Here is a 56,428-nt window from a genome sequence, read left to right as displayed (position 1 = left end):
GCCAGCGGATGCGCGCGGCGATACTGCTCGAGTTCCTCTGCGGACAGGTCGAGCGGCGGCAGGTCCTCCGCGCCGACGAAACTCTGCAGCGATCGTCGCCACGACTCCCGCACGAGCGGACGGATGTCGGCGAGTCGATGATCCTCCGGATTGCCGGCGACGAGCTCGTCGTGGGCGCGCTCGATCAGCAGGCGCGAGGTGGCGGGTGCGACCTCGAACCGCGCGGACCACGGCGACGTCATGCGGCTCCGATCATCGGCGAAGGAGCGGTGGCGTCGAGTCTAGGTCGGACCGCCCTCGGAGGACAGGGCGCGGGCCATCATGGAGCCATGGCATCCACACGGTCCGTCGCCCAGACCCTCGTCCGCCGCCTGACGCGGTGGGGCGCGGCATCCGTCCTCATCGGCGGTGTCCTCGCGATCGCTCCCCGCTCACGCGCGTTCGGGCTGCAGACGCTGATGTGGGGCGCGATCGACCTCGGCATCGCCGTGTTCACGGGGAAGCGGACGTCGTTGCCGAAGAAGTCCGCCCTCCGCCGCATCCTGCTCGTGAACACCGCGCTCGATGTCGGCTACGTCGCCACCGGGGCCCATCTCGCGGTGCGCACACCCGCGTTCGGCGGCCGGCTCACCGCCGCCGACGCGCGCGGTCACGGGTTGGCGGTCATCATCCAGGGCGCCGCGCTGTTCGTGTTCGATCTCGCCGCGGCCCGCCGCCTCTCGCGCTGACGCGAGGGTAGCGAAGGCCCCCACGGGACGGAAGACCCTGTCGCCGGACGCCGTGACACCTCACTCTGGAAGAGTCCACGAGAGGAGAACGTCATGAAGGCAGTCCAGTATCGCGAGGTCGGCAAGGGTCCGGAGGTCGTGGAGGTCGACGCCCCCGAGCCCGGTCCGGGGCAGATCCGGCTGAAGGTGACCGCTGCGGGGCTCTGCCACTCCGACTGGTTCGTCATGGACCTTCCCGCCGAGCAGTACTCCTACGGACTCCCCCTCACGCTCGGACACGAGGGCGTCGGCGTGGTCGACAAGCTCGGTGCGGGGGTCGAGGGGATCGAGGTCGGCGGATCGTACGCCGTCTACGGTCCCTGGGGGTGCGGCCTGTGCCACGCCTGCGCGACGGGCCGGGAGAACTACTGCCCGAACGCCGCCGAGCTCGGCATCGCCCCTCCCGGGCTCGGGGCCCCCGGCGCGATGGCCGAGTACATGATCGTCGACGACAAGCGGCACCTCATTCCGCTCGGCGACCTCGACCCGGTGCAGACGGTGTCTCTGACGGATGCCGGGCTCACGCCGTACCACGCGGTCAAGAACGCCCTCCCGAAGCTCCGCCCGGGATCGACGGTGCTGGTCATCGGGGTCGGCGGTCTCGGTCACGTCGGCATCCAGATCATCCGCGCCCTCAGCCAGGCCCGCGTCATCGCGGCCGATCTCGGTGAGGACAAGCTCGCCCTCGCCCGCGAGGTCGGCGCCCACGAGACGCTCATCTCGGGCGCCGACACCGCCGACCGCGTGCGGGAGATGACCGGTGGTCGCGGTGTCGACGCCGTCTTCGACTTCGTCGGCGCGGGTCCCACGCTGGAGACGGCACGCGCCGCCGTCGCGGTCGACGGGCACATCGAGATCGTCGGGATCGGCGGCGGCACCCTGACCGCCGGGTTCTTCGCGACGCCCTTCGGAGCGACCGTCCGCGCACCCTATTGGGGTTCGCGGTCGGAGCTGATGGAGGTGCTCGACCTCGCCCGGGCCGGCGCGATCTCGGTCCACGTCGAGACCTTCGGCATCGACGACGCCGTCACCGCTTACGGAAAGCTCCACGACGGCACCGTCCGCGGACGCGCGGTCATCGTGCCCTGAGGCAGTCCCACGCGCGAAGCGCCCGGTCCGACAGAACACCTCTGCCGGACCGGGCGCTTTCGCGTGCGCTTCTACTCCGTGCGGGCCCGCATCCGTGCCCGGGCGACGAAGGTCGCCGCGGTTCCGAGGAGCCCGAGGATCAGCGCGCCGATCACGAAGGGCGCGGGGCTCGATCCACCGGTGACCGCCAGGTCACCCGGATCGGATCCGGATGCCGGAGCCGGCGTGGCCGACGAGGTCGGCGTCGGCTCGGCCGTGGGCGTCGGGTCCGGCGTCGGCTCGGCCGTCGGGTCCGGAGTCGGCTCCGGGTCCGGCGTCGGCTCGACCGGGAGCTCGATGCGGATGTCGTCCCAGCCGATCAGGCGGCTCTCCGTGCCGAGCACGGCGAGCTTGTGATCGCCGAGCGGCATGTCCTCGGGGATCGTCACCTCGATCGTTCCCGTCACCTCGAACTCGCCGAGGTCGATCGGATCCGAGAAGAGCAGCACCGAGACGGTCGGGTCGCTCCCGGGGATCGTGACGGTGATCGTCTCGCCCGGGGCGGCCGTGTCGGGGACGCTCACACCACCGCGATTCTCATCGACGAGGTCCTCCTCGATGACCGGTCCGGGCGGGGTGACCGCCGTACCTTCGCCCGCGGCCCAGAAGATGGCCCGCGCCACATCGCTGAACGCCCCCACCGGGTGGTTGCGGTACGACGGCGAGGTGCCGAAGACGAACGCGCGGGTGCCCGTGGGGCCGACCGCCGAGAACGCCGAGGGCTGGCCCGCGGCGTCCGCCTGGGTGCGTCCGGCCTGCGAGCCCGCCCAGTGCCCGGAGACAAACAGGTCCGCCGCGGCGTAGGACTGCTCGACCGTGGCGTTCTCGCCGAGTCCGGTGAACCACACGAACGACGAGCCGAACGCGGTGTCCTGGGGGTAGTCCCCGAGGATGCCGTCGGCCGGCGTGTCGACCCGTGCGATGCCGTTGGACCCGCTCGTTCCGGTCACCGACGTGGCGGTGGTGACGCCGAAAGTACTCGCGAACGCGGCACCCGGGGCACCGCGACCGACCACGGGCTTGCCCGCGGCGATGTACGCGGCGACGGCGTCGCGGCCGGCCTGCTGATTCTGGTTGAAGGTCAGGTTGGCACCCACGAACAACAGGTCGATCGAAGACAGGTCGACCGTGCCGGCGGTGATCGTCGCACTCGTCACCGGCACGAGGTCGGTGAATCCGAGCTTGGTGAGCATGTCGCGATCGTCCGAGACGTTGACGTAGCCGATGCGCGGGAGGCGCAGCGCCGTGCTCTCGCCGTCGCGGATGGCGCGCCCATCGACGGCGACGAAGTCCACGCCGTAGATGTCAGCGACCGCGGCGGCAGCCGCCGCCCCCGCCTCGTCACGACGCAGGATGACCGTGCCGTCGGGGATCTGCGACAGCGCGATGCCCTCCCCGAGGAGCTCGACGATCGCCTGGTGGTCGGCAACGCCGCGCGGCTCGAAGGCCAGGTAGGTGCCGGCATCCGGAATCGATCCCGTCAAGGGCGCCTCGGTCACCGGCTCGACCGAGACCGCGGGGGCTGCATCCGTCGTCGTGCCGATCGCGTCGACATCGGCGCCCCACAGCAGCGACAGGCTCCATGCGGAGATGTCGTACATGTCGGGGACGCGCTCGGAGATGTCTGATCCGTCGGCGAGCAGCACGTTCGCAAGACCTCGGAGCGGCTGGTGCATGTCGACGTAGAACGAGCCGGGCTCGTAGGTCACGCCGTCCACGGTGAAGGGCGCGGTCGTCCGCGACACCTCGATGTTGTTGACCAGCAGCATCTGGGCGAGGGTCTGCGCGTCCGACTCCGAGCGCTGGTCATCCCCGGCCGGGATGACGTAGGCGCGCGGGTAGTCGGCGTTGTAGATGTCGGTCTCGTCCCAGATGTCGACCCACTCGGTCGGCACGCCCTCGGGGAGCTGCTCGGCGGTGATGTCGGCGGGGATGACGACGCTCGGCTCACCCGCGAGCCCGCGGCGGAAGATCTCGATCTGATTGTCGAGGAGCGCGGCGCCGTTGTCGGCGACGTAGTCCACGACCGTCTCGACGACGATCTCGGCGACCTCGATGTTCACCGCGGCGCGCTCGGCGTTCCGGGGGTCCGACGCGGGGTTCAGGCGCCCGAGCGGCAGCTCGACCGTGTTGGTGATCGCGCCCTGGTACGCCACGTACTGCGGGGCGAAGATCGGGGGCCAGTCGTCCCAGCCCGAGCGGATGTCGCGGTAGGGGATCTTGATCTTCCCGGTGTTGGTGGTCGTCGCCGACCCGTTCTCGGCGAGGTAGGTGTTGCCGGGGATGTTCGCCTCGACGACGGCCTTCTCGATCTCGAGCGCCGTGGAGTACGCGTGCGGGAGGAACAGGTCGTACTCGTAGTTCTCGCCGTGCGGCGGACCGCAGGGCTCGACCTGAAGCACATTGGTGTAGCCGTGGATGTCGATGAAGTACGTCGGCTGGATGACGCTCGCGAGATCACGGGTCAGCGACGCCTCGGCCGTGGCGCCGGTGATGAAGTCGCGATTGGGGTCGTAGCCGTTGACCGTCCCCCGCTGGCCGAGCGCGCGGCCGTCGGGGTTGTTCGTCACGGTGAAGTACAGCCGGTTGTTCGAGATGAAGTCGAGCACCGCCGGGTCATCGCTGGTGGCGAGCTTCTCGATGTAGTTCAGGGTGGCGTCGGTGCCCTCCCACTCGTTGCCATGGATGTTGCTGTTGAACCAGACGGGGATCTTGTAGCCGTCCTTCAGCGCGGTGTCCGCGGCCGCGGCCGCAGGGTCGTACTTGACCTTCGTGCGCCAGGCATCCTGCTGGGCGGTCTGCTCGGGCGTCTCCGGGCTCGTCACCGTGACGAGGTAGATGTCGCGGCCCTGCTGGGACGTCCCCACGACCTGGGTCGACACCCGGTTCGACTCCGCCATGACGCGCGTGAGGAACGGCGCGATCTCGTCGTAGGGGATCACGCCGCGCAGGATCGAGGCATCCGTCTCCAGATCCGGGAAGACCTGCAGCGCCGGCTGCACCGGGTACTGCGTGGGCATGTCGATCAGCGGCGATGCGGGTCGGACGAGGGGGATCGCCGGCGATTCGACGGCGGCGAAGGCGGGGGTGGCGACGACGGCGGCGGTGGCGAGGACCGCGGCGCACCCCACCCCGGCGATGAGGCGTTTCAGCACGGATGGGCTCCACTTCAGGTTGGTCGCCGTCACCCTAGGGACACCGTGTTTCCGCCGAGCGGCGGGATGTTACCGCTCCATCAAGCGGCGTGAGACAAACGCCACGCAGACATGGGGAACGCATGCGGTTCTGTCAGAATCTGCGGGTGCGTATGACTCGATCCCTCCCCGTCCTGGCCGCCCTGTCGGCCGCCGTCCTCCTCAGCGGCTGCACCGCCTCCGTCGGCGACCTCACCGGAGGCGACACCGCCGTCCGCGACGAGGACAGCGGGGAGGTCACCGAATCGGGCCAGGCCGACGTCTTCACCCTGTCCGTCGGCGACTGCCTCGACGAGCAGACCGGCGAGGAGATCTCCGACGTCCCCCTCGTGCCCTGCAGCGAGCCGCACGACATGGAGGTGTTCGGCGAGATCACCCTCGACGACGGCGACTGGCCGGGCGTCGATGTGGTCGGTCAGCAGGCCGATGAGGGCTGCTACGCCCAGTTCGAGGCATTCGTCGGCCTGCCGTATGAAGAGTCGACGCTGCTGTTCAGCTCGTACATGCCGACCCAGCAGGGCTGGGAGGAGTTCGACGATCGTCTGGTGTCGTGCCTGGTCATGGACCCGGCCGGCAAGACCACCGGCTCGCTCGCGGGCGCCGGGATCTGACGCCCTGCGGCGCCGGCACGCCGGGGGTCAGCGCGACGCCCACCAGGCGAGCAGGCGCCGCTCAGCCTCCTCCTCGCCGACGATGCCCTCGTCCAGGCGCAGATCGAGCAGGAAGCGGTACGCCTCGCCCACCTCGCGACCCGGGCTGATGCCGAGCACCTCCTGGATGCGGTTCCCGTCGAGCTCCGGGCGCATCGCGCCCAGCTCCTCCGCCTCGGCCAGCTCGTCGATGCGGCGCTCGATGTCGTCGTACGCGCTCGCCAGCCGTCGCGCCTTGCGGGCGTTTCGGGTGGTGACGTCCGCGCGGGTGAGGATGTGCAGGCGCTCGAGCTCGTCGCCCGCATCGCGGACGTAGCGCCGGACGGCGGAATCCGTCCACGCCCCCTCGGCGTAACCGAAGAACCGCAGGTGCAGCTCGATGAGTCGGGTCACCGCCGTGGTGGTCGCCGCGTCGAACCGCAGGGCGTTCAGGCGCTTGCGCGCCATCCGCGCACCCTTGACGTCATGGTGGTAGAACGTCACGCCGCCGCCGCTCTCGAGGCGTCGTGTGGCGGGCTTGCCGATGTCGTGGAGGAGCGCCGCGATGCGCAGGGGCACATCCGGTGCGGCGCCGGGGTGGCGCGCGTGCTCGAGCTCGATCGCCTGCCGCAGAACGGTCAGCGAGTGTTCGTAGACGTCCTTGTGGTGGTGGTGCTCATCCACCTCGAGACGGAGCGCCGGCACCTCCGGCAGGAACTCCTCCATCAACCCCGTCTCCACCAGCATCCGGATGCCGCGCACCGGGTCGTCGGAGGCGAGGAGTCGCACCAGCTCGCCCTGCACCCGCTCGGGGCTGACGATCGACAGCGACGAGCGCAGCCGCGCCATGGCCGCGACCGTGTCGGAAGCGACCTCGAAGCCGAGCTGGGCGGCGAAGCGCGCCGCCCGCAGCATCCGCAGCGGGTCGTCGCCGAAGCTCACCTCGGGATCGGCCGGGGTCCGCAGTGTCAGGGCGAGGAGGTCCTCGACACCGCCGGTCGGGTCGACGAGCGTCTTCGCGGGGACACGCAGCGCCATGGCGTTCACGGTGAAGTCGCGGCGGACGAGGTCGCCCTCGAGCGTGTCGCCGAACTCCACGGTGGGCTTGCGCGTCACCCCGTCGTAGCTGTCCGCGCGGTACGTGGTGATCTCCACCTGTTCCCCGGCGACCTTCGCGCCGATCGTGCCGAACGCGCGTCCGACATCCCACTGGACGGAGGAGATCGGGGTGACGATCGCGAGGATCTCGTCCGGGCGCGCATCGGTGGTGAAATCGAGGTCGTTCGTCGTGCGTCCGAGCAGCGCGTCGCGCACCGGACCACCGACGACGGCGAGATCGCGGCCCGCCGCGGCGAACGCGTCGGCGAGCGTGGACACCACGCGGGACTCGGCGAGCGCGCCGAGACGCGCGATGCCCTCGGCCATGTTGAGCATCCCTCGAGCCTACCGAGGCCCGCCCTCGGCATCCGGTGCGAAGCCGAGGAATCCCGTGAAGAGCAGCTCGCGCACGCGCGGCAGGAGATCGGCGCGCAGGGCCCCGGCATCCACCTCGAGCAGCTGGGCGATCGCGTCGATGAGCGCGCCGACGGCGAGATCCCCGTCGCACGCGCCGACGAGGGCGGCGAGCGCCGGATCGACCGACAGGGAACGCGCGAATCCGCCGCCCTGGCGCAGTTCGATCACCGTCGGGTCCTCCTCGCCCGGGCGATGATGACGCACCTCGGTGACGTCGCCGGAGACTCGGAGGACGGATGCCGCGACCGCCGCATCGTCCATGTCGGCGAGCCGGTCGTGGGCCGCGAGCGCCTCCGCGAGGTGCGCACCGAGGCCCCCCTGAGGAAGGGGCTGGGTGACCGTCTCGTACCGGGCGAGGGTCGGCGCGTCACCGCCGGCCGGGCGCCGGAGCAGGACGTAGCCGAACCCGATCCCGGTCACGCCGCGCGCGGCGAAGTCCTCGAGCCAGGCATCGAGGAGCCGATCGAACTCGCGGGTGCCCGGGACGGTTCCGCCGTCGCGGATCCACAGCTCGGCATAGGCGAGGGGGTCGGTGCGCTCGCGCTCGACGACCCATGCGTCGACCGGAACCGGCGACGTGTCGACCCATTCGCGCACGCGCTCCAGCCCCGGGACACCGTCGCGCGTCTCCCAGTTTCCGAGCATCTGGGCGACACCGCCGGGGACGAGATGCTCGCCCACGTCGCGGATGACGGAGGCCACGAGCGCATCGCCGATCATCCCGCCGTCGCGGTACTCGTACGCGGGGACGCCGGTGCGTCGCGGGGTGATGACGAACGGGGGGTTCGAGATGACGCGGTCGAAGCGCTCCCCGGCGACCGGAACGAACAGGCTCCCCGCACGCGCGTCGATCCCGGTGACGCCGTTGAGGGCGGCGTTCAGCCGCGCGAAGGCGAGGCCGCGCTCGGAGATGTCGGTCGCGACGACCTCCGCGACGTGCTCCCGGGCGCGCAGGGCCTGGACGCCGCATCCGGTGCCGAGGTCGAGGGCGCGCGCGGCGGGGGTCGGCAGCTGCAGCTCGGCCAGCGTGAAGGACGCGCCCCCGACCCCCAGGACGTGGTCCTCCGGCAGTGGTCCCGCCAGGGCCGCCTCGTCGAGGTCGCTCGCGATCCACCAGTGGCCGTCGCCGGTGCCGACGGCGTAGCTCTGCGGGCGGATCAGCGCCGTCGGGGCCACGCGGGTGCCGTCGGTCGTCGCGAGTCCCAGAGCGCAGAGGCCCGCGACGCCCGTGCGCGGGAGGGCGGCGGCGACGGATGCCTCGTCCTGCGGCATCCCGAGCACGAGGAGTCTCGCGAGGACGGCGAGGGCGTCGTCGCGGTCGCCGAGGACACGTAGCGCCGGCCCGCGCACGCCGCGACCGACCGCGTCGTCGTTGTCGGCGCCCCACGCGGAGCGCACCCCGTCGGCGGTGAAGCCGGCGGCGCGGAGATCGGCGGCGAGTCGCTCGCAGCCCTCGCGGTCGGCGGTCGGGAGGGGAAGCGGCGGGACGGCGGGCGGGGTGGCGGGCGGGGTCACCCCACCATTGAACCCTGCCGCGCGTCATCCGGGCCGCGTGTGCCCTCGCGGAGCGTTCTCAGGGGCCGGAGGGGAAGCGGACCGTAGAATCGCCTTCGATTCGTGCGGTCGACATCGCACGGGAGCGAACCGAACGTATGACCGTGATCCCCCTCGCCCGTCCCGCACGCCGTCCTCCGCGACGCCGGCGCGTCGGCGCGACGGTCGGCGCAGCGCTCCTGAGCCTCGTGCTGCTCCTCGCACCGACGACCGCGAATGCGGCCACGACCCCCGCGCCGACCCCGACACCGACCGCGTCCGCGGCGGTGTCCGAGCCCGGTGAGGTCGCCTTCACGCTCTCACCGCTGGGGGCCGGCATCCTGCGCCCCGGTGAGCGTCTCGCGGTGTCGGTGACCCTCACCAACGGCACCGATGCCGCCACCCCGACGGTTCCGGTGCGGCTGTGGCTCGGCGGCGAGGCCGTGCGCGACCGGGCCGCACTGACGGCGTGGCTCGACGGCGAGGGACGACTCGACGGGCTCGAGGAGGTCGCCGCGACCGAGCTCGAGGCGGTGCCCGCGGGCGGCGAACGCACCGGAGGGATTTCGGTCGAGGCCGACGACCCCCGGCTGTCGGGACGCGCCCCCGGTGTCTACCCGCTCGCGGCGAGCTACGACCTCGACGGGGAGACCGTCACGGCGGTCAGCGTCGTCGTGGTCCCCGATGACGGTGCTGAGACGACCATCGGGGTCGTCGTCCCGCTGACCGCTCCTGCCCTGAGCACGGGCCTTCTCAGCGCGACGGAGCTCGCCGCGCTGACCGCTCCCACCGGGGCGCTGACGAGTCAGCTCGACGGGGTGGAGGGCACACCGGCGATCCTCGCTGTCGACCCCGCCATCCCCGCCGCGATCCGCGCGCTCGGCTCCCGCGCCCCCGCCTCCGCGACGCAGTGGCTGGAGAGACTGATTGCCCTCCCCAACTCCCGTTTCGCCCTGCAGTACGGCGACGCCGACGTCGCGGTCCAGCTCGCGGCGGGCCTCGAGCGGCCCCTCCGCCCCCTCGGGCTGGCGTCCTTCCTGACCCCGCAGGACTTCGTGCCCGTCGCTCCGACCCCGGGCAGCACCCCGACCCCCGCGGACACCCCGACGCCCACGCCCACCGCGACGGTCGTCCCCGGCGAACCGGTGATCCCCGACACCGACGAGCTGCTCGACATCGGCGGCGGTCGCGACGCGGTGTTCTGGCCGGCACCGGGAACCACCTCGCCCGCATCGGTCGCCCAACTCGGCGGCATCGAGGCCGACGGTCGCTCCTCCCTGACGATGCTCCCCTCCACCGCGACCACCACCGGGGCAGACGGTGGCACCGTGCCGGCCCGTGGTGACGCGGACGGCGCGGCGGTGCTGGTGTACGACGCGGCGGTCTCCGACGCGCTCCACGAGGCGAGCCTGCGCGAGGAGGGGTCCCTCCGCGGCGCGCCCCTGGCGGCGGCATCCGCTTATCTGTCCTTCGCGGCCGCTGAGACCCCGGGCCTTCCCGTCATGGTGACCCTCGACCGCGAGGCCGAGCGTTCCCGCGTCGCGCTGCGGGCGGTCCTGACCGCCGCCGCGCAGTACCCCGGCGCCACGGCGGTCACGCTCGGGGCCCTCGCCTCTTCGCCGGCCGTACCGGTCACCCCGCTCGACGGTGCCCCGTCCGCCGAGCGCGCCGACGCGGCATCCGCTCTGATCGCCGACGAGGATGCGCTCGGCCGTTTCGCGACGATCCTCGACCAGCCTTCCCTCCTCACCGGACCGGAGCGCGCCGAGGTCCTGCAGCTCCTCTCGGTGGGGTGGGTCGATCAGCCCGATGCCGCCGCCCGTGCCGTGCAGCTGCACCGCGGCACCACCCGGACGACGCTGAGTTCGGTGGAGCTCCTCCCGACGAGCACCATCAATCTCTTCGGCTCCGGCGCAGGGCTGCGGTTCTGGGTGCGCAACGACCTCGAATGGCCGGTCAACCTCGTGCTGTACGCCACCCCGGGCGATCTCCGCCTCGACGTGCAGCGCGCGACGCCGGTGGTCGCCTCTCCGCAGAGCAACACCCGCGTCGAGGTGCCCGTGCAGGCGCGTGTCGGCAGCGGCGACGTCGTCATCGACCTCCAGCTGCGGAGTCCCGCCAGCATCGCGATCGGAGACTCGGAGCGGGTGGAGGTCAACGTCCGCGCCGAGTGGGAGGGTGTGGGCATCACCGCGCTGGCCGTGCTCGTCGGGGGGCTCTTCGTCCTGGGTGTCGTCCGCACCGTCCTGAAGCTCCGGGCGCGACGGCGTGGAACATCCGCCACCCCGTGAGCCGGCCCCGCGCGGACACCCTCCGTTCACCTGCGCGGGAATGGGCGACAGCTACCATGGGTTGATTCATCGAGCGGGATCGATATGTCCACATCCCGTGAGAACCGCAGAGAAGGGGGCGCAGTGCGTCACGTCATCATCATCGGATCCGGCCCCGCCGGGTACACCGCCGCGATCTACGCCGCACGCGCGAACCTCGAGCCCCTCGTCGTCGCCAGCTCCGTCGAAGCCGGCGGTGAGCTGATGAACACCACCGAGGTGGAGAACTTCCCCGGCTTCCCCGAGGGCATCATGGGTCCCGACCTCATGGCCAAGATGCAGGCCCAGGCCGAGCGGTTCGGCGCCGAGGTCCTCTACGACGACGTCGTCTCGCTCGACGTCTCGGGCCCCGTCAAGCGCATTACGCTCGGCAGCGGTGCCACCCACGAGGCGCACAGCATCATCTTCGCCACCGGCTCCGCGCCGCGGAAACTCGGCGTCGAGGGCGAAGCGCGCCTCTCCGGCCACGGAGTGTCGTACTGCGCCACGTGCGACGGGTTCTTCTTCCGCGAGAAGGTCATCGCCGTCGTCGGCGGCGGCGACTCGGCGATGGAAGAGGCGACGTTCCTGACGAAGTTCGCCTCGAAGGTCTACGTCATCCACCGCCGCGAAGAGCTCCGCGCGTCGAAGATCATGCAGGAGCGCGCGTTTGCGAACGAGAAGATCGAGTTCGTCTGGAACAGCGCCATCGTCGACATCCTCGGACAGGATGCCGTCTCCGGCGTCGTGCTCGAATCCACCGTCGACGGCTCGCGTCGCGAGCTCCCCCTCGACGGCGTGTTCGTCGCCATCGGCAACGACCCGCGGACGCACCTCGTCCACGGCGCGCTCGACCTCACGCCCGAAGGCACGATCGCGGTCGACGGGCGTTCGTCGCGGACCTCGGTTGCGGGCGTCTTCGCCGCCGGTGACGTGCTCGACCCCACGTACCGTCAGGCCGTGACCGCGGCCGGAAGCGGTACGGTGGCGGCACTGGATGTCGAGCACTACCTCGCCGGCCTCGGCGAGGCCGGTGCCCCTGAGCCGGAGGCCGACCCGATCGAGGGCCGGCCCGAGGTCAACGTCGCCTGACGCGGCATCAGGAACAATCTTCCGGCGTCGTGTGTTGACGCCCCTGTACGACTTCCGATCGAAGGAGAAAACATGACTGCCAAGGCGACGTCTTCGGCGACCTGGGAGCAGGACGTGCTCCAGGCCGAGGGACCCGTGCTCGTGGACTTCTGGGCGGAGTGGTGTGGCCCGTGCCGCATGGTCGCTCCCGTTCTGGATGAGATCCAGAACGAGAACCCCGACAAGCTCACGATCCTCAAGCTCAATGTCGACGAGAACCCCGACTTGGCGATGAAGTACCAGATCACGTCCATTCCGGCGATGAAGGTCTTCAACAAGGGTGAGGTCGAGACGACCATCATCGGTGCGAAGCCCAAGTTCGCTCTGCAGCAGGATCTCGCCAAGTACATCGGCTGATCCGCCTCGCGAAGAAGCCCCGCTCGGAAATCACTTCTGAGCGGGGCTTCTTCACATTCGGGCGATATATGCCCGATCCGGAATGTCTGGCTACGATGCGTCGACGCGCACCGTGGCGTCCCAGCGCCGATGAGTGTTCGCCTCGCCGAGGAGTCTCCACACCGCCGTCGTCAGCTCCGGGTAGTCGAGTGAGATCTGACGGAGGACGCGGTAGTGACGAGCGGCATTCGGGCGGGATCCGCCGTTAGCCGCGATGTTCTCGGCGCGCAACGTGAATACCACGAGCTCATCGACGGAGGGAAGGTCCTCCATGAAATCCCACGGATCTTCGCCCCCGCGGAGGCGCTCCGCGATCAGAACGGAGAGCTCGTCCGCTGCTTCGGCACGGAGCAGCTCGAGACTGGCTCGGCGCTGCGGGGAGTGATCTGCGGAACTCACACCACAAGCCTACGTCGCCGAACCCGATCGCGGGCTGGGTGTGGACAGCTCCTCTCAGGCTGACCCGTATCCCGACTCGCCCAGCTCCTCCAGAATGCGATTGAGATCCTGGATGCTGGCGAAATCAATGTTGATCTGGCCCTTTTTCGCGGCAAGGGTGATCTTCACACGCGTGTTCAGGCGATCTCCGAGACGCTCCGCGAGGTCGTCGAGGTGGGCACGGCGCGCGCCGGCTTGTGCCTTCCCCGGCCGGGTCCCCGCGCCTTCGAGGGTCTTGGCGGCAGCCTCCGCCGCGCGCACCGAGAGATCTTCGTTGATGATCTTGTCGGAAAGGCGCTGCATTGCCTCCGGCGTCTCGACGGAGAGGATCGCCCGCGCGTGGCCGGCGCTGAGGACGCCCGCGGCGACGCGCTGCTGAACGGGAACCGGCAGCTTCAGGAGCCGGATGGTGTTGCTGATCTGCGGACGCGAGCGACCGATCCGGGTGGCGAGCTCCTCCTGGGTGATTCCGAAGTCGGCGAGGAGCTGCTCGTAGGCGGATGCCTCTTCCAGCGGATTCAGCTGCGAGCGGTGGAGGTTCTCCAGGAGGGCGTCACGGAGAAGGTTCTCATCAGACGTGTCTCGCACAACCGCAGGGATCGTTTCGAGGCCGGCCTCGCGAGCGGCCCGCGTGCGCCGCTCCCCCATGATGAGCTCGTAGGTACCCTCATCCGTGGCGCGAACGACCACGGGCTGCAGCACGCCGAACTCGCGCACGCTGTGGATGAGCTCGGCGAGATCATCGGGATCGAAGTGGGTGCGCGGCTGCCGCGGGTTCGGCACGATCGTGTGCGGATCGATCTGCATGAGCCGGGCACCGGGAACGGCGACGAGATCCTCGGTCGAGTCCCGCGTCTCGTCGCTGCTCACAGCCACGGACGCGGCTTCCGAGGAACCGATCGCCTCGGGTGCGGCATCCGACGGCGCGTTCTTGGGGAAGAAGACGTCCGAGGGGCGTTCTTCTGTCGGTTCGGCGGTGGGGATGAGCGCCCCGATCCCGCGACCGAGGCCTGTGCGCTTGGCCATCAGGCGCTTCCTTCCTTCGAAGACGCGTGATCGCGTCGAATGAGTTCCACCGCGGCTTCGCGGTAGGCGATCGCGCCGGCGGACTGGCCGTCGTACGCGATGACGGTCTGTCCGAAGCTCGGGGCTTCCGAAACACGGACGGACCGGGGGATGACGGTGCCCATCACCTCGGAGGGGAAGTGCTGACGCACCTCCTCGGCGACCTGCTGCGCGAGGCGCGTGCGTCCGTCGTACATGGTGAGCAGAATCGTGGAGAGGTGAAGCCGAGGATTCAGGTGCTTCTGGATCATCTTCACCGTGCCGAGCAGCTGGCTGAGGCCTTCCAGCGCGTAGTACTCGCACTGGATCGGGATGAGCACTTCGCTCGCGGCGGTGAACGCGTTGATCGTGAGGAGTCCCAGCGACGGTGGGCAGTCGATCAGGACGAAATCGAGGTGGTGGTCCTCCGTGGCGAGGTAGTCGTCGAGCGCTGTGCGCAGACGATGCTCGCGTGCGACCTGCGAGACGAGCTCGATCTCGGCGCCGGCGAGGTGGATCGTGCTCGGAGCGCAGAGCAACCGCGGCGATTCGGGGCTGACCTGGATGATGTCAGCGAGGGGGAACTCATCGATCAAGACGTCGTACACACTCGGGGTGTCCGCGGTGTGGGGGACACCCAGTGCCGTCGACGCATTTCCCTGCGGATCGAGGTCGACGACGAGGACCTTCGCCCCGACGGATGCCAGCGCGGCGGCGATGTTCACCGCGGTCGTCGTCTTTCCGACGCCGCCCTTCTGGTTCGAGACCGTCAGCACGCGGGTCTTTCCGGAGAGTTCGACGTCAGTGCTCTCGAGACGCCGTCGTCGTGCGGAGAGGTCCGCGAGTTCGCGGGCCAGCGGGGTGTCATCGAACGAGAAGGATGCGGAAGAAGACTCCGTCTCCTCGGGTTGTTTCACGTGAAACACTCTCCCTCTCGCGCGTCAGAACAACGTCCTCCACTCTAGGCGATTCCACCCCCACCACCCGCCTCCCGGTGATGTGACCGCCTAACCGCCGATGTTTCACGTGAAACCCACCACGGCGCTCGAGTAGCCCGAAAGCCACATACGAGATCCCCCGCGCCCCGCGCGTCCACCGGTGATCGAGTAGCCGCGCAGGGGCATACCGAGATCCCGCATGATGGCCGGGCACCGATCTCGATACACCGCGCTTCGCGCGCCACTCGACCACCGACGCTGTTCCCGCTGATCAAGCGGTAGTCGCCAATGTTTCACGTGAAACCCCACCCCGGTGATCGAGTAGCCGCGCAGCGGCGTACCGAGATCCCCCACCCCCACCACGGCCTCAGCACATCGCGCTACGGAGCCAGACCCGCGGAGCGAGGGTCTCGATACACCGCGCTCCGCGCGGCACTCGACCACCGGTGCCCACCCCGGTGATCGAGTAGCCGCGCAGCGGCGTACCGAGATCCCGCACCCCCACCACGGCCTCAGCACATCGTGCTTCGCGCGTCCACCGGTGATCGAGTAGCCGCGCAGCGGCGTACCGAGATCCCACTGTCGACGTTTCACGTGAAACGCTTCTTACCCAATCGGGAAACCGCACCGATATCGCCGGCGACCAGAGCGAGGCGCTTCGCCCGGCCCCACCCCTGCACTTGCTTCTCCCGACGAAACGCGTCATCGACGCGGTCGTACTCCTCGCAGTAGAGCAACGCGACAGGAAGCCTGACCGCAGTGTATGCCGAACCTTCTCCGAACTGATGCTCCTCCACGCGACGTGAGAGATCGAGAGTGCTCCCCACATAGAGGGAGCCGTCGGCGCATCGAAGGATGTACATCCATGCCATGACTGCATCCTGACGGGAGTACGCGAGCCGGCGGAGCGAGAATCTGGCATCGGTGGACAACGCAGGGCGGTGCGTCCCGGGGGAGGAGGAGATCTCGATACGCCGCTCCGCGGCTACTCGATCACCGGAGGTGGCACCGTTCGGTGGTCGAGTGCCGCGCGGAGCGCGGTGTACCGAGACCGGGGGAGGAGGGGATCTCGGTACGCCGCTCCGCGGCTACTCGATCACCGGGGGGTGACCCCATCCCGTGGTCGAACCCGGCGGGGGATCTCGGTCCCTGCACCGCGGATACTTGATCACCGGCATGACCCGCACGCGTTTCACGTGAAACATCTCCCGCTGGCTTTGCTTCGGTGGTCGAGTGCCGCGCGGAGCGCGGTGTACCGAGACCGGCTGGGGGATCTCGGTACGGCGCTTCGCGGCTACTCGATCACCGGCATGACCTGCGCGCGTTTCACGTGAAACATCTCCCGCGCCGGCTTAGCTCCGGTGGTCGAGTGCCGCGCGGAGCGCGGTGTACCGAGACCGGCTGAGGGATTTCGGTACGCCGCTCCGCGGCTACTTAATCACCCGGGGGTGGCACCATCCCGTGGTCGACGCCGGCGCGGAGGATCTCGGAACACCGCAACCCTGGGGTCAGCGGCGGATGGTGCCTCGGAGGACGCGGGTGGGCTCGGCGAGAACACCCTCACCCACGATCTCGACACGCGCATCGACGACGCTGAACTTCCGAAGTTGCTTCTGCGCCGCGGCGATCTCGTTCTGAGCGTTCGCGCCCTTGAGCAGAACCAATTCGCCGCCGTCACGAACGAGAGGCGCGGTCAGCGGCAACAGCGTGCGCAGCGCACTCACTGCCCGCGCGGTGACCGCATCCATCACAGGACCCCGGCTCCAGTCCTCGGCACGGGCGCGCACAACCTCGACGTTGTCCAGCTCGAGCTCGCGCACCTGCTCCGTAAGCCATTGCACACGGCGTTCCATCGGCTCGATCAGGACCCACTCGACGTCCGGGCGCGCGATCGCGAGCACGAGACCCGGGAGGCCCGCGCCAGAGCCGATGTCCGCGACACGCCCCGAAAAGAAAGGGGCGATGATCGCGCTGTTGAGGACGTGACGCGTCCACAGGCGGGGAAGTTCCAGAGGACCGATGAGGCCTCGCTCCTCGCCCTGCTCCGCCAGCGCGGCTGTGAACTGACGCGCGACAGCCAGGCGCGAGCCGAAGATCTCCTCAGCGACTACCGGCTCGGCCTCGACCGTCGCAGCCGGCGTTTCACGTGAAACGTAGTCCGACACGTCAGGCGCGGCGGATCACGGTGTGACGATCCGCTCCTTCACCGTACGACTCCGAAACGAAGCCGCGCTCGGCGACGACATCGTGCACGAGCTTCCGCTCATAGCTCGACATGGATGGGAGCGACGCCTGCGAGGCACCCTCTTCGATCTTCTGGATCGCTCGATCCACCAGACCTGCCAGCTGCTGCTGACGGGTGTCGCGAGATCCACCCACATCCAGGATCAGGCGCGAGAATCGACCCGTCTTCGCCTGAACCGCGATGCGCGTGAGTTCCTGCAACGCCTGAACCGTATCGGGATCGGCGATCAGTGAGACCGAACCTCCCTCGGGGGCCTCGACGGACACGTACGCACGACCGTTTCGCACGTCGAGATCGAGGTCTCCGTCGATATCGGCGATGTCGAGCAGGCCCTCCAGGAAGTCTGCGGCGACGTCCCCTTCCTGCTCGAGCTCCTCGATCGTCGGTTCGGTACGGTCCGCGCTCACGCGGGGAGTATCGATGTTCGTCATGACTGTTCCTTCGTGGAGGGGTCGCCGCTCACGCGGACGACGTGCCGTTGTCGCCCGGGGTCGAACCCGGCTGCTTCTGGGCCTGCTTCTTCGCCCGCTGCTTACCGACCGGCTGCTGCCGCTTCGGCGTCGCCGCCTTGGCACGCTCCGCCTCTTCGTACAGACGCTTCTGCTCGGCGAGGTACTTCTCCATGGGGACGACCTTGCCCGACGCGTCGATGGCCTTGCCCTTGCGAGCGAGGCGCTCCTCGCGCGCCTTCGCGGCCTCGGAACCCGGCGTCGGCATCTCACGGATGACGAGGAACTGCTGACCCATCGTCCACAGGTTCGAGACGAACCAGTAGATGACGACACCCAGCGGGAAGAAGACACCGGAGAAGACGAACGCGAACGGCAGGACGTACAGCATGATCTTCTGCATCTGGTACGCCTGGCCGGTCTTGGCCTCGGGCGACAGGTTCTTCGAGATGATCTGCAGCTGCGTGAAGAACTGGGACACGATCATCAGGACGACGAGGACCAGCAGAATGACGATCGCTGTCGTGTTGCCCGTGTTGAACGCGTCGATCAGCGTCTCGTGGAGCGAGGCGACCCCGAAGAGCTTCGCGTCGTAGAACTCCTGCGTCAGCTCCGCGTTGAGGAGTCCGACACCGCCGATGCCCGCCTGCGCGTGACGCGTGACGTCGTTCAGCACGCTGAACAGGGCGAAGAAGATCGGCATCTGGACGAGGAGCGGGAGGCAGCTCGCCACCGGGTTCGTCCCGTGCTTCTTGTACAGCGCCATGGTCTCGCGACTCATGGCCTCGCGGGAGAGCTGATCCTTCTTGCCCTTGTACTTCTCCTGAACTTTCCGCAGTTCAGGGGCGATTTCCATCATCTTGCGCTGGCTCTTGATCTGCCGCACGAAGAGCGGGATCAGGGCGGCACGCACGATGATGACCAGGCCGACGATGGACAGCACCCAGGTGATGCCGTCGGCGGCCGGGAGGCCGATGGCCGTGAACAACGCGTGCCAGGCGACGAGCACGAGCTCGACGACCCACTTCAGCGGCCACAGGATGGTGCCGATCAGGTCGAAGCCGCCACCGCCGGCGGGAGCCGGAGTGGACGAAGCGGTGGCGAGCAGAAGATCCATGCGGAGGATCAGTCCTTTCCGGTGGGGGACGGCACGACGAAACCCCGGGAGGTCAACGCGTGCGGGAAGTCTCTGTGGGGCGGGACGTCATCTTCGCCGCCGAGGGCCCAGGGATGGCATCGCGCGAGTCGCGCCGCTGCCATGACCGTTCCTTTGACGACCCCGTGCTGCTGGACCGCGCCGACCGCGTACGCGGAACACGACGGGTAGTACTTGCAGACGTCTCCGTACATAGGAGACACCGTCGCACGATATCCATGGAGAAAGGCGAGAACCGCGTTCCTCGGGAGGAGGGGAACCGAGCGCAGGGAGTCGGATGCCGCGAAATGCGCGTCGCCGACGGCGTACGACGGCAGGACGCTCATGCGCGGACTCGGGAGAGGGACCGTGTGACGTCGTCGCGGAGCTCGACATACGGAGCAGTTGCCGCGCTGGGTAGCGCGCGGATCACCACGTCCGTCCCGGCATCGACCTGCGAGTCCGCCAGTATCGCGGCGGATACAGCTTTGAGCCGTCGGCGCACAGTATTGCGCACGACGGCTCCGCCGACCTGCTTGCTCACGATGAAGCCGAAGCGGACGGCATGCGATTCCCCCGTCGTCCTGACGTAGGTGATCGTGTGCGCGCCCGCACTCCGACGCCCCCGACGGACGACGGCTTTATAGTCCGCGCCGCGGGTGAGTCGGTTCGGCCTCGCGAGCACCGCTCGGGCTCAGGCCGAGAGCTCGGTGCGGCCCTTGGACCGACGCGCGGCGAGGATCGAACGGCCGGCACGCGTGCGCATGCGGGCACGGAAACCGTGCTTCTTGGCACGACGACGGTTGTTGGGCTGGAAGGTGCGCTTGCTCATGGGATATCTTCCGGGTCAGGGTCACCGGGACGCTCGAAACCGGGGACTCTCGTACATGGGGACTGGCCGATAGGCACAAGTCAACCGATTAAGGCTACGTCGAGAGGCGCCAGAACTCAAACCGGGAACTGAACGGGCCAGTATGCACGAGCGTCCGAGCCTCGCGAAGATGCGACACACCGCGGGCCTCAACCCTGCGGGCTTGATACCGGGGGCGCCGCTGACTAGCGTGTCTGAGTCAGTTATCCACAGGTCCGGCGTGATGTTTCCGCGGGAGTGTGCACAACAATCAACACCCCCGGGGGGACCATGTCACCGCACGATGTACCGGATGTCCCCGTCTGGTCCGCGGTGCTGGGCGAACTCGCCGTCGACGATCGCATCACTCCTCAGCTGCACGGCTTCCTGAATCTCGCGGTGCCGCAGGGCGTCATGGGCGGCACGCTGTACCTCGACGTGCCGAACGACCTCACCGCCGCGCAGTTCACCAAGCGCATGCGGATGCCGATCATGGAGGCTCTCGCGAAGGTTCCTCAGGATGAGGCTCCGGCCTCGACCTTCCGTGTCGTGGTCAACCCCGAGCTGATCGAGAGCGCCGACTCCGAGCCGGAGCCGGAGGCGATCCCCGCCACGATGACGGCGGCGCAGACGTTCACCCTCCCGCGCTCACCGTTGGAGGAGCCGGTGGAGGTCTCTTCGGCGGCCTCCCGTACGGACACGCGACTCAATCCGAAATACACCTTCGACAACTTCGTCATCGGTCAGTCCAACCGCTTCGCCCACGCCGCTGCGGTCGCCGTCGCCGAGGCACCGGCAAAGGCATACAACCCGCTCTTCGTTTACGGCGATTCGGGTCTCGGCAAGACCCACCTCCTCCACGCCATCGGCGACTACGCCATGAGCCTGTACTCCGGCATCCGCGTCCGGTACGTCTCGAGCGAGGAGTTCACGAACGACTTCATCAACTCGATCGCGAACAACCGCGGTTCGGCGTTCCAGGCGCGGTATCGGGATGTCGACATCCTCCTGATCGACGACATCCAGTTCCTGCAGGGTCGCGCCGAGACGCAGGAGGCGTTCTTCCACACCTTCAACACCCTCCACGATCACGACAAACAGGTCGTGATCACGAGCGACGTGCCGCCCAAGCACCTCACCGGCTTCGAAGACCGCATGCGGAGCCGGTTCGAGTGGGGTCTCATCACCGATGTGCAGGCTCCCGACCTCGAGACGCGCATCGCGATCCTCCGGAAGAAGGCGCAGTCCGAGCGGCTGCACATCCCCGACGAGGTCATGGAGTACATCGCCACGGTGGTGTCCTCGAACATCCGCGAACTGGAAGGCGCTCTCATCCGCGTCTCGGCGTTCGCCAGCCTGAACCGGTCGAACCTCGACATGTCTCTCGCGCAGACGGTGCTCCGCGACATCATCGATCAGGATGACGCGAACGTCGTCTCGCCGACGGACATCATCACGGCCACGGCGCAGTACTTCAAGCTCACCGTCGACGACCTGTACGGCTCGAGCCGCTCGCAGTCGGTCGCGATCGCCCGACAGATCGCCATGTATCTCTGCCGGGAGCGGACGAGCCTCTCCCTCCCGAAGATCGGTCAGCTCTTCGGCAACCGCGATCACACGACCGTGATGTACGCGTACAAGAAGATCAGCGATCTCATGAAGGAGCGCCGCTCCATCTACAACCAGGTGACCGAGATCACCACGCAGCTCGGCCGCAACGGCCGCTGACCTCTCCTCGGCCGCGCGAAACGGTCGGAAATCACTTGACACCATCGCGTCGGCGGCGGCAAAATCCGCGTTTCGCCCGCGTTCTGCACAGTGTGGAAAAGCTGTGGATAACTCTTCGCGACGCCGGAATCCCTGTGCAGGATCCGGGGATGCCTGTGGATAACTGGGGATAACCGTCGCGGCGGTCGCGAACCGATCACAACTCCGTCCGCAGCCGATCCACAACTCACACGAATGTGATTCCGGTGTCCCGCAAGCGATCGAGCGAGTTGTCCACAGTTTCCACAGGCGTTAACACCATGACAAAGAAAGAGGGATTAAGGGTCGAGCCGATGACCTTGTCGTGAACCGACCGGGGAAACGGATGCCGCTCCGCGACGCCCGCACATCCGACACAGGTGCAGGGTTCACCGGGGACTAGCATGAGAGGCCCAGCCCGCTGTCAAGGGAGCATTCGTGAAGTTCCACGTCAATCGTGATGTGTTCAGCGAAGCCGTGTCGTTCGTCGTCAAGCTTCTTCCGCAGCGGAATCCGCAGCCGATCCTGGCCGGTGTGCTGATCGAAGCCGGCGAAGACGGTCTGTCGCTGTCCGCCTTCGACTACGAAGCATCGGCGCGCACCACGATCGAGGCGACGATCGACGACCCCGGCACGATCCTCGTGCACGGGCGTCTGCTGTCCGAGATCGCCAGCCGTCTCCCGAACGCTCCGATCCAGATCGAGGTCGATGATGACGGCGGGATCCTGCTCTCCTGCGGTTCCGCACGCTTCACGCTCTCGTCGATGCCGGTTCAGGAATACCCCGCGATCCCCGAGGTCACGGGCGACTCGGGGCTCGTGCCGGGTGAGGATTTCGCCACCGCCATCGCGCAGGTCGCCTTCGCAGCCTCCCGCGACGACGTCACCCCCGTCCTCACCGGTGTGCAGCTCGAGGTCTCGGGCACCCATCTCAGCCTCGTCGCGACCGACCGCTACCGTGTCGCCCTCCGCGAGATCCCGTGGGACGGCGGCGGATCGGCTTCGGACGAGGCCACGACCGCGCTCGTCCCCGCCCGTACCCTGACCGAGGTCGGCAAGACGTTCTCGCACTCCGGGGACATCTCGATCGCCTTCTCGGGATCGGGCGACCGCGAGATCATCGCCTTCACCGCCGGCAACAAGACGGTCACGTCGCTGCTGATCAAGGGCAACTTCCCGCCGGTCCGCCGGCTGTTCCCCGAGCAGACCGAACACCACGCCGTCGTGAACACCGCCGAGCTCGCCGAAGCCGTTCGCCGTGTCGCGCTCGTGCTCGACCGCTCCGCTCCGCTGCGTTTCACCTTCACCACGGATGCCGTGTCGATGGACGCCTCCGGAACCGAGCAGGCGCGGGCGACCGAGTCGGTCGACGCGAACCTCGTCGGCGAAGATGTCACGCTGGGTCTCAACCCCCAGTACCTCCTCGAAGCGCTCGGCGCGGTCAAGAGCGAGTTCGCGCGGATCACGTTCACCTCGAGTGACAACGCGAACAAGCTGAGCCCGGTCCTCATCACGCCGCAGACCTCGGTCGATCGCGCCGGCGAGGAGTCCTTCCGCTACCTGCTGCAGCCGAACCTGCTCCTACGGTGACGGATGCCGGCACCGACGTCGTGTCGGCGCCGCTGATTAGGCTTGACCGGTGATCGTCGAGCACCTGAGCCTCCGTGACTTCCGCAATTACGCGGAAGCGGAGGTCGCGCTCGTCGCCGGGCCCAACGTGTTCGTCGGCAGCAACGGTCAGGGCAAGACGAACCTCGCGGAAGCGATCGGTTTCCTCGCGACGCTGGGGTCGCACCGCGTGTCGACCGATGCCCCGATGGTCCGCGACGGGGTGGATGCCGCGATCGTGCGGGCGCGCCTCCGTCACGCCGACCGGCAGGTGCTGCTCGAGGTGCAGATCAATCGGCAGGGGACGAACAAGGCCCGCATCAACGGCTCTCCGGCGAAGCCCGCCGAACTCCCGCGCTACGCCCAGATCGTGCTGTTCGCGCCGGAAGACCTCCAGATCGTGCGCGGCGATCCGTCCGCGCGGCGCCGCTTCGCCGATCAGCTCCTGGTGCAGGTGTCTCCGCGGATGTCCGGGGTCCTCGGGGACTACGACCGCGTGCTCAAGCAGCGCAACGCCCTGCTGAAGTCGGCGCGGGCGCGCGGCATCCGCGGTGAAGCGCTGTCGACGCTCGATGTCTGGGACGACAAACTGGTCGCCCTCGGCACGGAGATCATCCGGATGCGCGGGCAGCTCGCCGACGAACTCGCCGGTCCGCTCGCGTCCGCGTACGCGTCGATCGCGGGTGCCGACCATCGCCCCGAGATCGAGTGGTCGCGTTCGATCGAGGGGTTCGATCCCGATGCGGAGGACGCACCGCCCACCGCCGACCCGGCAGCTTCCGGCGCGTCCGATGACACCGGGGAGGGAGATGTGATCGCGGCGCGGTTCCGGGCTGCTCTCGCGGCGAAGCGCTCCGCGGAACTCGAGCGCGGGATCACGCTCGTCGGGCCCCACCGTGACGATCTCCTCCTGCGTGTCCGCGGGCTGCCGGTGAAGGGGTACGCGTCGCACGGGGAGTCGTGGTCGGTCGCACTCGGATTGAGACTCGCCTCGGCCGAGCTCCTGCGCGCACAGTCGTTGCGCGGGGATCCGGTCCTGATCCTCGATGACGTGTTCGCCGAACTGGATGCCGGACGCCGGACGCGATTGGCTTCCCTCGCAGCCGACTACGAACAGGTCATCGTCACCGCCGCGGTCGAAGAGGATGTCCCGGAGGCGCTGACCGCACGGGTCGTGCGTGTCGAGGCCGGCACGATCGTGGGGAACGCGGATGCCGGAGACTGACACCAGCGCGCCCGCCGCCGAGATCCCCGAGACGGTGGCGACGTACCTGCGGTTGCGCGGACTCGAGCCGTCGTCCGCGTCATGGCGGCGCAAGAAGCGTCGACGCCGGGACGACGACGAGAATCAGCCCTTCACCGCAGGTCGCGATCCGAAGGGGGTCGCCGATGTCCTCGCCGACCTGACCCGGGAGTCCGGGTGGGACCGCGAACTCGCCCGTGAGGATGTCGTGCGTGCGTGGGCGGAGGTGGCGGGTGAGGGGACGGCGCAGCACACCCGACCGGTGGCGTTCACCGAGGGCGCCCTCACCGTCCAGGCCGATTCCACAGCCTGGGCCAAGCAGCTGCAGCTCATGCGGGCGCACATCCTCACCGAGATCGTGCGCCGGTTCCCCGAGGCGGGGGTCGAGACCATCCGTTTCGTCGGACCGGACGTCCCCTCGTGGAAATGGGGTCCCAGAACGATTCCAGGGCGCGGCCCGCGCGATACCTACGGCTGAGCCACGTCCGATATCGTCCGGAACGATTTCCGCGCGCCACAGGGGCGTAGAGGCGTTGTCGGCGAGGCAAAGTTGATAGACTGACCGGGCCCCTGCCCATCGATGTGGAGCGCTCTCACTTATGACGTCCGATAACCCTGGAAGCGTTCCCGAGGAACCCGAATCGCGACCGTCCTCCGCGGTGCCCAACGAGTACGGTGCCGACGCCATCCAGGTGCTCGAGGGACTCGAGGCGGTGCGCAAGCGCCCCGGAATGTACATCGGCTCCACCGGTGAGCGGGGTCTGCACCACCTCGTCTACGAGATCGTCGACAACTCCGTCGACGAGGCCCTCGCGGGCTACTGCGACGCGATCGAGGTCACGATCCTCGCCGACGGCGCGGTGCGCGTGGTCGATAACGGTCGCGGCATCCCCGTCGACATGCACAAGACCGAGGGCAAGTCCACGGTCGAGGTCGTCCTGACCGTCCTGCACGCGGGTGGAAAGTTCGGCGGCGGCGGATACGCGGTCTCCGGTGGTCTGCACGGCGTCGGTTCGTCGGTCGTGAACGCCCTCTCCTCCCGCCTCGAGGTGGAGGTCAAGCGCCAGGGCTCGGTGTGGCGTCAGTCGTACGCGACCGGTGGTGTCCCCCAGGCGCCGCTCGCCAAGGGCGAGGACAGCACCGAGACCGGGACGACGATCACGTTCTGGCCCGATGACACGATCTTCGAGACGGTCGTCTTCGACTACGACACGCTCCGCACCCGCTTCCAGCAGATGGCGTTCCTCAACAAGGGCCTGCGCATCAGCCTCCGCGATGAGCGCCCGGAGGGACTGGTCGACATCGACGGTCTCGCCGATGCGGATGCCGCGCCCCAGCCGCGCAGCGACAGCTTCCTCTACGAGCGGGGCCTCGTCGACTACGTCGAGCACCTCAACCGCGTCCGCCACGCGGAGGTCGTCAACGACGAGATCGTCGAGGTCGAGTCCGAGGACACCGAGCGCAAGATCGCGCTGGAGCTGGCGATGCAGTGGACGACGAGCTACACCGAGAACGTCTTCACCTTCGCCAACACCATCAACACGCACGAGGGCGGCACGCACGAGGAGGGGTTCCGGGCGGCGCTGACCACGCTGGTGAACCGGTACGCCCGCGCGCAGAACCTCCTCAAGGAGAAGGACGACAACCTCACGGGTGAGGACATCCGCGAGGGGCTCACCGCCGTGATCTCCGTGAAGCTCTCCGAGCCGCAGTTCGAGGGGCAGACCAAGACCAAGCTCGGCAACACCGAGGCGAAGGCGTTCGTCCAGAAGGTGGTCGGCGACAAGCTCGGCGACTGGTTCGACCGCAATCCCGTGCAGGCCAAGAACGTCATCCGGAAGGCCATCGACGCGGCATCCGCTCGCATGGCGGCACGCAAGGCCCGCGAGACCGCGCGACGCAAGAGCGTGTTCGAGTCGGCGGCGATGCCCGACAAGCTGAAGGACTGCACGAGCAAGGATCCCTCGATCAGCGAGATCTTCCTCGTCGAGGGTGACTCCGCCGGTGGTTCGGCCGTGCAGGGCCGTGATCCGCACACGCAGGCGATCCTCGCCCTGCGTGGAAAGATCCTGAACGTCGAGCGCGCCCGCCTGGACAAGGCGCTGTCGAACAAGGAAGTCCAGGCGATGATCCAGGCCTTCGGCACGGGCATCGGCGAGGACTTCAGCATCGAGAAGGCGCGGTACCACAAGATCGTGCTGATGGCGGATGCCGATGTCGACGGTCAGCACATCACCACGCTGATGCTCACCCTGCTCTTCCGGTACATGCGCGGTCTCATCGAGGCCGGCTTCGTCTACCTCGCGCAGCCACCCCTGTACCGACTGAAGTGGTCGAATTCTCCGCACGAGTACGTCTTCAGCGACCGCGAGCGGGACGCTCTGCTGGCCGACGGCATCGCCTCCGGCAAGCGGATCCCGAAGGACAACGCGGTGCAGCGGTACAAGGGTCTGGGCGAGATGAACGCCAAGGAACTGTGGGAGACCACGATGGATCCCGAGACCCGCACCCTCAAGCAGGTGACGATCGACGATGCCGCAGCGGCCGACGAGATCTTCACCGTGCTCATGGGTGAGGACGTCGAGTCGCGGCGCGGGTTCATCCAGCGCAACGCCAAGGACGTCCGCTTCCTCGACATCTGATCTCCTCCGCCTCACGCGCACGGAATTCACCGGAACCGAACTGAGAACACATGACTGACGAAGAGCGCCCCGTCGCCGCACACAACCACGGCCACATCGACCAGGTCGATCTGCAGGCCGAGATGCAGCGCAGCTACCTCGACTACGCGATGAGCGTCATCGTCGGTCGTGCGCTGCCGGATGTCCGCGACGGACTCAAGCCCGTGCACCGCCGCGTGCTCTACGGCATGTACGACGGTGGCTTCCGTCCCGACAAGTCGTTCTCGAAGTGCGCCCGCGTCGTCGGTGAGGTGATGGGTCAGTACCACCCGCACGGCGACTCGGCGATCTACGACGCCCTCGTGCGTCTCGTCCAGCCGTGGTCGATGCGCTACCCGCTCGCCCTGGGTCAGGGAAACTTCGGTTCTCCCGGTAACCAGGGCGCGGCCGCGCAGCGGTACACGGAGACGAAGATGGCTCCGCTCGCGCTCGAGATGGTGCGCGACATCGAAGAGGAGACCGTCGACTTCCAGGACAACTACGACGGTCAGACGCAGGAGCCGACGGTCCTGCCCGCGCGCTTCCCGAACCTCCTCGTCAACGGTTCGGTGGGCATCGCGGTCGGTATGGCGACGAACATCCCGCCGCACAACCTCCGCGAGGTCTCCTCCGGGGCCATCTGGGCGCTGGAGAATCCCGAGGCCACGCGCGAGGAGCTCCTCGAGGCGCTCATGGAGCGCATCCCGGGGCCGGACTTCCCGACCGCCGCGCAGATCCTCGGCACGAAGGGCATCAAGGAGGCGTACCGCACCGGTCGCGGCTCCATCACGATGCGCGCCGTCGTCAGCATCGAAGAGATCCAGGGCCGCACGTGCCTGGTGATCACCGAACTGCCCTACCAGGTGAACCCCGACAACGTCGCGGTGAAGATCAGCGATCTCGCGCGCGAGGGCAAGATCACGGGCATCGCCGACATCCGCGACGAGACCTCCGACCGCACCGGTCAGCGCCTGGTCATCGTGCTCAAGCGCGATGCCGTGGCGAAGGTCGTGCTGAACAACCTGTACAAGCACACGCAGCTGCAGGAGAACTTCGGCGCGAACATGCTCGCGATCGTCGACGGTGTTCCCCGCACCCTGCCGCTCGACGGGTTCATCTCGTACTGGATCACGCACCAGATCGAGGTCATCGTCCGCCGGACGACGTATCGCCTCCGCGAGGCCGAGAAGCGCATGCACATCCTGCGTGCGTACCTCAAGGCGCTCGACGCGCTGGACGAGGTGATCGCGCTCATCCGCCGGTCGCCGACCGTGGATGAAGCCCGCGGGGGTCTGAAGTTGCTGCTGGACATCGACGACATCCAGGCCGACGCGATCCTGTCGATGCAGCTGCGTCGTCTTGCCGCGCTGGAACGCCAGAAGATCATCGACGAGGCCACCGAGCTCGAGGCGCGGATCGAGGACTTCAAGGACATCCTCGCCACCCCGGCCCGGCAGCGCTCGATCATCCACGAGGAGCTCACCGCGATCGTCGACAAATTCGGCGACGACCGGCGCACCCACATCCTCCCCGGCTTCGACGGCGACATGTCGGTCGAAGACCTCATTCCCGAGGAGGAGATGGTCGTCAGCGTCACCCGCGACGGCTACATCAAGCGGACGCGCAGCGACAACTACCGTTCGCAGCACCGCGGTGGCAAGGGTGTGAAGGGCGCACAGCTGCGCGCCGACGATGTCGTCGAGCACTTCTTCGTCACCACGACCCACCATTGGCTGCTGTTCTTCACGAACAAGGGCCGCGTCTACCGCGCCAAGGGCTACGAGGTCCCCGAGGCCGGTCGCGACGCGAAGGGTCAGCACGTCGCCAACCTCCTCGCGCTGCAGCCGGGTGAGGAGATCGCGCAGATCCTCGACATCCGGGACTACACCGCCGCGACCTACCTGGTCCTGGCCACCCGCAGCGGCCTGGTGAAGAAGACCCGTCTCACCGAGTACGACACCAACCGTCAGGGCGGCATCATCGCGATCCGCCTCCGCGGTCAGGACGAGGAGGACGGCGACGAACTCGTCAGCGCTCTCCTCGTCGACGAGGACGACGACATCCTCCTCATCAGCCGGCACGGCATGTCGCTTCGCTTCACGGCGACGGATGCCTCGCTCCGACCGATGGGTCGTTCCACCGAGGGCGTGAAGGGCATGGACTTCCGCGGCGACGATTCGCTGCTGTCGGCATCCGTCGCCCGAGATGATGCGTTCGTGTTCGTCGTGACCGAGGGTGGTTACGCCAAGCGCACCGCCGTCGACCAGTATCGGACGCAGAATCGCGGTGGACTCGGCATCAAGGTGGCCAAGTTGCACGAGGAACGCGGTGATCTCGCGGGCGGTCTGATCGTCTCGGAGGTGGACGAGGTCTTGGTGGTTCTTGCCAGCGGCAAGGTGGTACGCTCTGCCGTGGCCGAGGTCCCCGCCAAGGGTCGCGACACGATGGGTGTCGTGTTCGCCCGCCCCGATGACGAAGATCGCATCCTCGCGATCGCTCGGAACGGTGAGCGAGGCCTGGCCGAGGAGGCGCCCGTCGAGAGCGACGAGGCAGCCGAGCCCGCATCGGGCACCGAATCCGAAGCCCCTTGATCCCGCCGAAGGGCGCCGTCCGAGAGAGTATTGACGCATGAGCACGGTAGCCGACAAGCTCGCCCGCAAGTCCAGTAGCAAGACCAGTGCGAAGCAGGTCCGCCTGCGCCTGGTGTACGTCGATTTCTGGTCGGCAGTCAAGCTGTCCTTCCTCGCGGCGATCGCCCTCGCGATCGTGACGGTGGTGTCCTTCGTCCTGATCTACCTCGTCGTGCAGACGACGGGTCTGATCGACCGGGCTGACGAGTTCTTCGGCAGCTTCTCGGACGGCAACTTCCTGCTGTCGCAGTTCATCAGCCTTCCGCAGGTGCTGGCGTTCGCCGCCGTCGTGGCGATCCTGAACCTGGTCGTGGTGACGGTGCTCGGCGCGGTCACCGCGGGCATCTACAACCTCGCCGTGAAGGTGACCGGCGGCCTGCTGGTCGGCTTCACCTCGAACTGACCCTCCGGACGTCGCCCCGATTCGTGAAAACCGCGCGATTCGGGTAAAGTCTTCGAGGTTGACCGACGTGCGAACGCCGGTCGCAAGCGGGGCTATAGCTCAGGCGGTTAGAGCGCTTCACTGATAATGAAGAGGTCCCAGGTTCAAGTCCTGGTAGCCCCACCACCGCACATTTCGGGGCCTTAGCTCAGTTGGTAGAGCGCCTGCTTTGCAAGCAGGATGTCGGGAGTTCGATTCTCCCAGGCTCCACAGGACAGGAAAGCCGGCCTTCGGGCCGGCTTTCGTCGTTTCCACCGTGATCCCCATCCGTCGTAGGGTGAAGCATGGATTTGCGGGTCGCGGCGTATGCTGTCATCGTCGACCCGGATGATCGACTTCTCCTGGCGCACTGGAATGAGGGGCGCCGCGCCGCGTGGACGCTTCCCGGCGGCGGACTGGAGGCAGGCGAGGATCCCGAGCGCGCGGCTCGCCGCGAGGTGCGGGAGGAGACCGGCTACCGGGTGGAGCTGAAGGGCCTTCTCGGCATCCACTCGCGGGTGATCCCCCCGACACGGCGGCTGGTCGACGACGCGACGGTGCCTCTGCACACCCTGCGTATCGTCTACCGCGCCGAGGTCGTCGGAGGGAAGCTGCGCAACGAGGTCGACGGGTCCACGGATCGCGCGGAGTGGTTCCCCCGTGCGGGAGTGCGGCGCCTGCAGCGGGTGAAGCTCGTCGACATCGCTCTGCGCATGTACGACGACGCGTGAGTCCTCGAACCCGCGCGGACCGATGCCGTCAGCCGAGCGGCTGGGAGATGTCGGCCACGATCGCACCGTAGGCGGAGATCAGGTCGTCCGCATCGACGAAGAGACTGAAGCCGTGGGCGCCGGCGCCCATGGCGATGCGCTGTCCGGCGATGCGCTCATCGGCGTAGACGGGCCACTCGGTCGTGCTGCCGATGGGGACGATGGTCCCGCGCTCATAGCCTGTGGCGGCCAGTGCCCGATCGGGATCGGGGAGTTGCAGCTTGTTCACGCCCACGACCGTGCGGAGCTTCGGCCAGGAGATGCCCCGGTCGCCGGGGACCAGCGCGAACAGGTACGTGTCGTCGCTGCGCTTGACCACGAGGGTCTTCACGATCGTCGACGGCGACACACCGAGAAGCCCGGCCGCCTCCTCGAGGGAGTGTGCGGCCGGGCGTTCCCGGAACTCGACGGTCAGGCCGCGTGCCGTGGCGGCATCGCGGACCCGCGCGAGAGGATCACTCATCCGGTGCGCGCAGCGGGTCGTCCGCCACCCACAGCTCGTCGTCGGCACGGAGCGTCTGCCACGCGGCGTAGATGACGCCCAGAGCGGCAGCGGCGCCGAGGATGATGGCGATGACGCCGCCGGCGCCCATCCCCTGCTTCTTCGGCTGCAGGCCCGAGAGCTGCGACGAGATCTTCTTCGTCGCCTTTGCACCGTACTTGTCGGCCTTCTTGGCGTACTTCTTCGCGTCGGGGAGGGACAGGCCCTTGCCGGCGGCGAAACGGGCACGCGTGTCGTTGGCGGCATCCCACACCGACAGTGCGGAGCCTACGACGGCACCCGCGGCCGGAACGACCGCGTCGTTGAGCACGCGCCGCGACGCGGTCACGCTCTTGTCCACATAGGGGGCTGCGTACTTCTCGTACCCCTGCTTCACCTGCGGCGTGATCTGCTCGCGCCGGAAGTTGCCGAGCTGGTGCCCCGCCTCCCGTGCGATGCCCGCGGCTTCGTTCACGAGAACCTGCTGCGACTCCCACAGGCTGTTCGCCTGCTTCTGGAGCTTGCGGAGTTCCTTCTTGCGCTTACGGCTGAGGCTCACAGTGCCCTCCATTCGGCCCGGACTGATGTGGTCCCATCCTGCCAGACCGCCTTCTCGACGGCAGGGGTTGGACAGAACTCTGGAAGAATGTTATCCATGCCCATCCACACCGCTGTCGCCACCCTGCACACCAACCACGGCGACATCGTCGTCAACCTCTTCGGCGACCACGCCCCCCGCACGGTTCAGAACTTCATCGGCCTCTCCGACGGCTCCGCGTCCTGGACGCACCCGTCCACCGGCGCCGCCGGCGAAGGCCCTCTGTACAAGGACGTCATCTTCCACCGCATCATCTCGGGCTTCATGATCCAGGGCGGCGACCCGCTCGGCGTGGGCACCGGCGGTCCCGGCTACACCTTCAACGACGAGATCAGCCCGGAGCTGACCTTCACGGAGCCCTACAAGCTGGCCATGGCCAACGCGGGCTCGCGTCGCAACGCGATCACCGGCGAGGTGCAGGGCACCAACGGTTCGCAGTTCTTCATCACCGTCCCCGGTCAGGGTGGTCGTGGCCCCGAGTGGCTGCAGGGCAAGCACACCATCTTCGGTGAGGTCGCCGATGACGCCTCCAAGGCCGTGGTCGACACGATCAGCGGCGTTCCCACCGCGGCCGGTGACCGTCCGGTCGAGCCCGTGGTGATCCAGTCGATCGACATCGTCTCGGTCTGATCCGCCCTTCGTGACCAGCGATCAGTTCCGCCGGAACAGCGAGAACTACTGCTACCGGCATCCGGACCGGCAGAGCTTCGTGCTGTGTCAGCGGTGCCTGCGCACCATCTGCCCGGAATGCCAGACGCCCGCCGCCGTCGGCGTCGTGTGCCCGGAGTGCATGAAGGAGCAGCAGAAGGCGCAGTCCCCTGCGCAGAAGAAGGCGGAACGTCGCTGGTCGCGCGCGCGTCCGATGGCCTTGGCGGCCTCGGGCGGGCGCCCGATCGTGACGTACGCGATCATCGCGCTGACGGCGTTCGTCTTCCTGCTCCAGCTGATCCCCGTGCTCGGCCCGCAGGTCGAGAACGCCCTGCTGTTCTGGGCTCCCTACCTCTATTCGCAGGGCGCGTTCCAGCCGTGGCGACTGGTCACGGTGGCGCTGGTGCACTCGGGGTTCTGGCACGTCGGCCTGAACATGCTCGCCCTGTGGCTGATCGGGCGGAGTCTCGAGCCGCTCCTCGGACGGTGGCGATTCCTCACGCTCTACGTGCTGAGCGCGGTCGGCGGGTCCGTCGCGGTCGCGCTGCTGTCACCGCTCACGCCCGTCGTCGGGGCATCCGGTGCGATCTTCGGTCTCTTCGGCGCTCTGCTGATCATCGGCCGCCACATCGGCGCGAACATCACGGGCATCGCGATCATCCTGGGGATCAACCTGGTGATCGGCTTCATCCCGGGCTTCAACGTGTCGTGGCAGGCGCACATCGGCGGCCTGCTGACGGGACTTGCGATCGGGTTCCTCTTCACGCGGACGAAGAAGAAGAGTCAGCGGACGGTGCAGATCCTCCTGCTCGCGGCGGTCGCCGCGGTGCTGGTGGCGCTGCTGTTCGTGCCGGTGCTCATCTGAAACCCGTCGCGACGGAGTGGGAAGTTATCCACAGGTCTATCCCCAGTTGGGGATGAATCACACGGGTGTAATTCCTGAAATCCGACGGGTTCTCAGCGCCAGCGCGTGGTCATCAGGAAGCCGATGAAGGCGATACCGAAGCCCACGACCAGGTTCCACCCGGCGATGCCGGGGATCGGGAACTGCATGCCGCTCAGGTAGAACACGAGGATCCACACCAGCCCGACCAGCATGAGGCCGATCATGATGGGCTTGAACCACACCGGGTTGGGCGCGGCCTCACCTTCTGCGCGCTCGATCAGCGAGTCTTCGTCGTTGCCGCGTCGTGCCATGCGCTCGATTCTAGCCGGGAGGAACCTCCCACCGCCCTATGCGAGAATCGCCGGGTGGAGCAGACCCGAGCGAGCAGGCGTCAGGCGACCGCGCGCCCGCGCCCTCGGCGGCGCGTCTCGGTCATCGGCGTCTTCGGCGAACTGCTCATCACCGCCGGTGTGCTGGTCATGCTCTACGTCGTGTGGCAGCTCTGGGTCGGCGACCTCATCTACGGCGCCCAGAACAACGCCGCCGCGGAGGAGCTGTCCCAGACATGGGCCGAGCAGTACACGCCACCCGAGCCCGACGGCGAGGTGCTCCCCACCGAGGAGCCGGCATCCGTCGAACCTGTGATCCTGCCCGAACCCGCCGACACCGAAGTGTTCGGGATCATGCGCGTGCCGCGTTTCGGCGACGATTACGCCGTGCAGATGGCGGGTGGTGTGACCCGCGCCGGCACCCTGGACTCCATCGGCATCGGCCACTACCCGGGGACGGCGATGCCGGGCGAGGAAGGCAACTTCGCCCTCGCCGCCCACCGCACCACCTACGGCGCCCCCTTCAACCGCATCGCCGAGCTGAAGGTGGGCGACGCGATCGTGGTGGAGACCCCCGCCGGGTGGTACACCTACCGCTTCCGGACGCTGGAATACGTCACCCCGAGCGAGACCGACGTGCTCCGCCCCGTGCCGCAGCAGCCGGATGTCCCCGCCAACGGAAAGTACATCACCTTGACCAGCTGCTCACCGATGTTCTCCCTGGCTGAGCGGATCGTCGGCTACGGCGTGTTCGAATCGTTCACGCCGTACGCGGACGGCCCGCCCGCGGCCCTCAGCGAAGGACTGGCCTGATGTACGGCGCGCTGTGGCGGATCCTCCCCGGCCCGTGGTGGGTCCGGCTCCTCATCGTCCTGATCCTCCTGGCCGCGGTGCTCTACGCCTTGGCGTTCTACGTCTTCCCGTGGGTGAGCGAGTTCGTCAACCCGCAGGAGGTCACGGTCGAGTGAGCGCACGCGCGTGAACGCCGTGCTCGTCGTGGACAACCATGACAGCTTCGTCCACACCCTCGTCGACTACCTGCACCAGCTCGGAGCCACCACCGATCTTCGGGAAGCGGACGACATCACGGATGCCGCCGCCGCCGTCCGCGGGTACTCCGGAGTGCTGGTCTCCCCCGGTCCGGGCCGTCCCGCGGATGCCGGCGCATCGATCGACGCCGTCCGCGCGGCCGTCGATGCCGGCATCCCGCTCCTCGGCGTTTGCCTCGGGCATCAGGCGATCGCGGAAGCGTACGGGGCGCGCGTCGACCACGCGCCGGAGCTCATGCACGGGATCACCTCTCCCGTGCATCACGGAGGCGATCCCCTCTTCGCGGGGCTCGCCGATCCCTTCACCGCCACGCGCTACCACTCCCTCGCCGTGATCGAGGAGACCCTCCCCGCGGAGATCGTCGTCACGGCGCGGACCGACAGCGGCGTCGTCATGGGGATCCGCCACCGCAGCGCACCCGTCGTGGGCGTGCAGTTCCATCCCGAGAGCGTCCTCACCGAGGGTGGGCATCGGCTCCTCGGCAATTGGCTCGCTGAGGCGGGGTTCACCGGCGCCGCGGAGCGGGGCGCGCGACTCACTCCGCGTCAGGCGCCGGTGCAGTAGGTGAGCGTGATCTCGGAGCGGTAGGGCACGTCGCCGGGGGCGAGGGACTGCGCCGTGACCGTCGGCTGGGGCGTCGCCGTGCAGCCGCCGTCCTCCTGCGGGATCACGGTGAGTTCGAGCGCCTCCAGCTCACGCGTCGCGGCTTCCAGCGTGTACCCGGTGACGTCGTTGATCGTCACGCGACCGGAGGCGACGACCAGGTTCACCGCGGTGCCCACCGCGATGGAGGATTCCGCCGTCTGGTCGGCGGAGATCACGATGTTCTCGGCAAGCGCCGGGTCGTTCCGCGAGCTCACGGTCCCGAGGGTGAGACCTGCCTGCTCGAGCGCCGCGGTGGCTTCGTCGCGGGTGAGTCCCGCGAGCTCGGGGACGGTGGCCAGCTCCTGACCGCGCGAGACGAACACCCGCACCTCCTGCCCGGGCGACATCGAGGTGCCGGGGGCGGGTTCGGTGCGGATGACGTTGCCGACGGCGACGTCGATGGAGTCCTCCTCCACGCGGATGGCGAGGAGGTCGGCATCGGCGAGCTCCGCGTTCGCCCGGTCGTACGTCATGCCCGAGACGTCCGGGACGACGGCGGCGTTGGTGGGGACGTCGGTGGGCTGCAGGGAGAGCACCCAGATGACGACGGAGATGAGGAGCACGGCGAGGACCGCCACCCCCGACCAGATCCACGCGACCGGGGGCCCGGCCTGCGTGCGCTTCATCGTCGTGTCGGTGCTCAGCTGGCGGAGCGAGCGCGCCGTCTCGGCCGCCTGACGGGGGTTGGGACCGTACAGCTCGCTCGTGAGCGCACCGAGTGCGCGCTTCGACGGCGCACGCCCGTCGATGGTCGCGTCGAGTGCCTCGCGGAAGCTCGCGGCATCCTGATACCGCTGGAAGGGGTCCTTCGCCAGCGATCGCAGCGCGACGGCATCGAGCGATCGCGGGACGGTGTCGCGGATCTCGGACGGCGCGACGGGGGCTTCGCTGACGTGCTGATAGGCGACGGCGACCGGCGACTCGCCGCGGAACGGCGGGCGTCCGGCCAGCAGCTCGTAGAGCACGACGCCGGTGGAGTACAGATCGGCGCGCGCGTCGACGGGTTCGCCCTTGGCCTGCTCGGGCGAGAAGTACGACGCGGTTCCGATGATGGCCGTCGTCTCGGCGACGGTCGACGAGCTGTCCGACACCGCGCGCGCGATGCCGAAGTCCATGACCTTCACCTGTCCGGCATCCGTCACCATGACGTTGCCGGGCTTGATGTCGCGGTGGACGACACCGGCGCGGTGCGAGTACTCGAGGGCCTCGAGGATGCCGTCGACGTATCGGATCGCCTCGTCGACGGGAACGGGGCCCTCGGCGATGATGTCCTTGAGCAGTGCGCCCTTGACGAGCTCCATCACGATGAACGGCACGGGGCGGACGACGCCGTCCTTGCCGGTCTCGGAATCCTCGCCGGCATCGAAGACGCGGACGATGGTGGGGTGGGCCATGCGGGACGCCGCCTGCGCCTCGAGGCGGAAACGCGTACGGAACGCGTTGTCGCCGGCGAGGTCGCGATCGAGGATCTTGATGGCCACCTCGCGCCCGAGGGTGAGGTCGTATCCGCGGTAGACGCTGGCCATACCGCCGCGCCCGATGGGCTCGTCGATACGGTAGCGGCCGGAAAGCACGCGCGGATCAGCGGTCACTGTCTCCCCCTGTCTGGAACATCAGCCACACTAGCCGAGCGCCCGGGCGGCGACCTGGGAACAGGCCGCCGCCCGGGCGATGTCGGATGCGTGCGCCTTACTCGTCCGTGGTCGGGTTCGGGTCGGGCGTCGGGCCGGGGGCCGGGGGCTGCTCGATCGTCGCGGTGGCCTCCGGGGAGGTCGGCGAGGTGCGCTCACCCGACGGTCCGCCCGAGCAGGTGACCGCGTAGGTCACGATGAGCGTGCCGCTGCCGTTGTTCGGGATCGTGATCTGCGCGTTCCGGTCGTTCGCGCCGAAGGACGAGGACGACTGCCCGTTGGCGAACGTGCCGTTGGAGGCGGTGAGGTTGTACGCGCTCGGAGACCCCTCGCCCGACGGACAGGTGTACCCGGGCCAGCTGACATCGATCGTGCCGCCGGGGGCGACCGTCGCCGAGTTCAGCGCCGGGGCTCCCGGGGTCTCGAGGGCCGTCTGCTCGCCGTACGCGGTGAGGTTGATCGTCGTCCCGGCGGGGACGCGTCCGGTCGGGTCGACGGTGTAGACCAGTCCGACCTCGCCCTCGGTGGGGGCGGCGTTGCCGGTCGTGCAGCTCGCGACCAGGTCGTTGCTCTCGAGGACGCCGCGGGCGTCATCGCACGACAGGCCGATGAGACCGAGGGAGTTGACGTCGATCCGCTCCTCGGTGGGCGTGGGCGTCGGTGAGGGCGACGACGTCGTCTGCGTGGGCGAGGGCGACGTGGGATCGGGCTCCGGCTCGCCCTGGTTCGCGAGCACCGCCCAGAGCGTTCCGCCGAGGACCAGGAGGAGGAGGACGATGAGCGCGATCAGCGGCCACGTCCAGGGGCTCCGCTTCTTCTTCTCGGTCGTCGCTTCAGCGTCGGGATCGGCATCCGCGTCGAGCGGGACGGCGGCCGTGGCGGGCAGGAGCCGCGTGGCGGCCTGGGTGTCGCTGCCCGGGGTGAGGAGCTGCGTCACGTCGTCGACGCTGCCGGCGCCGGCGATCGCGGGGACCGCGGCGACGGCCGCGGCCATATCGCCGTGGCGGAGCGCGGTCGCCGCGCGGGCGACGGCCGCCGCGGTGGCGGGGCGCTCCTCGGGCTTCTTGGCGATCATCGCCATGACGAGATTCTGCACCGGGACGGCGACGGTCGCCGGCAGCGGCGGAGGCTGCTCGTTGATCTGCGCCATCGCGATCGCGACCTGCGATTCGCCGGTGAACGGTCGACGACCAGCCAGGCACTCGTAGGCGACGATGCCCAGGGAGTACACGTCCGTCGCGGGGGAGGCCGGGTGGCCGGACGCCTGCTCGGGTGACAGGTACTGGACCGTCCCCATGACCTGGCCGGTCGCGGTGAGCGGAACCTGGTCGGCGATGCGTGCGATGCCGAAGTCGGTGATCTTCACCCGCCCGTCGGGAGTGATCAGGAGGTTGCCGGGCTTGATGTCGCGGTGCACGAGTCCCGCGGCGTGCGCGGCCTGCAGCGCGGAGGACGTCTGCGCGACGATGTCGAGCGTCTTGTCGCTGGAGAGCGACCCGTCGCGCTCGAGGATCGTCGACAGGGCTTCGCCGGGGACGAGCTCCATGACGAGGAACGCCGAGCCCGCCTCCTCGCCGTAGTCGAAGACGCTGGCGATTCCCTCGTGGTTGACGAGGGCGGCGTGCCGGGCCTCGGCGCGGAAGCGCTCGAGGAAGCCGGGATCCCCCATGTACTCGTCTTTGAGGATCTTGATCGCGACGGTCCGCCCGATGACATGGTCGGTGGCTTCCCACACTTCACCCATGCCGCCGATCGCGATCCGCGAATCCAGCTCGTAGCGGCCGCCGAAGGTCACTCCTTGCGTCGGTCTCATCTGCCCAACACCGCCTCCATGACCTGTTTCGCGATAGGCGCGGCGATGGTGTTGCCGCTGCCCGATTGTCCCTGACCGCCGCCGTCCTCGACCACGACGGCCACGGCGACCTGGGGGTCGTCCGCCGGAGCGAATCCGGTGAACCACAGTGTGTACGGCGCACCCGCGCCGTTCTCCGCGGTACCGGTCTTACCGGCCACGTCGACCCCGTCTATTCTTGCACCCGACGCCACGCCGTCTGAGACATTGGCGACCATCATCTCGAGCAGGTCCGCGGCGACATCCGGCTCCATCGCGCGGCCGTACTCGGTCGGGTCGAAGGTTTGCTGGACCGACAGATCCGGGCCGATCACGCGGCGGATCATCTGGGGGTTCATCACGAGTCCCTCGTTGGCGATGCCGGCGGAGACCATGGCGATCTGCAGCGGTGTCGCGGTGACCTGGCCTTGGCCGAACCCGGTCAGCGCGGTCTGCGCGTCGTCGAGTCCGCGGGGGTAGCTCGACGGTGTCGAGGTCAGTGGGATCTCGAAGCTGGAGTTGAACCCGAACTTCTCCGCTTCCTCGCGGATCGCGTCATCGCCCAGCTCCACGGCGAGCTCGGCGAAGGGGATGTTGCAGCTCAGCCGCATCGCCGTCTCCAGCGTCACCTCCTCGCCCTCTCCGCACGTGCCGCCGCTGGCGTTGCGCAGAACGCTGGAGGACTGGGGCAGACGGTAGGAGGCCGGGTTGGGGAAGGTGGATTCGGGCGTGTACTCGCCGGAAGCAAGGGCGGCGGAGGCGACCACGAGCTTGAACACGGATCCGGGCGGGTTCAGGTCGCCCGCGATCGCGCGGTTCGACAGGGGCTTGCCCGGGTCGGCGACGAGTGCGTCGTACGCCTCGTTGACCTCGGCCGTGCGATGAGAGGCGAGCAGGTTGGTGTCGAAGCTCGGGCTGGACACGAGGGCGAGGATGCGGCCCGTGGACGGGTCCATCGCCACGACGGCGCCCTCGAGGTCGCCGAGTGCGTCGTACGCGGCCCGCTGGACCTCGGCATCCAGCGTCAGGGCGACGTTCGACCCGCGCGGCGGCTGACCGGTGATGATGCGGTCGAGGCGCGAGAAGAACTGCGACCCGGAGGTGCCGCTCAGCGGCTGGTTCATCGCCAGCTCGAGACCGGTCGCCGCGCCCAGCGCGGGGTTGATGTAGCCGGTGACGGGAGCCCACATGTCGGGGTCGACGTACTGACGCTGCCAGCTGTATACGTCGTCGGACGGGACCGAGGAGGCGATCGCGGCGCCGCTGGCGATGATTGAGCCGCGCTGGACCTCGTAGGAGTCGTAGAGCGCCCGGGTGTTCTGCGAGTTCTGCTGCAGGGCATCCGCCTGCACCACCTGGATCCAGCTGACCGATCCGAAGAGGGCGAGGAACATCGCGAGCATCACGATGCTGAGACGTCGGAGTTCTTTGGTCATGTCAGCCGATCACCACCCGGGGACGACTGCGGACGGCATCCGAGATCCGCAGCAGGAGGGCCACGATGATCCAGTTGGCCACCAGGGAGGATCCGCCGGCGGCGAGGAACGGGGTCGTGAGGCCGGTGAGCGGGATCACCCGCGTCACACCGCCGACCATGATGAAGACCTGCAGTGCGATCGTGAACGACAGCCCCGTCGCGAGGAGCTTGCCGAAGTCGTCCTGTCCGGCAAGGCCGATGCGGATGCCGCGGCTCGTGAACACCATGTACAGGCAGAGGATCGCGAAGACGCCGATGAGCCCGATCTCCTCACCGAGGCTCGGGAGGATGTAGTCGCTCTCGGCGACGGGGGTCAGGTACGGACGGCCCTGGCCGAGGCCCGTGCCGACGAGACCGCCCTGGGCCAGACCGAAGATGCCCTGCACCAGCTGGTAGCTGCCGCCGGGGGCGTCGATCACCGCGGGGTTGAAGGCGTCGAGCCAGTTCGTGAAGCGTCCCTGGACGTAGGGCAGGACGCGGGATGCCGCGAACGCGCCGACCGCGACGAGGACGAGGCCGATGAAGACCCAGCTCGTCTTCCCCGTGGCGACGTAGAGCATCGCCACGAACATGCCGAAGATGAGCAGGCCCGTGCCGAGGTCGCGCTGGAGCACGATGATGCCGAGCGAGACGAGCCAGAAGACCAGGACCGGACCGAGCTCGCGGGCGCGCGGCCAGGTGATTCCGAGGATCTTGGTGCCGGTGGTGGTCAGGCTCTCTCGCGTGCGCACGAGGTAGCCGGCGAAGAAGATCGCCAGGCACAGCTTCGCCAGCTCGCCCGGCTGGAACGTGAAGAAGCCCACGTCGACCCAGACGTCGGCGTTTCCGCCGGCGCTCAGCCCCGGAATGACGGGGAGGACGAGCAGCAGGATGCCGACGAAACCGAAGATGTAGGTATAGCGGAAGAGCACCCGGTAGTTCTTCAACAGCACGACCACGGCGATAGCGAGCACCACCGCGATCCCCGCCCAGGCCAATTGGCGCGTGGAGAAGGCACCCCAGCCGAACCGGATCGCGGCGATGTCGAGCCGGTAGATCATCGCGATGCCGAGCCCGGTGAGGAGGGTGGCGATCGGCACGACGAAGGGGTCGGCATCCCGTGCCACGAGGCGCAGCACGATGTGGAGGGCCACGACGAGCGCCGTGAGGCCGCCGCAGTAGATGAGGAAGCGCCAGTTGATCTCTCCGAGCGCGCCGAGCTGGACCAGCGCGACGGCCGACCAGGTCAGCGCGAGCGCGAAGATCAGCAGGGCGAGCTCGCGGTTGCGCTGGGTCTGCGGGACGCGGAGGCGCCGCAGGGCCCGGATGACGGCGGTGTCACTCGAGACCGTGTCGGGTGCGTCGGGGCGTGCCGGTGCCGCGCTCATCCGCCTCCTCCTGCCGTCTCACTGATCGTGGCGACGATACGACGTGCGTCTGGGAGGGAGCTCGCCGAGATGGTCTGCTCGATCGTCGCCTGCGCGAATTCCGGAAGCGAATCGAGCGGGATGCCGGTGTCTTCGTACGGCGTGGACAGCGAGATCGGGCCGATGTCCTGCTGGACGCCGCGGAAGATCACGACGGTGTCCTCGTCGGCGCCGACGTAGTAACGCGTCTGGGTCCACTGGTAGCCGCCCCACAGGCCCACCGCGAGGATGCCGAGGACGAGCACCACGCCGATGATCCAGCCGAACCGGCGGCGGCGGCCGCGTCGACGGTCTTCCTCGATGAGCTCCTCGAGGAACTCCGCGGCGGGCTCGAAGTGGGTCGGTTCGTTCGCCGCCTGCCGGTTGGGATGCAGCCAGCTGGTGCGTCCGGGGCGGGCTGCGGGCACCTCGATGCCCTGCGGGTTCGACGCGGAGCCGACGATCGTGGGGGTCCCGGAGAACACCGGATGCGCGCCGCCGACGTCGGCGATGACGATCGTGACGTTGTCGGGAGCGCCGCCGTCGAGGGCTTGCTTGAGCAGGATGTCGGCGGTGCGGCCCGGGGTGAGTCCCTGGCTGAGCGCCTTCGCGGTGTGGGCGTCGTCGACGACGCCGGAGAGGCCGTCCGAGCAGAGCAGCCACCGGTCGCCCGGCTGCGTCGGCATGATGAACGTGTCGAGCTCGGGGTTCGGATCCATGTCGCCGAGCACCCGCATGAGGACGGACCGGCGCGGGTGGTAGCGCGCCTCTTCGGGCGTGATGCGGCCCGAGTCGACGAGGCGCTGGACGAACGTGTGGTCGGTGGTGATCTGGGTGAGCTCGTCGTCGCGGTACAGGTAGATCCGCGAGTCGCCGATGTGCGCGATGACGGCGTAGTCGTTGACCATCACCATGGCGCTGACGGTCGTGCCCATCCCGGCGAGTTCGGGGCGGACGTCCACGGTGTCGATCAGCGCGCGGGCGGTCTCCGAGACGCCGTCCCGCAGGGCCCGTTCAGCATCCGACGGCGACGCGTAGGGGTGGTCGAGACGTTCGAGCCGGGTGACGGCGATGCTCGAGGCGACGTCGCCGCCGGCGTGACCGCCCATGCCGTCGGCGACGAGGAACAGGTTCGATCCGGCATAGCCGGAGTCCTGGTTGTTGGAGCGCACCTTGCCGGTGTGCGAGATCGCGGCGCTCGAGCCCTGGAAGACCATGTGGAGGGTTCCGCTTACGCCCGCAGCTCGAAGGTCGTCGCGCCGACCTTGATGGGGGCGCCGAGGGTCACCGGGACGGGCGTCGACACGCGGGCGCCGTCGTGCCAGGTGCCGTTGGTCGAGTCGAGGTCCTGCAGCATCCACTGCTCGCCCCACAGGACCAGGCGGGCGTGGTGGCTGGAGGTGTAGTCGTCGCGGATCACGAGACCGGACTCGCTCGAGCGGCCGATCGTGAGCGGTTCGTTTCCGAGCGGGAGCTCGAGTCCCGCTTTCGGGCCCGACGTGATGACGATGCGCGTCGCCGAGGCGCTGGTCGCGGCGCCGCCCTTGGGGCCGCTGCGGGGCGCGGATCCGGATGCCGGGCGGTCGGCCACGGGTGCGGTGGCGTTCGCGCGCGGGGCTGCGGGTGCGGCGGCTGCTGCCCCGGGGCTCGCGGCGGCGGGTGCGCCGGCCTCGGCGGGCTCGGGCATCCGTCGGACCTTCACACCGAACAGGTCGGCGCGCAGCGAGTAGACGACGCCGAAGACGAACGCCCACAGCAGGACGAGGAAGCCGATGCGCAGCAGGAGGAGAGTCAGTTCGCTCATGCGAGGGGTCCGCCTTCGCGCAGATCGTAGGCCCGCGTCGCGTCGGCCGCCGGGAGGGGCGGACGCGGCGGAGCGGCGGCCTGGGCGACCACGCGGAAGACGATGTCGGTGCGTCCGATGGTCACCACGGAGTCGGGGGCGAGGGCGGCTTCGCCGACCTTCTGGCCGTTGAGTTTGGTGCCGTTGGTGGACTTCAGGTCGCGCACCATGGCGCGCTCGCCGTCCCACAGGATCTCGACGTGCCGGCGCGACGTTCCGGAGTCGGCGATGGTGATGTCGGCGTCGCTGCCGCGCCCGATGACGGTGCGGGACTTCGCGAGGGTGTGACGTTGACCGTCGATGTCGACGACGCCGCGCCAGGAGACCTCGCCGCCTTGGGCGGTGGCGCTGTCGACGCGGAGCGTTCCGGTGGACAGTTGCGGGTCGCGCTCGAGGGTGATCGAGACGGGGCCGGCGAAGCTGTAGCCCTGAGCCTTGGCGTGCTTGTGGACCAGCGTGTCGAGCTCGTGGATGAGGGCCCCGCCGAGGGCCGCCATCTTCTCGTCGTCGGCGGGGGCGAGGCGCACGGCGAACGTGTTGGGCGCGAGGATGCGGTCGCGGGTGACGACGGCGGCCTTCTTGTCGAGCTCGCTGCGAAGAGCGGAGGCGATCTCGACGGGCTGGATGCCGCTGCGGAAGGTCTTCGCGAACGCGCTGTTCACGGCGCGCTCGAGACCTTTCTCGAAGCTGTCAAGTAGTCCCACGGGGCTCCTCGGAGGGCGGTTCCGGTTGGTACATGGTAATTGCACATGAGCATCGGTGCCGTGCGAGTGGACGAAGGGAGGGAAGTGCGGGCGGTCGGGCCGTCGTCGGGCGGGTCGGGTGCGTCCTCGGGTCATTCTGCCCCGTCGGGGCGCCCGGGCGCGATTCCGCGGGCGGATTCGGGCGTGATATCCTCGCACAGTTGCGTCGGCAGGGAACTGCCGTTCGCGCGAGTGGCGGAATAGGTAGACGCGCTGGCTTCAGGTGCCAGTGCCCGCAAGGGCGTGGGGGTTCAAGTCCCCCCTCGCGCACAGCGAATGTGCGGACAGCCGGTCGGGGAGAGATCCCCGACCGGCTTCGTCGTTTCCGCGTCGGTCAGATGACGCCGAGGGCGAGCATCGCGTCGGCGACGCGCGTGAAACCGGCGATGTTCGCGCCGGCGACGTAGTCCCCGGGGGTGCCGTATTCGTCCGCCGTCTGCAGGCAGCGGTCGTGCACGGCGCGCATGATCTCCTCGAGCCGCTTCTCGGTGTAGTCGAAGTCCCAGAAGTCGCGCGAGGCGTTCTGCTGCATCTCCAGCGCACTCGTGGCGACACCGCCCGCGTTGACCGCCTTCCCGGGCGCGAAGGCGACCCCCGCCTCGCGCAGCGCGCGCACCGCGGCGGGACTCGTCGGCATGTTCGCGCCTTCGGCGACGATGCGGCATCCGTTGCGGATGAGAGCAGCCGCGCCGTCCTCTTCGAGTTCGTTCTGCGTGGCGCACGGGAGCGCGATGTCGCAGGGGACATCCCAGATCGAGCCGCCGTCGATGTAGCGGACGCCCTGACCGCGCGCGGCGGCGTAGTCGCTGACGCGACCGCGGCGACCGTTCTTGATCTCCTTCAGCAGCGCGAGATCGATGCCCGCCTCATCGACGACGTAGCCGTCGGAATCGGAACAGGCCACCACCGTGCCGCCCAGCTGATGGATCTTCTCGATCGCGTACAGCGCGACGTTCCCGGAACCGGAGACGACGACGCGCGTGCCGTCGAGGCCCTCGCCGGAGGCGCGGAGCATCTCGTCGACGAAGAACACCGTGCCGTAGCCGGTCGCCTCGGTGCGCACCTGCGAGCCGCCCCAGCTGAGCCCCTTGCCGGTGAGGGTGCCCGACTCGTAGCGGTTGGTGATGCGCTTGTACTGACCGAACATGTACCCGATCTCGCGCTGACCGACACCGATGTCGCCCGCGGGAACGTCGGTGTACTCGCCGAGGTGACGGTAGAGCTCGGTCATGTACGACTGGCAGAACCGCATCACCTCACCCGCGGAGCGACCGCGCGGATTGAAGTCCGAACCGCCCTTGGCCCCGCCGATCGGGAGCCCGGACAGGGCGTTCTTGAAGATCTGCTCGAACCCGAGGAACTTCACGATCCCGAGATACACCGACGGGTGGAACCGCAGTCCGCCCTTGAACGGACCCAGCGCGGAGTTGAACTCGACGCGGAACCCGCGGTTCAGCTGCACCCGACCCTGGTCATCGGTCCACGGCACACGGAAGATGATCTGACGTTCCGGCTCGCACAGGCGCCGAATGATCTCGGCGTCGGCGTACTCGGGGTGCTTTACCACCACGGGGCCGAGGCTCATGAGGACCTCTTCGACCGCCTGGTGGAACTCGGCTTCTCCGGGGTTGCGGTGGACGACCTCGTCGAAGACGACAGCGAGGGACTGTTCCATTGCGGGCACGGCTGCTCCAGTTCGGGTTGTTGCGTGAGGGATTCGCCGGCGCAGACGGCGCGAAGGGGGATGACGACGTTCCCGTGACCATCCAGGCATGCGCGGGCGCCCCGGTCAAACCGAAGTCGTCGTCGCGCCGGTTTTGCCGTCGCCGCCGGAGGGGAAAGGATGGGCCGGTGCTCGACGGCCCGCCCCTCGCCGAGTGGCTGCCGGTGTCGGCCGCCGCTCTGGTCTTCCTGCTGCTCGCGGCGGGCATCGCCGGATGGGTCGACGCGGTCGTCGGCGGTGGCGGACTCATCCAGCTTCCCGCCCTCGTCATCGCCGTTCCCCAGGATGTCGCCACGCCCTACGTCCTCGGCACGAACAAGCTCTCCTCCTTCTTCGGCACGCTGACGGCGAGCTGGGTGTACCTGCGCCGCATCCGCGTGCAGCTCGTACTCCTCGTCCCCCTCGTCGCGGGCGCGTTCTCCGGCTCGGCCGCGGGTGCCGCCGTCTCGCGGTTCGTGCCGCGCGAAGTGCTGACCCCGGTCGTCCTCGTCGCGGTGGTGGCCGTGGCGGCCTACACGTTCCTCAAGCCCTCGATGGGGCTCCAGCACGAACCGCGCTTCGACGGAGGCGTCGCCGTCGTGTGGCGCGCGGCGCTCATCGGAATCGGCGTCGGCTTCTACGACGGGCTCCTCGGCCCCGGCACGGGGTCGTTCTTCGTCATCCTCCTCGTCGGCGTGCTCGGTTTCGGGTTCCTGCAGGCCAGCGTCAACGCGAAGGTCGCGAACCTCACCACCAACCTCGCCGCGCTCGCCGTGTACGGCGTCCACGGCGAGATCCTCCTCGTCCTCGGTCTCGCGATGGCGGCGGTGAACATGGCGGGCGGCTTCGTCGGCGCGCACATGGCGACCCGGCGCGGCAGCGCGTTCGTGCGGGTGGTGTTCCTCGTCGTGCTCGGCATCCTCATCGTCAAGCTCGCCTGGGACACGGTCGTCCAGTTCACCGGGTGAGTCGGTTCACCGGGTGAATCGGCGGCGGATCCCGACGGATGCCGCGCCCGCGCGTCACGCGCCGGTCGAGGCGCGGGGGACGAGCGTCGTCGGCAGCTCAAGGGACGGCCGCTCGACCGACCGACCCTCCGCGGCGTCGGCGAGAAGCCCGACGGCGGTGGCCGCCATCTCGCGGAGCGGCTGACGGATCGTCGTGAGCGGCGGCTGCAGCCACCGCGCCCCGCGCACGTCGTCGAACCCGACGACGAGGACATCCCGCCCGATCGACAGACCGGCCTCCGCGATCGCGCGGTAGGCGCCCGCGGCCATCTCGTCCGAGCACGCGAACAGGCCGATCGGTCCGTCGCCGGGGATCTCGGTGAGAGCCCGCGCCGTCGCCCGCCGCGCCTGGCCCGACGTCCAGTCGGCGCGTTCGCGGACGACCACGGCGCCCGGCATCCGTCGCTCCGCCTCCGCTTCGAACCCCTGCACCCGCGCACGACCGAAGCGGAACGTCGGCTCCCCGGCGATCACCACGAACCGGCGCGCCCCCCGGTCGATCAGGTGGGCGGCGGCATCCGTCCCCCCGGCGTGGTCGGTCGTGCCGACGTTCCACAGCGGCAGGGAGGCGTCGCCGCGCGGACCGAGGAGGACGATCGGGATGCCGGCATCGGCGAGCACCGTCACCTGCGACGCGGTCGGGGTGATCACGCCGATCACGACCCCCGCCGACCCCCGGGAGCGGATGCGCATCGGCCAGTCGTCGCGCGGAGCATCGCGTTCGGTGGTGAGCACGAGGTCGTAGCCGAGCTCGGCCGCCGCGATCTGCGCCCCCGCGGTGACCTGCTCCGAGTACGGGTCGTGGAAGCGGCCGAGCACCAGGTCGATGAGGCGCGAGGTGCCGGTGCGCGGACGGCCGCGGCGCTCGCCGTCGCGCCGGTATCCGAGCTCGCGGGCGGCGGCGAGCACCCGCGCGCGCGTCTCCGCCGCCATCTCGCCGCGCCCGCGCAGGGCACGCGACACGGTCGTGACGCTCAGCCCGCACCGCGCGGCGATCGCGTCGAGGGTTGGACGCGGTTCCGGGGTCACCCCGCTATTTTGCGCCAATTCATCGCGCGGCATCCGCTCGGGTGGAAAAGTGGGCCACCGCATCGATCGATGGAGAGGATTCGAGATGTCGACGACGACACCGCGAAACGCCCTGCGCGTTGCGCTCATCGGCACCGGCTTCATGGGCCGCGCGCACGCGCAGGCCTGGCGCACCGCCCACCGGTTCTTCGACCTGCCGCGCGAGCCGCAGCTCGCTGTCGTGGTCGGCCGCGACCCGGAGCGCACCGCCGCCGCCGCGACGGAGTTCGGCGCCGAGGGGTGGAGCACCGACTGGCGCGCCGTGCTCGCGCGCGGCGACATCGACGTGGTCGACATCTGCACGCCCGGCGACACCCACGCCGAGATCGCCACCGCCGCGCTCGAGGCGGGCCTCCACGTCCTGTGCGAGAAGCCCCTCGCGAACGACGTCGCCGAGGCCGAGGCGATGGTGGTTGCCGCGGATGCCGCGGCCGCAGCATCCGGCGCGGTGAGCATGTGCGGGTTCAGCTACCGCCGCACCCCGGCTCTCGCGCTGGCCCGCCGTTTCGTCCAGGAGGGTCGGATCGGCGAGATCCGGCACGTGCGCGCGCAGTACCTGCAGGACTGGCTGAGCGACCCGGATGCCCCCTACACGTGGCGCCTGGACCGGGAGCGCGCCGGGTCGGGAACCCTCGGCGACATCGGCGCGCACTCGATCGACGCCGCGCAGTGGATCACCGGGGACGCGATCACCGGTGTCTCGGCGACGATGCAGACCTTCGTCGAGACCCGCCCGGTGCTCGGCGAGCAGGTCGGGCTCGGCGGACGTGCGGCCGACGGCGCCGCGCGCGAGCGGGTGACGGTCGACGACGCCGTCGCCTTCACCGCGCGCTTCGCCTCCGGGGCGATGGGGGTGTTCGAGGCCACGCGGTTGGCGACGGGACACCGCAACTCCAACCGCATCGAGATCAACGGCGACCGCGGCGCGATCGCCTTCGACTTCACCCGCATGAACGAGCTCGACTACTACGACGCCGCCGATGACGCCGGAGCCCAGGGCTTTCGCCGCATCCAGGTGACCGAGGCCGAGCATCCCTACACGGCAGCGTGGTGGCCGGCCGGCCACGGACTCGGCTACGAGCACCTCTTCACGCATCAGGTCGTCGACCTCGTCCGCGCGATCGCCGGTGACGGAGCCGCCGAGCCCGGCTTCGCCGAGGCGGCGGGTGTGCAGCGGGTGCTGGCCGCGGTCGAGCGCAGCGCCCACGACGACTGCCGCTTCACCCCCGTGGAGCCGGCACCGCCCACACCGTCCCGCGAGAAGGAGCACCTCCCATGACCTCACGCCGTGCACTCGTCGTCCGCGGAGGCTGGGACGGGCACAAGCCCGTCGAAGCCACCGAGCTCTTCCTGCCGTTCCTCCGCGACAACGGGTTCGACGTCACCGTGTCCGAGACCAACGACGTCTACGCGGATGCCGACCTCATGGCCGCGACCGACCTCATCGTGCAGAGCGTGACGATGTCGGAGATCTCGCGCGAGGCCTTCGCCGGCCTCCGCGACGCCGTGCGCGCCGGGACCGGGCTCGCCGGCTGGCACGGAGGAATCGCGGACTCCTACCGGAAGGAATCGGACTACCTCCACCTCATCGGCGGCCAGTTCGCGACGCATCCGTCGAAGGCACCCGAGGAGTGCGGTGCGGGCGAGTCCGACAACTTCCTGCCCTACACGGTGGAGATGACCGAGCTCGGCCGCACCCATGAGATCACCACGGGGATCACCGACTTCTCCCTCGACACCGAGCAGTACTGGGTGCTGCACGACGATCTCATAGACGTCCTCGCAACGACCACGCACCCCGTTCAGCCCTATCATCCGTGGCACCGGCCGGTGACCTCTCCCGCAGTGTGGACGCGTCACTGGGGCGATGGCCGCATCTTCGTGGCGACGCCGGGGCACTCCCCGGAGGTCCTCGCCGATCCGAACGTCCGCACCATCGTGGAGAGGGGGATGCTGTGGGCAGCCCGCACCGCGTAGGCATCGTCGGGCTCGGGGTCATCTCGGGTCAGTACCTCGCCACCCTCGAGGGTGTCTCCGGCATCCGGATCACCGCCGTCGCCGACCTCGACGCCGCTCGCGCCGAGGCGGCGGCCGCCCGCATCGACGGATGCCGCGCCCTGTCGGTGGCGGAGCTCCTCGCCGACCCCGAGGTGGACACCGTGCTGAACCTCACGATCCCGGCCGCCCACGCCGAGATCGCCCTTGCCTCGCTCGCGGCGGGGAAGAACGTCTACGGCGAGAAGCCGCTGGCGGCGACGCTCCCCGACGCCCAGCGCATCATGGCCGAGCGCGGCGACGCGTGGGTCGGCGGCGCTCCCGACACGGTACTGGGGACCGGCATCCAGACGGCGCGCGCCGCGGTCGACGAAGGGCGCATCGGGCGCCCCCTCTCGGCGACGGCGACGTGGGTGTCGGCGGGGCACGAGTCGTGGCACCCGCATCCGGACTTCTACTACCGCGAGGGCGGCGGACCGCTCATGGACATGGGCCCGTACTACCTGACCTCGCTCGTGCACCTCCTCGGTCCGGTTGTCCGCGTGACCGGAGTGTCGCGGCGCGCGCGCGACGAGCGGACCATCGCCACCGGTCCGCGGGCCGGGGAGCAGATCCCCGTCGAGGTCGACACGCACGTCACCGGCATCCTGGAGCATGCGTCGGGGGCCGTGTCGACGGTGGTGTTCAGCTTCGACGCCGTGCGCAGCGAGGCGCGACCCCTCGAGATCCACGGCGAGGAGGGATCGCTCACCCTCCCCGACCCGAACATGTTCGACGGCGCTGTCGCCCTCGCGCGGCGGGGGGCCGAGTGGCAGACCCTCCCGGTCTCGGCGGGCTACGCCGACGCCGGCCGCGGGATCGGGCTGATCGACATCGTGCGCGGCGGTCGCGGCGCGGACGGCTCGGTGGCTCTCCATGTGCTGGACATCATGAGCTCCCTGCTCGAGTCCGGCCGTCGAGGTGCTCCGCTCGACCTGGTGACGACCGTCGCGCGCCCGGCGCTCGTGCCGCTCACTCCGCGGGAGGTGTGGTCCCGAGAGGCCTGAGCGGATGCCGCGGTGAGAGGATCGGAGCATGGAAGCCGATGCCCGCGAAGAGCTCCGGGCGCTGCGCGCGCGGGCCTACGGGCCGGGCGCTGACATCCACGAGGACCCCGTCGCACGCGAACGACTGCGCGAACTCGAGGCGCTCGTGCAGGAGCAGGCGCGCGATCGGGCGGACGCCGCATCTCCGCCGGCCGCGGCATCCGCTGAGCCCTCCAAACCGGAGGGCGAGCCCGACGCCGGTCGTGAGCCGACGTCGGAGGAGCCCGCCCCCGAGCCCCGGTCGCCCCGGCGGATCTCCGCGGGCTGGTGGGCGGCATCCGTCGTGGCGGCGCTCGCCGTCGGGGCGGGAGGGGCCGTCGCGGTCACCGCGGTGAGTCAGGGCGCCGGCGGAGCCCAGGTCATCGCATCGCTCCCCCCGGAGCCCGAGGTGCCGTGGCCGCGATTCCTCGGCGCCGAAACGGGCGACTCGACCTCGTTCCGCGAGTTCTACGGGTTGGCGACGGTCAGCGCGGAGCGGTCCTGGGGCGGGCCGGGGTCGGACCGCTGCCTCATCGTCTTCCAGACCGTCGAGGCGGACATGGTGGGTTCCGGCTCGGGGTATCAGTGGGCGTGCGGGACACGCTCGTTCCCCCCGAGCGTGCAGTTCGAGGTGGGGTCGTCGAACTCGCTGCCGGATGAGCTGCGTGCGCGTTTCCCCGCGGGCACCGAGCTGCAGTTCACGTATGTCCCCTCACCTCGGGACGACGTGGACGCTCCGCGCATCGAGATCACGGAGATTCCGCCGGCCGAAGACGTCGACGCGCAGGATTGAGCTCAGACTCCGTCGAGGGCGGGCAGCAGCACGAAGACGATCTCCTCGACCTCGCGGCCGAGTCCGGGCGCGAACGACGTCGTCCGCGAGACCTCGGTGAACCCGTTGTGGCGGAGCACCTCGATCGAGCCGGCGTTGTGCGCCGCGCACCGCGCGAACAGCGGGCGGACCGGCTCGATCGACACCAGCTGACGCAGCGCCTCCGTCGCGATGCCGCGGCCCCAGACCTCCCGTGCGGTCCAGAAGCTCACCTCGCGGTCGCCGTCGACGGTGAACGCCGCGACCGTTCCGGCGAACGAGCCGTCGGCGACGATGACCCGTTGGATCACGTCGTCGCTCGCGCGCTGGCGGGCCATCCATGCATCGAACTCCTCTCGGGAATCGGGATCGGATGCCGTGAACGCGGCCTGCCGGACGCCGTCGGGATCGCGCATCATCGCGAAGACGTCGTCGAGGTCGTCGTCGGTGAGGGTGCGAAGCTCGATGTGGGTCACGGGGACACCGTACCCAGAGCCATCCCCGCGCAGAAGGGGACTCCCGCGGGGAGGGGAGTTGTCGATACCATGTGCGTGTCACGCTTCGGCGTGGCCTATCCGGGGGGATCCGTCGGCGCCCGGGCTTGGAGCATCGCTCAGCCCGGGCGTTCGATGGGAGCGCGACCAGCCCGCGCCTTCTGCAACATTTCCGTCACTGTGCGACACCCCCCTCGCGGGTCGGGCGTCGCTTCGTTAGCGTGGAACCGCTCCGGCGCGCACGGCGGCGGGCGATGAAGAACGGTATGGAATGAGCACGCAGGGCACCGTCAAGTGGTTCAACTCGGAGAAGGGCTTCGGGTTCATCGCACCCGACGAGGGCGGCGCCGACGTCTTCGCCCACTACAGCGCGATCGAGGCCAGCGGCTACCGCTCGCTCGAGGAGAACCAGCGCGTCGAGTTCGAGATCGCCCAGGGTCCCAAGGGCCTGCAGGCGGAGAACATCCGCCCGCTCTGATCTCGAGCGCCCCGCTGGGCGCTCAGGAACGGTCGCCGCGCACGAGCTCCAAACCCGCGCCGGCGAACTGACGCAGCGTCGCGTCCGGCAGGAACGCGCGCGCGAGCGCCGGTCCGATGCGGGCGAGGTCGCTCTCGTCGCGGAAGAGCAGGTACATGGTCTCGTACCGCGGGTGGAACTTCTCCTTGAAGCGGTGCAGCGACCCGAAGCCGTAGACCGGCTCGAGCATGTCGGCGAGCTTGTCACTGAGGACGGCGATCATTCCGGCATCCGGCGGATAGTCGTGCGCGAGGGGCGCCCCGGAGAGCGACATGATCTCCGCGCCCTCTTCGGAGAAGAGCTTCGCCGACGAGCCGATGAGGAACTCCATCACCGGACCGAAGCCGCCCTCGCGCCGGCGCATCAGATCGAGCGTCCAGCCGCGCACGGCGCCGTCGCCGCCGTAGACCGGCAGCCACGACAGGAAGCCGTCCACGTCGCCCGCGGGCGAGATCGCGAGCGCCAGTCGCACCTCGGGGTCCTCGGCCTCCACGAGCGTTCCGAGCGTGAATCCCATCTCGGGCAGCCCTTTGTCGCCGACCCACATCTCCGAGATCGCGCGCAGCTGCTGACGCACGCCCCAGCTCTCGTCGGCGAGGCGCGTCATCCGGAACGTCATCTCCTCGCGCCCCGCGCGGTTGAGTGAGGAACGCACCGAGTTCCACTGCTTCCCGGTGAATGCGAGCCCCGGGAGGTCGACGATGGTGTCGTCGGCGACGACGATGCTCCGCCACGTCGGGGGGACCGCCGCGCGGGTGGCCTCGTCCGAGCTGAAGAAGCACGGCACGAGGCCGGCCTCCTCCGACATCCGGATGAACTCCGTGACGGATGCCGCGCGGGTCTCGACCGGACCGAGCGGGTCGGCGAGGGCCAGGGCCACCCCCGAGCGCCGCTGGTGGGCGACCATCCCTCCCGAGGTGCGGGCATACGCCATGCCATCCCACGTGGTCATCCACGAGAGCGTCCCGCCGCCCGACGCGCGCAGCATCTCCTTCGCCGCGTCGGCATCGGGGGTGGGGCTGAGACCGATCCGGGACCGACGGCGGGCGCGGAAGGCGCCGCGGACGATCAGGAGGTAGATCAGCATCCCGAGCCACATCAGGGCGCTTGTGAGGGCGAGCTCGGTCTCCCCGTCGATGACACCCTCGACCTGCTGCTCGCTGGCGATGATGATCGCGGCGACGACGGCGGCGCCGAGGAGGATGTTCAGACCCGCCAGGATGATCGTCACCACCCACGACCAGCGTCGTCCGCGGCGGAGTCCATTCGCGACGAGCAGGATGATCAGGGTGTCGACCGCGAGGTCGATGAAGCCGCCGGATGCCGGTTCGGTGGGGCCGAACAGGCCGTTGGTGGGGACGAGGACCGTGATGATCTGGATCGCGCCCAGCACGAGGACGCCGAAGAAGGCGATCAGCCGCTGCTCCCGGACCGTGGTGCGACGGAGCTTGAGCGATCGGTCGACGGCGAGGATGAGGACGACCGCCAAGAAGTGCTCGAGATCGGCGAGTGAACCCCAGAACAGCATCGCGATGAGGACGAAGGAGAGCACGACCAGCCACGCGCGGACCCGCCACGGGGGACGGAACAGACCGACCGCTGCGGCGATGCAGGCCATCGTGCCGCCCGAGGCGCCCACGTCCAACGCCTGCGCCTGAGTCTCGGCCCACGCCCACGGGGTCAGCGACAGCACCGAGAGGAGGAGCGCCGTGGCGAGGACGGCGAACAGCTGACCCACCCAGAAGTAGGCCAGTGCCACGCGGGAGCCGCGGCGGAACTCGAGATACGCCATCCCCGCGAAGCTGCTGATGGTGAGGACGTACACCCACGGGTGGTCGACGAAGAACGTGCCGACCACCGGGGTCCACCAGCGGCCTTCGGCCAGCGCCGGGAGCCCGTAGGCCACGACGTCGAAGGCGGGGGCGTCGATGAACGCCGACCACAGCCCGCCGAAGACGACGCCGACGGCGAGGATCACCGCCACGAGGGTCAGCGTCGCCGGGATCCGGCGGAGGACCGTGAGGACGACGGGGGGCGACTTCCGGGACGCTTCCTCGCTCATGGGCATCACCCTAGCGAGATGCGTCGGTCACCGTCCGCCGAGTCGGGCGTGATCGGCCAGGGCCGCGGCGTCCTCCGCGTCGCGCAGTGCCCGCCGGGCGGCATCCAGGGCGGTCACCGGATCCTGGGCCTGACGGGCCTCGGCGAGCTCGCGCTGGGCGCGCAGCAGACGGGCGCGCGCATCGGCGCCGGCGCGCGTGTGGGCGATCGCCGCTTCGCCGCGGGCGACGGCGCCGCGGGCGGAGGCAAGGGTGCCGGGAAGGGCGGTGCGGGCGCTCCGCAGTCGCTGCTGCGCCGTCCGTGCGTCGCCGAGGGCGAGGTCCAGTCGATCCCGCAGACGCGCCACCCGATCCACCGTCGCCGTGGGCGTGCGCTCCGCGGTGGCGTCGAGTGCGTCGATCCCGTCCTGCACCGCGCGGATCTCCGCGCCCAGGCGCTCGGCATCCGCAGGCTCCAGCGCATCGCGCGTCGTGACCGCCTGACGCACGGCGGACCGCGCGGCCTCGAGCTCTCCGCGGACGGCGGAGGCGGCCTGCAGCGTCAGGCGGTGGGACTCCTCGAGGATGCGCGCCTCGGCTTCTGCGGCGCGGATCGCCCGCTCGGCGGCGGCGAGATCGGCCAGGACGCTCACGGTCGGGTCCCCCAGACCCTGCTCGGCCGCGGTGAGAGCCTCGTCGGCGCGGTGCGCGGCGGCCGATGCCTCCCGGGCCGCCTCGGCGGCGGCGCGCCACTCGCTCTCGTCGAAGCGACGGGAGAGCTCCGCGACGAGCGCAGCGGGGTCGCCGATCGTCGCGCGGAGGGTGGTGAGCCGCTCGCGCGCGGCGCGCACCTGGTCGGCGGCGGAGACGTTCTGCCGCACCCACTCCGCATGCTCCGCGCGGGCGGCCTCGATCCGGCCCAGTGCTTCGCCGCTCCGGCGCTGGATGCGCTGGCTGGCGCGGCGGATCTCGTCCGGGCGGAGGTCGGCCTGCGAGAGCGCGGCGTACTCCGCGAAGGCGTCGTCGCGCACGTGCTGCGCCGTCAATCGCGCCCGGCGGAGGCTCGTCGGCGCGGTGCCGCCGTAGAGCGCGCCGGACAGCCCGAGCTCGAGGTCGAGCTCGTCGACCGCCTCGTCCAATCGGACGAGGTCGGCGCCGGCCTGCGTGCGCAGCGCTTCGGCGGCCGCGCGGGCGCGGGGCGAGCGTCGCGCGCGGCGCAGGGCCCAGACGACGATGACCACGCCCAGGGCCGCGATCCCGAAGACGACCACCGAGGGGAGGAGGGCGTCGACGATCTCGCGGACGTCGTCAGGCATCGGCATCCTCGACGAGCAGCAGCCGCCGGAGCGCGTCGACGTCGCTGACGACCGCCTGCGCGCCCTCGGACTCGTGGGGCCAGCTGAAT

The 56,428-nt window shown here is 69.2% G+C and carries 54 protein-coding genes, 3 tRNA genes and 2 pseudogenes (2 of these 59 cut by a window edge); 29 read left to right on the top strand and 30 right to left on the bottom strand.

Translation table 11 applies throughout. The features are described from left to right. Positions 1–242, bottom strand: the beginning of a protein-coding gene (locus KZC50_RS04290; RefSeq protein ID WP_310890719.1) for a transcriptional regulator. Its footprint begins 1,123 nt before the window's first position; the window shows 242 of its 1,365 coding nt (coding positions 1–242); the start codon lies at positions 240–242; its stop codon lies off the left edge, out of view. Between the two features lie 87 nt (positions 243–329). Between KZC50_RS04290 and KZC50_RS04285 the strand changes: the two genes are divergently transcribed. Then, on the top strand, positions 330–728 hold the full coding sequence (locus tag KZC50_RS04285) for a DUF6992 family protein (RefSeq protein ID WP_310890718.1): 399 nt from the start codon (positions 330–332) through the stop codon (positions 726–728). 93 nt (positions 729–821) lie between these two features. Continuing rightward, positions 822–1,856 carry an NAD(P)-dependent alcohol dehydrogenase gene (locus tag KZC50_RS04280; protein WP_301134246.1) on the top strand — a complete coding sequence of 345 codons (1,035 nt, stop codon included), beginning with the start codon at positions 822–824 and terminating at the stop codon, positions 1,854–1,856. A 71-nt stretch (positions 1,857–1,927) separates the two neighbouring features. Here KZC50_RS04280 and KZC50_RS04275 read toward each other — a convergent pair whose 3' ends face one another. Further along, positions 1,928–5,083, bottom strand: coding sequence for a M14 family zinc carboxypeptidase (locus tag KZC50_RS04275; protein ID WP_310890717.1), 3,156 nt, complete (start codon positions 5,081–5,083; stop codon positions 1,928–1,930). 119 nt (positions 5,084–5,202) lie between these two features. Between KZC50_RS04275 and KZC50_RS04270 the strand changes: the two genes are divergently transcribed. Further along, positions 5,203–5,700: a septum formation family protein gene (locus KZC50_RS04270; RefSeq protein WP_310891526.1), complete on the top strand. Its 498-nt coding sequence runs from the start codon at positions 5,203–5,205 to the stop codon at positions 5,698–5,700. Between the two features lie 27 nt (positions 5,701–5,727). On the opposite strand, the gene KZC50_RS04265 is transcribed toward KZC50_RS04270, so the two are convergent. Continuing rightward, entirely contained in the window at positions 5,728–7,152 is a 1,425-nt protein-coding gene (locus KZC50_RS04265; protein WP_053546726.1) for a CCA tRNA nucleotidyltransferase, read from the bottom strand. A 9-nt stretch (positions 7,153–7,161) separates the two neighbouring features. Beyond that, positions 7,162–8,748 carry a DUF7059 domain-containing protein gene (locus KZC50_RS04260; protein ID WP_310890716.1) on the bottom strand — a complete coding sequence of 529 codons (1,587 nt, stop codon included), beginning with the start codon at positions 8,746–8,748 and terminating at the stop codon, positions 7,162–7,164. 143 nt (positions 8,749–8,891) lie between these two features. Here KZC50_RS04260 and KZC50_RS04255 point away from each other — a divergent pair, with 143 nt between their 5' ends. From KZC50_RS04255 to trxA, 3 genes are all read left to right on the top strand, one after another. Continuing rightward, positions 8,892–11,057: a DUF6049 family protein gene (locus KZC50_RS04255; protein WP_310890715.1), complete on the top strand. Its 2,166-nt coding sequence runs from the start codon at positions 8,892–8,894 to the stop codon at positions 11,055–11,057. Positions 11,058–11,180: 123 nt separating this feature from the next. Next, the gene (gene trxB / locus KZC50_RS04250) at positions 11,181–12,167 is read left to right on the top strand and encodes a thioredoxin-disulfide reductase (RefSeq protein WP_310890714.1); all 987 of its coding nucleotides are present in this window, start codon (positions 11,181–11,183) and stop codon (positions 12,165–12,167) included. Between the two features lie 72 nt (positions 12,168–12,239). Next, entirely contained in the window at positions 12,240–12,563 is a 324-nt protein-coding gene (gene trxA, locus KZC50_RS04245) for a thioredoxin (protein WP_236966972.1), read from the top strand. 90 nt (positions 12,564–12,653) lie between these two features. Here trxA and KZC50_RS04240 read toward each other — a convergent pair whose 3' ends face one another. The 10 genes from KZC50_RS04240 to rpmH form a co-directional block, all read right to left on the bottom strand. Continuing rightward, entirely contained in the window at positions 12,654–13,001 is a 348-nt protein-coding gene (locus tag KZC50_RS04240) for a hypothetical protein (RefSeq protein WP_053546721.1), read from the bottom strand. A gap of 54 nt (positions 13,002–13,055) precedes the next feature. Continuing rightward, the gene (locus tag KZC50_RS04235) at positions 13,056–14,066 is read right to left on the bottom strand and encodes a ParB/RepB/Spo0J family partition protein (RefSeq protein ID WP_301134262.1); all 1,011 of its coding nucleotides are present in this window, start codon (positions 14,064–14,066) and stop codon (positions 13,056–13,058) included. After that, entirely contained in the window at positions 14,066–15,001 is a 936-nt protein-coding gene (locus KZC50_RS04230) for a ParA family protein (protein WP_053546719.1), read from the bottom strand. The genes KZC50_RS04235 and KZC50_RS04230 overlap by 1 nt, the downstream gene beginning before the upstream one ends. 611 nt (positions 15,002–15,612) lie before the next feature. Continuing rightward, positions 15,613–15,894, bottom strand: a complete 282-nt coding sequence (locus tag KZC50_RS04225; RefSeq protein ID WP_310890713.1) for a GIY-YIG nuclease family protein — start codon at positions 15,892–15,894, stop codon at positions 15,613–15,615. A 636-nt stretch (positions 15,895–16,530) separates the two neighbouring features. Then, positions 16,531–17,187 carry a 16S rRNA (guanine(527)-N(7))-methyltransferase RsmG gene (gene rsmG / locus KZC50_RS04220; protein ID WP_310890712.1) on the bottom strand — a complete coding sequence of 219 codons (657 nt, stop codon included), beginning with the start codon at positions 17,185–17,187 and terminating at the stop codon, positions 16,531–16,533. Between the two features lies 1 nt (position 17,188). Next, the gene (locus tag KZC50_RS04215; protein WP_053546716.1) at positions 17,189–17,698 is read right to left on the bottom strand and encodes a Jag family protein; all 510 of its coding nucleotides are present in this window, start codon (positions 17,696–17,698) and stop codon (positions 17,189–17,191) included. Between the two features lie 28 nt (positions 17,699–17,726). After that, positions 17,727–18,833, bottom strand: coding sequence for a membrane protein insertase YidC (yidC, locus tag KZC50_RS04210; RefSeq protein WP_301134268.1), 1,107 nt, complete (start codon positions 18,831–18,833; stop codon positions 17,727–17,729). Between the two features lie 8 nt (positions 18,834–18,841). Next, positions 18,842–19,198: a membrane protein insertion efficiency factor YidD gene (gene yidD / locus KZC50_RS04205; RefSeq protein ID WP_301134269.1), complete on the bottom strand. Its 357-nt coding sequence runs from the start codon at positions 19,196–19,198 to the stop codon at positions 18,842–18,844. Beyond that, on the bottom strand, positions 19,195–19,536 hold the full coding sequence (gene rnpA, locus KZC50_RS04200) for a ribonuclease P protein component (protein WP_310890711.1): 342 nt from the start codon (positions 19,534–19,536) through the stop codon (positions 19,195–19,197). Before rnpA ends, yidD begins: the two co-directional genes overlap by 4 nt. Positions 19,537–19,545: 9 nt before the next feature. After that, complete coding sequence (gene rpmH, locus KZC50_RS04195; protein ID WP_053546712.1) at positions 19,546–19,683, bottom strand: 50S ribosomal protein L34; 138 nt, start codon at positions 19,681–19,683, stop codon at positions 19,546–19,548. A gap of 309 nt (positions 19,684–19,992) precedes the next feature. Between rpmH and KZC50_RS15665 the strand changes: the two are divergent. From KZC50_RS15665 to KZC50_RS04145, 11 genes and pseudogenes are all read left to right on the top strand, one after another. Further along, positions 19,993–20,161: pseudogene (locus KZC50_RS15665) on the top strand (chromosomal replication initiator protein DnaA); the annotation flags it as partial. Further along, positions 20,134–21,429 (top strand): annotated as a pseudogene (gene dnaA / locus KZC50_RS04190) (chromosomal replication initiator protein DnaA); the annotation flags it as partial. The pseudogenes KZC50_RS15665 and dnaA, both read left to right, overlap by 28 nt. A gap of 456 nt (positions 21,430–21,885) precedes the next feature. Beyond that, on the top strand, positions 21,886–23,037 hold the full coding sequence (gene dnaN / locus KZC50_RS04185) for a DNA polymerase III subunit beta (RefSeq protein WP_053546710.1): 1,152 nt from the start codon (positions 21,886–21,888) through the stop codon (positions 23,035–23,037). A 49-nt stretch (positions 23,038–23,086) separates the two neighbouring features. Then, positions 23,087–24,280 (top strand): DNA replication/repair protein RecF, encoded by a 1,194-nt coding sequence (gene recF, locus KZC50_RS04180; protein WP_301134278.1) that lies wholly within the window; start codon positions 23,087–23,089, stop codon positions 24,278–24,280. Next, positions 24,267–24,776 carry a DciA family protein gene (locus KZC50_RS04175; RefSeq protein WP_301134279.1) on the top strand — a complete coding sequence of 170 codons (510 nt, stop codon included), beginning with the start codon at positions 24,267–24,269 and terminating at the stop codon, positions 24,774–24,776. Before recF ends, KZC50_RS04175 begins: the two co-directional genes overlap by 14 nt. Before the next feature lie 121 nt (positions 24,777–24,897). After that, positions 24,898–26,940, top strand: coding sequence for a DNA topoisomerase (ATP-hydrolyzing) subunit B (gene gyrB, locus KZC50_RS04170; protein ID WP_310890710.1), 2,043 nt, complete (start codon positions 24,898–24,900; stop codon positions 26,938–26,940). A gap of 50 nt (positions 26,941–26,990) precedes the next feature. Further along, entirely contained in the window at positions 26,991–29,549 is a 2,559-nt protein-coding gene (gyrA, locus tag KZC50_RS04165) for a DNA gyrase subunit A (RefSeq protein ID WP_310890709.1), read from the top strand. A gap of 37 nt (positions 29,550–29,586) precedes the next feature. Then, the gene (locus tag KZC50_RS04160; protein WP_053546705.1) at positions 29,587–29,991 is read left to right on the top strand and encodes a DUF3566 domain-containing protein; all 405 of its coding nucleotides are present in this window, start codon (positions 29,587–29,589) and stop codon (positions 29,989–29,991) included. Positions 29,992–30,079: 88 nt separating this feature from the next. Next, positions 30,080–30,156: transfer RNA gene (locus KZC50_RS04155), tRNA-Ile, on the top strand. A gap of 11 nt (positions 30,157–30,167) precedes the next feature. Continuing rightward, positions 30,168–30,240 (top strand) — tRNA-Ala (locus KZC50_RS04150). 74 nt (positions 30,241–30,314) lie between these two features. Then, positions 30,315–30,740, top strand: a complete 426-nt coding sequence (locus KZC50_RS04145; RefSeq protein ID WP_053546704.1) for an NUDIX hydrolase — start codon at positions 30,315–30,317, stop codon at positions 30,738–30,740. 28 nt (positions 30,741–30,768) lie between these two features. Here the strand turns inward: KZC50_RS04145 and KZC50_RS04140 are convergent, their stop codons facing one another. Together KZC50_RS04140 and KZC50_RS04135 are read right to left on the bottom strand one after the other, a co-directional pair. Continuing rightward, complete coding sequence (locus KZC50_RS04140) at positions 30,769–31,242, bottom strand: aminoacyl-tRNA deacylase (RefSeq protein ID WP_053546703.1); 474 nt, start codon at positions 31,240–31,242, stop codon at positions 30,769–30,771. Next, entirely contained in the window at positions 31,235–31,819 is a 585-nt protein-coding gene (locus KZC50_RS04135) for a DNA helicase (protein WP_310890708.1), read from the bottom strand. Before KZC50_RS04135 ends, KZC50_RS04140 begins: the two co-directional genes overlap by 8 nt. A 96-nt stretch (positions 31,820–31,915) precedes the next feature. On the opposite strand from KZC50_RS04135, the gene KZC50_RS04130 reads away from it, so the two are divergent. Both KZC50_RS04130 and KZC50_RS04125 read left to right on the top strand, forming a co-directional pair. Continuing rightward, positions 31,916–32,488, top strand: a complete 573-nt coding sequence (locus KZC50_RS04130) for a peptidylprolyl isomerase (RefSeq protein ID WP_301134298.1) — start codon at positions 31,916–31,918, stop codon at positions 32,486–32,488. Positions 32,489–32,498: 10 nt separating this feature from the next. Beyond that, entirely contained in the window at positions 32,499–33,371 is an 873-nt protein-coding gene (locus tag KZC50_RS04125; RefSeq protein ID WP_310890707.1) for a rhomboid family intramembrane serine protease, read from the top strand. 92 nt (positions 33,372–33,463) lie between these two features. Here the strand turns inward: KZC50_RS04125 and KZC50_RS04120 are convergent, their stop codons facing one another. Further along, positions 33,464–33,703 (bottom strand): cell division protein CrgA, encoded by a 240-nt coding sequence (locus tag KZC50_RS04120; RefSeq protein WP_053546700.1) that lies wholly within the window; start codon positions 33,701–33,703, stop codon positions 33,464–33,466. Positions 33,704–33,757: 54 nt separating this feature from the next. Here KZC50_RS04120 and KZC50_RS04115 point away from each other — a divergent pair, with 54 nt between their 5' ends. Genes KZC50_RS04115 through KZC50_RS04105 form a run of 3 tightly spaced genes read left to right on the top strand, consistent with a single transcriptional unit; the run spans position 33,758 to position 35,335 of the window. After that, complete coding sequence (locus KZC50_RS04115) at positions 33,758–34,534, top strand: class E sortase (RefSeq protein ID WP_053546699.1); 777 nt, start codon at positions 33,758–33,760, stop codon at positions 34,532–34,534. Continuing rightward, positions 34,534–34,689: a hypothetical protein gene (locus KZC50_RS04110; RefSeq protein ID WP_197272928.1), complete on the top strand. Its 156-nt coding sequence runs from the start codon at positions 34,534–34,536 to the stop codon at positions 34,687–34,689. Before KZC50_RS04115 ends, KZC50_RS04110 begins: the two co-directional genes overlap by 1 nt. 10 nt (positions 34,690–34,699) lie before the next feature. Next, positions 34,700–35,335, top strand: coding sequence for an anthranilate synthase component II (locus tag KZC50_RS04105; protein ID WP_053546698.1), 636 nt, complete (start codon positions 34,700–34,702; stop codon positions 35,333–35,335). Here the strand turns inward: KZC50_RS04105 and pknB are convergent. From pknB to KZC50_RS04070, 7 genes are all read right to left on the bottom strand, one after another. Beyond that, a complete protein-coding gene (gene pknB, locus KZC50_RS04100) occupies positions 35,317–37,008 on the bottom strand; it encodes a Stk1 family PASTA domain-containing Ser/Thr kinase (protein WP_301134305.1) in 1,692 nt (563 codons plus the stop codon). The genes KZC50_RS04105 and pknB overlap by 19 nt on opposite strands. Before the next feature lie 97 nt (positions 37,009–37,105). Beyond that, on the bottom strand, positions 37,106–38,860 hold the full coding sequence (locus KZC50_RS04095) for a serine/threonine-protein kinase (RefSeq protein WP_310890706.1): 1,755 nt from the start codon (positions 38,858–38,860) through the stop codon (positions 37,106–37,108). After that, positions 38,857–40,314 (bottom strand): peptidoglycan D,D-transpeptidase FtsI family protein, encoded by a 1,458-nt coding sequence (locus tag KZC50_RS04090; protein ID WP_053546696.1) that lies wholly within the window; start codon positions 40,312–40,314, stop codon positions 38,857–38,859. The genes KZC50_RS04095 and KZC50_RS04090 overlap by 4 nt, the downstream gene beginning before the upstream one ends. Before the next feature lies 1 nt (position 40,315). After that, on the bottom strand, positions 40,316–41,722 hold the full coding sequence (locus KZC50_RS04085; protein WP_301134310.1) for an FtsW/RodA/SpoVE family cell cycle protein: 1,407 nt from the start codon (positions 41,720–41,722) through the stop codon (positions 40,316–40,318). Then, positions 41,719–42,957 (bottom strand): PP2C family protein-serine/threonine phosphatase, encoded by a 1,239-nt coding sequence (locus KZC50_RS04080; protein WP_301134312.1) that lies wholly within the window; start codon positions 42,955–42,957, stop codon positions 41,719–41,721. The genes KZC50_RS04085 and KZC50_RS04080 overlap by 4 nt, the downstream gene beginning before the upstream one ends. 14 nt (positions 42,958–42,971) lie before the next feature. After that, positions 42,972–43,544, bottom strand: coding sequence for an FHA domain-containing protein FhaB/FipA (locus KZC50_RS04075; protein ID WP_053546693.1), 573 nt, complete (start codon positions 43,542–43,544; stop codon positions 42,972–42,974). Beyond that, a complete protein-coding gene (locus KZC50_RS04070; RefSeq protein ID WP_053546692.1) occupies positions 43,541–44,287 on the bottom strand; it encodes an FHA domain-containing protein in 747 nt (248 codons plus the stop codon). Before KZC50_RS04070 ends, KZC50_RS04075 begins: the two co-directional genes overlap by 4 nt. Before the next feature lie 225 nt (positions 44,288–44,512). Between KZC50_RS04070 and KZC50_RS04065 the strand changes: the two genes are divergently transcribed. Then, positions 44,513–44,596: transfer RNA gene (locus KZC50_RS04065), tRNA-Leu, on the top strand. 64 nt (positions 44,597–44,660) lie between these two features. Here the strand turns inward: KZC50_RS04065 and gdhA are convergent. Further along, positions 44,661–46,001 carry an NADP-specific glutamate dehydrogenase gene (gene gdhA, locus KZC50_RS04060; protein ID WP_310890705.1) on the bottom strand — a complete coding sequence of 447 codons (1,341 nt, stop codon included), beginning with the start codon at positions 45,999–46,001 and terminating at the stop codon, positions 44,661–44,663. Positions 46,002–46,177: 176 nt separating this feature from the next. Between gdhA and KZC50_RS04055 the strand changes: the two genes are divergently transcribed. Further along, complete coding sequence (locus KZC50_RS04055; RefSeq protein WP_310890704.1) at positions 46,178–46,996, top strand: sulfite exporter TauE/SafE family protein; 819 nt, start codon at positions 46,178–46,180, stop codon at positions 46,994–46,996. Positions 46,997–47,050: 54 nt separating this feature from the next. On the opposite strand, the gene KZC50_RS04050 is transcribed toward KZC50_RS04055, so the two are convergent. Beyond that, complete coding sequence (locus KZC50_RS04050) at positions 47,051–48,064, bottom strand: LacI family DNA-binding transcriptional regulator (protein WP_310890703.1); 1,014 nt, start codon at positions 48,062–48,064, stop codon at positions 47,051–47,053. Positions 48,065–48,149: 85 nt separating this feature from the next. Here KZC50_RS04050 and KZC50_RS04045 point away from each other — a divergent pair, with 85 nt between their 5' ends. The 4 genes from KZC50_RS04045 to KZC50_RS04030 are packed head-to-tail and all read left to right on the top strand — an operon-like array spanning position 48,150 to position 51,955. Further along, positions 48,150–49,382: a Gfo/Idh/MocA family protein gene (locus KZC50_RS04045; protein ID WP_310890702.1), complete on the top strand. Its 1,233-nt coding sequence runs from the start codon at positions 48,150–48,152 to the stop codon at positions 49,380–49,382. Then, positions 49,379–50,080 (top strand): ThuA domain-containing protein, encoded by a 702-nt coding sequence (locus KZC50_RS04040; RefSeq protein WP_310890701.1) that lies wholly within the window; start codon positions 49,379–49,381, stop codon positions 50,078–50,080. Before KZC50_RS04045 ends, KZC50_RS04040 begins: the two co-directional genes overlap by 4 nt. Then, positions 50,059–51,144 (top strand): Gfo/Idh/MocA family protein, encoded by a 1,086-nt coding sequence (locus KZC50_RS04035; protein ID WP_310890700.1) that lies wholly within the window; start codon positions 50,059–50,061, stop codon positions 51,142–51,144. The genes KZC50_RS04040 and KZC50_RS04035 overlap by 22 nt, the downstream gene beginning before the upstream one ends. 28 nt (positions 51,145–51,172) lie before the next feature. After that, positions 51,173–51,955, top strand: a complete 783-nt coding sequence (locus tag KZC50_RS04030) for a hypothetical protein (RefSeq protein ID WP_310890699.1) — start codon at positions 51,173–51,175, stop codon at positions 51,953–51,955. Between the two features lie 2 nt (positions 51,956–51,957). Here KZC50_RS04030 and KZC50_RS04025 read toward each other — a convergent pair whose 3' ends face one another. Beyond that, a complete protein-coding gene (locus tag KZC50_RS04025; RefSeq protein WP_310890698.1) occupies positions 51,958–52,449 on the bottom strand; it encodes a GNAT family N-acetyltransferase in 492 nt (163 codons plus the stop codon). A 289-nt stretch (positions 52,450–52,738) separates the two neighbouring features. Here KZC50_RS04025 and KZC50_RS04020 point away from each other — a divergent pair, with 289 nt between their 5' ends. Further along, on the top strand, positions 52,739–52,945 hold the full coding sequence (locus tag KZC50_RS04020) for a cold-shock protein (protein ID WP_301134333.1): 207 nt from the start codon (positions 52,739–52,741) through the stop codon (positions 52,943–52,945). 22 nt (positions 52,946–52,967) lie between these two features. Here the strand turns inward: KZC50_RS04020 and KZC50_RS04015 are convergent, their stop codons facing one another. The 3 genes in view from KZC50_RS04015 to KZC50_RS04005 are tightly spaced (at most 27 nt apart) and all read right to left on the bottom strand, a layout consistent with a single transcriptional unit that may run on beyond the window. After that, on the bottom strand, positions 52,968–55,046 hold the full coding sequence (locus KZC50_RS04015; RefSeq protein WP_310890697.1) for a bifunctional lysylphosphatidylglycerol flippase/synthetase MprF: 2,079 nt from the start codon (positions 55,044–55,046) through the stop codon (positions 52,968–52,970). A 27-nt stretch (positions 55,047–55,073) separates the two neighbouring features. After that, on the bottom strand, positions 55,074–56,339 hold the full coding sequence (locus tag KZC50_RS04010; RefSeq protein WP_310890696.1) for a coiled-coil domain-containing protein: 1,266 nt from the start codon (positions 56,337–56,339) through the stop codon (positions 55,074–55,076). Continuing rightward, on the bottom strand, positions 56,332–56,428 hold the 3' portion of the coding sequence (locus KZC50_RS04005) for an HAD hydrolase-like protein (RefSeq protein WP_053546660.1). 587 nt of this gene lie beyond the right edge of the window; the window shows 97 of its 684 coding nt (coding positions 588–684); the start codon falls outside the window, past its right edge; the stop codon is at positions 56,332–56,334. Before KZC50_RS04005 ends, KZC50_RS04010 begins: the two co-directional genes overlap by 8 nt.

This window comes from Microbacterium aurantiacum (assembly GCF_031625015.1).
Taxonomy (GTDB): domain Bacteria; phylum Actinomycetota; class Actinomycetes; order Actinomycetales; family Microbacteriaceae; genus Microbacterium; species Microbacterium aurantiacum.
The sequence above is the reverse complement of the archived record's forward strand: the minus strand, read 5'-3'. Positions and strand labels throughout refer to the sequence as shown.

Excerpts from the sequence above, each read along its gene's own strand:
- trxA (WP_236966972.1), top strand. The coding sequence starts at position 12,240 with ATGACTGCCAAGGCGACGTCTTCGGCGACCTGGGAGCAGGACGTGCTC.
- KZC50_RS04085 (WP_301134310.1), bottom strand. The coding sequence starts at position 41,722 with ATGAGCGCGGCACCGGCACGCCCCGACGCACCCGACACGGTCTCGAGT.
- gyrA (WP_310890709.1), top strand. The coding sequence starts at position 26,991 with ATGACTGACGAAGAGCGCCCCGTCGCCGCACACAACCACGGCCACATC.
- KZC50_RS04145 (WP_053546704.1), top strand. The coding sequence starts at position 30,315 with ATGGATTTGCGGGTCGCGGCGTATGCTGTCATCGTCGACCCGGATGAT.
- KZC50_RS04120 (WP_053546700.1), bottom strand. The coding sequence starts at position 33,703 with ATGGCACGACGCGGCAACGACGAAGACTCGCTGATCGAGCGCGCAGAA.
- KZC50_RS04030 (WP_310890699.1), top strand. The coding sequence starts at position 51,173 with ATGGAAGCCGATGCCCGCGAAGAGCTCCGGGCGCTGCGCGCGCGGGCC.
- KZC50_RS04130 (WP_301134298.1), top strand. The coding sequence starts at position 31,916 with ATGCCCATCCACACCGCTGTCGCCACCCTGCACACCAACCACGGCGAC.
- KZC50_RS04095 (WP_310890706.1), bottom strand. The coding sequence starts at position 38,860 with ATGAGACCGACGCAAGGAGTGACCTTCGGCGGCCGCTACGAGCTGGAT.
- KZC50_RS04015 (WP_310890697.1), bottom strand. The coding sequence starts at position 55,046 with ATGAGCGAGGAAGCGTCCCGGAAGTCGCCCCCCGTCGTCCTCACGGTC.
- KZC50_RS04225 (WP_310890713.1), bottom strand. The coding sequence starts at position 15,894 with ATGGCATGGATGTACATCCTTCGATGCGCCGACGGCTCCCTCTATGTG.
- KZC50_RS04265 (WP_053546726.1), bottom strand. The coding sequence starts at position 7,152 with ATGCTCAACATGGCCGAGGGCATCGCGCGTCTCGGCGCGCTCGCCGAG.
- rpmH (WP_053546712.1), bottom strand. The coding sequence starts at position 19,683 with ATGAGCAAGCGCACCTTCCAGCCCAACAACCGTCGTCGTGCCAAGAAG.
- KZC50_RS04045 (WP_310890702.1), top strand. The coding sequence starts at position 48,150 with ATGTCGACGACGACACCGCGAAACGCCCTGCGCGTTGCGCTCATCGGC.
- KZC50_RS04020 (WP_301134333.1), top strand. The coding sequence starts at position 52,739 with ATGAGCACGCAGGGCACCGTCAAGTGGTTCAACTCGGAGAAGGGCTTC.
- KZC50_RS04280 (WP_301134246.1), top strand. The coding sequence starts at position 822 with ATGAAGGCAGTCCAGTATCGCGAGGTCGGCAAGGGTCCGGAGGTCGTG.
- KZC50_RS04080 (WP_301134312.1), bottom strand. The coding sequence starts at position 42,957 with ATGGTCTTCCAGGGCTCGAGCGCCGCGATCTCGCACACCGGCAAGGTG.
- yidD (WP_301134269.1), bottom strand. The coding sequence starts at position 19,198 with ATGAGCGTCCTGCCGTCGTACGCCGTCGGCGACGCGCATTTCGCGGCA.
- KZC50_RS04215 (WP_053546716.1), bottom strand. The coding sequence starts at position 17,698 with ATGACGAACATCGATACTCCCCGCGTGAGCGCGGACCGTACCGAACCG.
- KZC50_RS04090 (WP_053546696.1), bottom strand. The coding sequence starts at position 40,314 with ATGACCAAAGAACTCCGACGTCTCAGCATCGTGATGCTCGCGATGTTC.
- KZC50_RS04270 (WP_310891526.1), top strand. The coding sequence starts at position 5,203 with ATGACTCGATCCCTCCCCGTCCTGGCCGCCCTGTCGGCCGCCGTCCTC.
- gyrB (WP_310890710.1), top strand. The coding sequence starts at position 24,898 with ATGACGTCCGATAACCCTGGAAGCGTTCCCGAGGAACCCGAATCGCGA.
- KZC50_RS04140 (WP_053546703.1), bottom strand. The coding sequence starts at position 31,242 with ATGAGTGATCCTCTCGCGCGGGTCCGCGATGCCGCCACGGCACGCGGC.
- KZC50_RS04285 (WP_310890718.1), top strand. The coding sequence starts at position 330 with ATGGCATCCACACGGTCCGTCGCCCAGACCCTCGTCCGCCGCCTGACG.
- KZC50_RS04075 (WP_053546693.1), bottom strand. The coding sequence starts at position 43,544 with ATGAGCGAACTGACTCTCCTCCTGCTGCGCATCGGCTTCCTCGTCCTG.
- KZC50_RS04175 (WP_301134279.1), top strand. The coding sequence starts at position 24,267 with ATGCCGGAGACTGACACCAGCGCGCCCGCCGCCGAGATCCCCGAGACG.
- KZC50_RS04040 (WP_310890701.1), top strand. The coding sequence starts at position 49,379 with ATGACCTCACGCCGTGCACTCGTCGTCCGCGGAGGCTGGGACGGGCAC.
- KZC50_RS04235 (WP_301134262.1), bottom strand. The coding sequence starts at position 14,066 with ATGGCCAAGCGCACAGGCCTCGGTCGCGGGATCGGGGCGCTCATCCCC.
- gdhA (WP_310890705.1), bottom strand. The coding sequence starts at position 46,001 with ATGGAACAGTCCCTCGCTGTCGTCTTCGACGAGGTCGTCCACCGCAAC.
- KZC50_RS04160 (WP_053546705.1), top strand. The coding sequence starts at position 29,587 with ATGAGCACGGTAGCCGACAAGCTCGCCCGCAAGTCCAGTAGCAAGACC.
- yidC (WP_301134268.1), bottom strand. The coding sequence starts at position 18,833 with ATGGATCTTCTGCTCGCCACCGCTTCGTCCACTCCGGCTCCCGCCGGC.
- KZC50_RS04110 (WP_197272928.1), top strand. The coding sequence starts at position 34,534 with ATGTACGGCGCGCTGTGGCGGATCCTCCCCGGCCCGTGGTGGGTCCGG.
- KZC50_RS04010 (WP_310890696.1), bottom strand. The coding sequence starts at position 56,339 with ATGCCTGACGACGTCCGCGAGATCGTCGACGCCCTCCTCCCCTCGGTG.